55 protein-coding genes (1 of these 55 running past the window's edge) are annotated in these 57671 nt (G+C 34.4%); 34 read left to right on the top strand and 21 right to left on the bottom strand.

Annotated features, from left to right (window positions below):
• Nucleotides 1-472: 472 nt before the first annotated feature.
• From AC061C_RS09540 to AC061C_RS09560, 5 genes are all read left to right on the top strand, one after another.
• Complete coding sequence (locus AC061C_RS09540; protein ID WP_478290987.1) at nt 473-925, top strand: hypothetical protein; 453 nt, start codon at nt 473-475, stop codon at nt 923-925.
• Entirely contained in the window at nt 915-1115 is a 201-nt protein-coding gene (locus AC061C_RS09545; protein ID WP_309755511.1) for a helix-turn-helix transcriptional regulator, read from the top strand. Before AC061C_RS09540 ends, AC061C_RS09545 begins: the two co-directional genes overlap by 11 nt.
• Nucleotides 1116-1242: 127 nt before the next feature.
• The gene (ileS, locus tag AC061C_RS09550) at nt 1243-4662 is read left to right on the top strand and encodes an isoleucine--tRNA ligase (RefSeq protein WP_478290988.1); all 3420 of its coding nucleotides are present in this window, start codon (nt 1243-1245) and stop codon (nt 4660-4662) included.
• Between the two features lie 6 nt (nt 4663-4668).
• A complete protein-coding gene (locus AC061C_RS09555; protein WP_099714108.1) occupies nt 4669-5049 on the top strand; it encodes a TraR/DksA family transcriptional regulator in 381 nt (126 codons plus the stop codon).
• A gap of 113 nt (nt 5050-5162) precedes the next feature.
• A complete protein-coding gene (locus tag AC061C_RS09560) occupies nt 5163-5759 on the top strand; it encodes a lipoprotein signal peptidase (protein ID WP_478290989.1) in 597 nt (198 codons plus the stop codon).
• Between the two features lie 67 nt (nt 5760-5826).
• Here the strand turns inward: AC061C_RS09560 and AC061C_RS09565 are convergent, their stop codons facing one another.
• Nucleotides 5827-6021 (bottom strand): hypothetical protein, encoded by a 195-nt coding sequence (locus tag AC061C_RS09565; protein ID WP_309759869.1) that lies wholly within the window; start codon nt 6019-6021, stop codon nt 5827-5829.
• Between the two features lie 381 nt (nt 6022-6402).
• On the opposite strand from AC061C_RS09565, the gene AC061C_RS09570 reads away from it, so the two are divergent.
• Nucleotides 6403-6903, top strand: coding sequence for a CAP domain-containing protein (locus tag AC061C_RS09570; protein ID WP_478290990.1), 501 nt, complete (start codon nt 6403-6405; stop codon nt 6901-6903).
• Nucleotides 6904-6922: 19 nt separating this feature from the next.
• On the opposite strand, the gene AC061C_RS09575 is transcribed toward AC061C_RS09570, so the two are convergent.
• Together AC061C_RS09575 and AC061C_RS09580 are read right to left on the bottom strand one after the other, a co-directional pair.
• Nucleotides 6923-7489 (bottom strand): 5-formyltetrahydrofolate cyclo-ligase, encoded by a 567-nt coding sequence (locus AC061C_RS09575; protein ID WP_478290991.1) that lies wholly within the window; start codon nt 7487-7489, stop codon nt 6923-6925.
• The gene (locus tag AC061C_RS09580; protein ID WP_417945391.1) at nt 7479-8462 is read right to left on the bottom strand and encodes a succinylglutamate desuccinylase/aspartoacylase family protein; all 984 of its coding nucleotides are present in this window, start codon (nt 8460-8462) and stop codon (nt 7479-7481) included. The genes AC061C_RS09575 and AC061C_RS09580 overlap by 11 nt, the downstream gene beginning before the upstream one ends.
• 126 nt (nt 8463-8588) lie before the next feature.
• On the opposite strand from AC061C_RS09580, the gene uvrC reads away from it, so the two are divergent.
• The 11 genes from uvrC (at nt 8589) to AC061C_RS09635 (ending at nt 25287) form a co-directional block, all read left to right on the top strand.
• A complete protein-coding gene (gene uvrC, locus AC061C_RS09585) occupies nt 8589-10382 on the top strand; it encodes an excinuclease ABC subunit UvrC (RefSeq protein WP_478290992.1) in 1794 nt (597 codons plus the stop codon).
• A 7-nt stretch (nt 10383-10389) separates the two neighbouring features.
• Entirely contained in the window at nt 10390-12762 is a 2373-nt protein-coding gene (locus tag AC061C_RS09590; protein ID WP_478290993.1) for a patatin-like phospholipase family protein, read from the top strand.
• A gap of 188 nt (nt 12763-12950) precedes the next feature.
• Complete coding sequence (locus tag AC061C_RS09595; RefSeq protein ID WP_478290994.1) at nt 12951-14108, top strand: homogentisate 1,2-dioxygenase; 1158 nt, start codon at nt 12951-12953, stop codon at nt 14106-14108.
• A 207-nt stretch (nt 14109-14315) separates the two neighbouring features.
• A complete protein-coding gene (hppD, locus tag AC061C_RS09600; protein WP_417945385.1) occupies nt 14316-15476 on the top strand; it encodes a 4-hydroxyphenylpyruvate dioxygenase in 1161 nt (386 codons plus the stop codon).
• A gap of 292 nt (nt 15477-15768) precedes the next feature.
• Entirely contained in the window at nt 15769-16539 is a 771-nt protein-coding gene (locus tag AC061C_RS09605) for a DUF3108 domain-containing protein (protein ID WP_478290995.1), read from the top strand.
• Complete coding sequence (locus AC061C_RS09610; RefSeq protein WP_478290996.1) at nt 16539-17474, top strand: tryptophan 2,3-dioxygenase family protein; 936 nt, start codon at nt 16539-16541, stop codon at nt 17472-17474. The genes AC061C_RS09605 and AC061C_RS09610 overlap by 1 nt, the downstream gene beginning before the upstream one ends.
• Before the next feature lie 20 nt (nt 17475-17494).
• On the top strand, nt 17495-18715 hold the full coding sequence (locus AC061C_RS09615) for a M23 family metallopeptidase (protein ID WP_478290997.1): 1221 nt from the start codon (nt 17495-17497) through the stop codon (nt 18713-18715).
• Between the two features lie 186 nt (nt 18716-18901).
• Nucleotides 18902-20560, top strand: coding sequence for a glucose-6-phosphate isomerase (pgi, locus tag AC061C_RS09620; protein WP_478290998.1), 1659 nt, complete (start codon nt 18902-18904; stop codon nt 20558-20560).
• 362 nt (nt 20561-20922) lie between these two features.
• Nucleotides 20923-24195 carry a TonB-dependent receptor gene (locus AC061C_RS09625; RefSeq protein WP_478290999.1) on the top strand — a complete coding sequence of 1091 codons (3273 nt, stop codon included), beginning with the start codon at nt 20923-20925 and terminating at the stop codon, nt 24193-24195.
• A 93-nt stretch (nt 24196-24288) separates the two neighbouring features.
• Entirely contained in the window at nt 24289-24723 is a 435-nt protein-coding gene (locus AC061C_RS09630; protein ID WP_417975806.1) for a hypothetical protein, read from the top strand.
• A gap of 81 nt (nt 24724-24804) precedes the next feature.
• Complete coding sequence (locus AC061C_RS09635; protein ID WP_478291000.1) at nt 24805-25287, top strand: septal ring lytic transglycosylase RlpA family protein; 483 nt, start codon at nt 24805-24807, stop codon at nt 25285-25287.
• A 1-nt stretch (nt 25288) separates the two neighbouring features.
• Here the strand turns inward: AC061C_RS09635 and AC061C_RS09640 are convergent, their stop codons facing one another.
• Nucleotides 25289-25756 (bottom strand): CYTH domain-containing protein, encoded by a 468-nt coding sequence (locus tag AC061C_RS09640; RefSeq protein WP_478291001.1) that lies wholly within the window; start codon nt 25754-25756, stop codon nt 25289-25291.
• Between the two features lie 496 nt (nt 25757-26252).
• Between AC061C_RS09640 and dinB the strand changes: the two genes are divergently transcribed.
• Nucleotides 26253-27335, top strand: coding sequence for a DNA polymerase IV (gene dinB, locus AC061C_RS09645; RefSeq protein WP_478291002.1), 1083 nt, complete (start codon nt 26253-26255; stop codon nt 27333-27335).
• A 95-nt stretch (nt 27336-27430) separates the two neighbouring features.
• On the top strand, nt 27431-27946 hold the full coding sequence (locus AC061C_RS09650) for a PAS domain-containing protein (RefSeq protein WP_478291003.1): 516 nt from the start codon (nt 27431-27433) through the stop codon (nt 27944-27946).
• Nucleotides 27947-28004: 58 nt separating this feature from the next.
• On the opposite strand, the gene AC061C_RS09655 is transcribed toward AC061C_RS09650, so the two are convergent.
• The 6 genes from AC061C_RS09655 to AC061C_RS09680 all read right to left on the bottom strand — a co-directional run bounded on the left by AC061C_RS09655 (nt 28005) and on the right by AC061C_RS09680 (nt 33410).
• Entirely contained in the window at nt 28005-28775 is a 771-nt protein-coding gene (locus AC061C_RS09655) for a Bax inhibitor-1/YccA family protein (protein ID WP_478291004.1), read from the bottom strand.
• 175 nt (nt 28776-28950) lie between these two features.
• Complete coding sequence (gene pyk / locus AC061C_RS09660; RefSeq protein ID WP_417945363.1) at nt 28951-30381, bottom strand: pyruvate kinase; 1431 nt, start codon at nt 30379-30381, stop codon at nt 28951-28953.
• Between the two features lie 5 nt (nt 30382-30386).
• Entirely contained in the window at nt 30387-30875 is a 489-nt protein-coding gene (locus AC061C_RS09665; protein WP_478291005.1) for an IPExxxVDY family protein, read from the bottom strand.
• A gap of 114 nt (nt 30876-30989) precedes the next feature.
• The gene (locus tag AC061C_RS09670) at nt 30990-31730 is read right to left on the bottom strand and encodes a ribonuclease III family protein (RefSeq protein ID WP_309759645.1); all 741 of its coding nucleotides are present in this window, start codon (nt 31728-31730) and stop codon (nt 30990-30992) included.
• Nucleotides 31731-31739: 9 nt separating this feature from the next.
• Complete coding sequence (gene fabF / locus AC061C_RS09675) at nt 31740-32993, bottom strand: beta-ketoacyl-ACP synthase II (protein WP_417967485.1); 1254 nt, start codon at nt 32991-32993, stop codon at nt 31740-31742.
• A gap of 180 nt (nt 32994-33173) precedes the next feature.
• Nucleotides 33174-33410 carry an acyl carrier protein gene (locus tag AC061C_RS09680; protein WP_007137004.1) on the bottom strand — a complete coding sequence of 79 codons (237 nt, stop codon included), beginning with the start codon at nt 33408-33410 and terminating at the stop codon, nt 33174-33176.
• Between the two features lie 176 nt (nt 33411-33586).
• Between AC061C_RS09680 and purN the strand changes: the two genes are divergently transcribed.
• The 4 genes from purN (at nt 33587) to AC061C_RS09700 (ending at nt 37685) form a co-directional block, all read left to right on the top strand.
• Nucleotides 33587-34156, top strand: a complete 570-nt coding sequence (gene purN / locus AC061C_RS09685; protein WP_478291006.1) for a phosphoribosylglycinamide formyltransferase — start codon at nt 33587-33589, stop codon at nt 34154-34156.
• Nucleotides 34157-34161: 5 nt separating this feature from the next.
• On the top strand, nt 34162-34641 hold the full coding sequence (gene rnhA, locus AC061C_RS09690; protein ID WP_478291007.1) for a ribonuclease HI: 480 nt from the start codon (nt 34162-34164) through the stop codon (nt 34639-34641).
• 95 nt (nt 34642-34736) lie between these two features.
• Nucleotides 34737-35660 carry a PfkB family carbohydrate kinase gene (locus AC061C_RS09695; protein WP_417975790.1) on the top strand — a complete coding sequence of 308 codons (924 nt, stop codon included), beginning with the start codon at nt 34737-34739 and terminating at the stop codon, nt 35658-35660.
• A gap of 126 nt (nt 35661-35786) precedes the next feature.
• Nucleotides 35787-37685: an amidophosphoribosyltransferase gene (locus AC061C_RS09700; RefSeq protein ID WP_417967479.1), complete on the top strand. Its 1899-nt coding sequence runs from the start codon at nt 35787-35789 to the stop codon at nt 37683-37685.
• A gap of 313 nt (nt 37686-37998) precedes the next feature.
• Here AC061C_RS09700 and AC061C_RS09705 read toward each other — a convergent pair whose 3' ends face one another.
• Entirely contained in the window at nt 37999-38607 is a 609-nt protein-coding gene (locus AC061C_RS09705; protein ID WP_417967478.1) for a superoxide dismutase, read from the bottom strand.
• A 327-nt stretch (nt 38608-38934) separates the two neighbouring features.
• On the bottom strand, nt 38935-39618 hold the full coding sequence (locus tag AC061C_RS09710; RefSeq protein ID WP_478291008.1) for a ComF family protein: 684 nt from the start codon (nt 39616-39618) through the stop codon (nt 38935-38937).
• Nucleotides 39619-39715: 97 nt separating this feature from the next.
• Between AC061C_RS09710 and AC061C_RS09715 the strand changes: the two genes are divergently transcribed.
• Nucleotides 39716-41257 (top strand): glycine--tRNA ligase, encoded by a 1542-nt coding sequence (locus AC061C_RS09715; RefSeq protein WP_417975784.1) that lies wholly within the window; start codon nt 39716-39718, stop codon nt 41255-41257.
• Nucleotides 41258-41324: 67 nt separating this feature from the next.
• On the opposite strand, the gene AC061C_RS09720 is transcribed toward AC061C_RS09715, so the two are convergent.
• Nucleotides 41325-41852, bottom strand: a complete 528-nt coding sequence (locus AC061C_RS09720; protein ID WP_478291009.1) for a DUF3575 domain-containing protein — start codon at nt 41850-41852, stop codon at nt 41325-41327.
• Between the two features lie 445 nt (nt 41853-42297).
• Between AC061C_RS09720 and AC061C_RS09725 the strand changes: the two genes are divergently transcribed.
• The 4 genes from AC061C_RS09725 (at nt 42298) to AC061C_RS09740 (ending at nt 46321) form a co-directional block, all read left to right on the top strand.
• Nucleotides 42298-43110: a LytR/AlgR family response regulator transcription factor gene (locus AC061C_RS09725; protein ID WP_478291010.1), complete on the top strand. Its 813-nt coding sequence runs from the start codon at nt 42298-42300 to the stop codon at nt 43108-43110.
• Nucleotides 43111-43284: 174 nt separating this feature from the next.
• Nucleotides 43285-43476, top strand: coding sequence for a hypothetical protein (locus AC061C_RS09730; protein WP_478291011.1), 192 nt, complete (start codon nt 43285-43287; stop codon nt 43474-43476).
• 147 nt (nt 43477-43623) lie between these two features.
• Nucleotides 43624-45606: an ATP-binding protein gene (locus tag AC061C_RS09735; protein ID WP_478291012.1), complete on the top strand. Its 1983-nt coding sequence runs from the start codon at nt 43624-43626 to the stop codon at nt 45604-45606.
• A 22-nt stretch (nt 45607-45628) separates the two neighbouring features.
• Nucleotides 45629-46321, top strand: coding sequence for a response regulator (locus AC061C_RS09740; RefSeq protein ID WP_478291013.1), 693 nt, complete (start codon nt 45629-45631; stop codon nt 46319-46321).
• A gap of 70 nt (nt 46322-46391) precedes the next feature.
• On the opposite strand, the gene thiL is transcribed toward AC061C_RS09740, so the two are convergent.
• Nucleotides 46392-47438: a thiamine-phosphate kinase gene (gene thiL / locus AC061C_RS09745; RefSeq protein ID WP_417975774.1), complete on the bottom strand. Its 1047-nt coding sequence runs from the start codon at nt 47436-47438 to the stop codon at nt 46392-46394.
• A 149-nt stretch (nt 47439-47587) separates the two neighbouring features.
• On the opposite strand from thiL, the gene AC061C_RS09750 reads away from it, so the two are divergent.
• Nucleotides 47588-48520 (top strand): 1-phosphofructokinase family hexose kinase, encoded by a 933-nt coding sequence (locus AC061C_RS09750; RefSeq protein WP_478291014.1) that lies wholly within the window; start codon nt 47588-47590, stop codon nt 48518-48520.
• Nucleotides 48521-48598: 78 nt separating this feature from the next.
• On the opposite strand, the gene lepA is transcribed toward AC061C_RS09750, so the two are convergent.
• Entirely contained in the window at nt 48599-50395 is a 1797-nt protein-coding gene (gene lepA, locus AC061C_RS09755; protein ID WP_417975769.1) for a translation elongation factor 4, read from the bottom strand.
• A 413-nt stretch (nt 50396-50808) separates the two neighbouring features.
• Here lepA and AC061C_RS09760 point away from each other — a divergent pair, with 413 nt between their 5' ends.
• Entirely contained in the window at nt 50809-51447 is a 639-nt protein-coding gene (locus AC061C_RS09760) for a pyridoxamine 5'-phosphate oxidase family protein (RefSeq protein ID WP_478291015.1), read from the top strand.
• Between the two features lie 17 nt (nt 51448-51464).
• Here the strand turns inward: AC061C_RS09760 and AC061C_RS09765 are convergent, their stop codons facing one another.
• From AC061C_RS09765 to AC061C_RS09775, 3 genes are read right to left on the bottom strand one after another with little or no spacing between them, the layout of a single operon-like run.
• Nucleotides 51465-51824 (bottom strand): hypothetical protein, encoded by a 360-nt coding sequence (locus AC061C_RS09765; RefSeq protein WP_478291016.1) that lies wholly within the window; start codon nt 51822-51824, stop codon nt 51465-51467.
• 3 nt (nt 51825-51827) lie between these two features.
• Nucleotides 51828-52307 (bottom strand): DoxX family protein, encoded by a 480-nt coding sequence (locus AC061C_RS09770; RefSeq protein ID WP_478291017.1) that lies wholly within the window; start codon nt 52305-52307, stop codon nt 51828-51830.
• A gap of 47 nt (nt 52308-52354) precedes the next feature.
• Nucleotides 52355-52711: a putative periplasmic lipoprotein gene (locus AC061C_RS09775; RefSeq protein WP_478291018.1), complete on the bottom strand. Its 357-nt coding sequence runs from the start codon at nt 52709-52711 to the stop codon at nt 52355-52357.
• Nucleotides 52712-53071: 360 nt separating this feature from the next.
• Between AC061C_RS09775 and AC061C_RS09780 the strand changes: the two genes are divergently transcribed.
• The gene (locus AC061C_RS09780) at nt 53072-53245 is read left to right on the top strand and encodes a hypothetical protein (RefSeq protein WP_417948108.1); all 174 of its coding nucleotides are present in this window, start codon (nt 53072-53074) and stop codon (nt 53243-53245) included.
• A 27-nt stretch (nt 53246-53272) separates the two neighbouring features.
• On the opposite strand, the gene AC061C_RS09785 is transcribed toward AC061C_RS09780, so the two are convergent.
• Nucleotides 53273-54475 carry a helix-turn-helix domain-containing protein gene (locus tag AC061C_RS09785; protein WP_478291019.1) on the bottom strand — a complete coding sequence of 401 codons (1203 nt, stop codon included), beginning with the start codon at nt 54473-54475 and terminating at the stop codon, nt 53273-53275.
• A 140-nt stretch (nt 54476-54615) separates the two neighbouring features.
• Between AC061C_RS09785 and dusB the strand changes: the two genes are divergently transcribed.
• The 3 genes from dusB to AC061C_RS09800 all read left to right on the top strand — a co-directional run bounded on the left by dusB (nt 54616) and on the right by AC061C_RS09800 (nt 56208).
• Nucleotides 54616-55611: a tRNA dihydrouridine synthase DusB gene (dusB, locus tag AC061C_RS09790; RefSeq protein ID WP_478291029.1), complete on the top strand. Its 996-nt coding sequence runs from the start codon at nt 54616-54618 to the stop codon at nt 55609-55611.
• A 71-nt stretch (nt 55612-55682) separates the two neighbouring features.
• Complete coding sequence (locus AC061C_RS09795; RefSeq protein WP_478291020.1) at nt 55683-55916, top strand: hypothetical protein; 234 nt, start codon at nt 55683-55685, stop codon at nt 55914-55916.
• The gene (locus AC061C_RS09800) at nt 55906-56208 is read left to right on the top strand and encodes a type II toxin-antitoxin system RelE/ParE family toxin (protein WP_309756006.1); all 303 of its coding nucleotides are present in this window, start codon (nt 55906-55908) and stop codon (nt 56206-56208) included. The genes AC061C_RS09795 and AC061C_RS09800 overlap by 11 nt, the downstream gene beginning before the upstream one ends.
• Before the next feature lie 3 nt (nt 56209-56211).
• Here the strand turns inward: AC061C_RS09800 and AC061C_RS09805 are convergent, their stop codons facing one another.
• Both AC061C_RS09805 and rbfA read right to left on the bottom strand, forming a co-directional pair.
• Nucleotides 56212-57411 carry an ABC transporter permease gene (locus tag AC061C_RS09805; RefSeq protein ID WP_478291021.1) on the bottom strand — a complete coding sequence of 400 codons (1200 nt, stop codon included), beginning with the start codon at nt 57409-57411 and terminating at the stop codon, nt 56212-56214.
• Between the two features lie 3 nt (nt 57412-57414).
• Nucleotides 57415-57671: the 3' portion of a 30S ribosome-binding factor RbfA gene (rbfA, locus tag AC061C_RS09810; RefSeq protein WP_417947056.1), read on the bottom strand. It continues 136 nt past the right edge of the window; only the last 257 of its 393 coding nucleotides appear in the window; its start codon lies beyond the right edge, outside the window; its stop codon occupies nt 57415-57417.

The raw sequence follows: 57671 nt of genomic DNA on the forward strand, positions 1-57671 counted from the left end.
AGGACTTTTTACTATAACTATCCTTAGAATAATTAGCGTTTCAAAAGGGATAAAAAAATACTAAGTAACAGTTTGGATTATTTTGTAGTTTTTTGGTTTTATTTAAAATGGAGTATTATGATTTATCACTTAACGATTTGAATTTAATAAGACATCTACGAAAAAGTCGTGAGACTTTTATTAGATTTACGTATAACAAGAACATATAAGAAAAGGTCGAAGTCGGGAGACTTCGCCGAGCGGGGTAAAACCTGGAACTACTGAGTTATCGTAAAGTTTTAAGAAAGAATATCAAGAGGATGTAGTGTCCTCTTTTTTTATGAATTAATTTTAAGGTTGTTTTTTCTTAAAGATAAACATAACATAAAATTTATTTTTTTATTTCAAAAAGTAAAGTATATTTGTCTTTTAATCTAGTTCGTTGTTCTTTATGGAAAACAAACTGTAACCGATAAACTTTATGGAACCAAAAATGAAACAAGAAGGCGATATCGCAAAAATTGATAAATTCACCAGTTATTTATTGCCTAATAAGTTTAAAATTGTTGGGCTGGTAATTGTTACTCTTTCGATTTTGTCAATTGTTACTTCAAGTAAAAACTATCTATTGGACGATATATATCACGATTTATTCGAGAGAATAGCTTTGTCAGGAATGGTTTTTGGAACACTTATTATTTCGATTTCAAGAGAAAAAATAGAAGATGAGTTAATTGCAAAAATCCGTATGCAATCGTTCCATTATGCTGTTTTGGGAACAGTACTATTTTATTTAGCAATTCCATTTGTGCATTTTACAATTAAAGTACTATTATCTGATATGCCTACAATTGAAGGGAGTAAAGATGTTTCTGTTTTGGGAGTTTTACTTATGATGCAAATTCTAACTTTCAAAAAGTTAAAAAAAGCCTATTATGAAGAATAGACTCAAGGTAGAACGCGCCATTTTGAATGTAACCCAAGAGGAATTAGCTGAAAAAATAGGCGTTTCGAGGCAAACTATCAATTCTATCGAGACCAATCGATTTGTGCCTTCAACCGTTTTAGCCCTAAAATTATCAAAATTGTTTGGCAAACCAGTAAATGATTTTTTTGAATTAGAAGGGGATGAATAAATGTGTTTTGTCTCTTTGACAAAATCCCGATAGATGATTTTGGCTTAAAGCGTAACTTTCGACCTACGACTTTCAACTTTCGACTTTAATTTATTACTTTCGCACTTCGATTAAAGAAAAGGATAAAATGAGCACAAAATTTACTGAATACAAAGGACTTGACTTGCCAACTGTAGCATCAGAAGTACTAGATTTTTGGAAGAAAGAAAATATATTTGAGAGAAGTGTAACCACTCGCGAAGGAAGTACTCCGTTTGTATTTTTTGAAGGGCCACCTTCAGCAAATGGATTACCTGGAATACATCACGTGATGGCGCGTGCCATTAAAGATATTTTTTGTCGATATAAAACGCAAAAAGGGTTCCAAGTTAAGCGTAAAGCGGGCTGGGACACCCACGGTTTACCTGTAGAATTAGGTACCGAAAAGGAATTAGGAATTACAAAAGAAGATATAGGTAAAACGATTACCATCGAAGAATACAACGAAGCGTGTAAAAAAACCGTGATGCGTTATACCGATGTGTGGAATGATTTGACCGAAAAAATGGGCTACTGGGTTGATATGGAAGATCCGTATGTGACCTATAAATCCAAATACATGGAAACCGTTTGGTGGATTTTGAAACAAATCTACAACAAGGATTTGATGTACAAAGGCTACACCATTCAGCCGTATTCTCCAAAAGCAGGAACAGGATTGTCGTCGCATGAAGTAAATCAGCCTGGAAGTTACCGTGATGTTACGGATACAACTGTTGTAGCACAATTTAAAGTTCTTGAAGAAAGCCTGTCAGATTTGCAACGCATTTTTGGAATAGGACATCTTTTTGAAGATACTTTTTTCTTAGCATGGACCACTACACCGTGGACTTTACCAAGTAATACCGCGCTTACCGTAGGTTCGAAAATTGACTATGTTGTAGTAAGTACCTACAATCAATATACTTTTAAACCTGTCAATGTAATTTTAGCAAAAGCATTGGTAAACAAACAATTTGCTGGAAAATATACAGAAGTACAAGAGGAAAGCGAATTGTTGAATTACAAAGAAGACGATAAAAAAATCCCATTCTTTATAACTGCAACTTGCAAAGGCGCCGATTTAGTAAACATCCAGTACGAACAATTAATGCCATTGGTATTGCCGTATCAAAATGCCGAAAATGCTTTTAGAGTAATTTTAGGAGATTTTGTTACTACCGAAGATGGTACTGGAATTGTTCATACTTCGCCAACTTTTGGTGCCGATGATGCGAAAGTAGCCAAAGAAGCTACACCAGAAATCCCGCCGATGTTGGTTCTTGACGAGAATGGAACTCCGGTTCCGTTAGTAGACTTGCAGGGAAAATTTGTTAAAGGACTTGGCGGTCTTTCAGGCAAATACGTTAAAAACGAATATTATAATGAAGGCGAAGCACCAGAGCGTTCTGTAGACGTTGAAATTGCTATTCAGTTAAAAGAAGAAAACAAAGCTTTTAAAGTAGAAAAATATGTGCACAGTTACCCACATTGTTGGAGAACAGACAAGCCAATTTTATACTATCCTTTAGATTCGTGGTTTATAAAAATTTCGGAAGTTAAAGACAGAATGTTCGATTTAAACGAAACCATCAACTGGAAGCCAAAAGCGACTGGTGAAGGACGTTTTGGAAATTGGTTGAAAAATGCCAATGACTGGAATTTATCGCGATCCAGATTCTGGGGAATTCCATTGCCTATCTGGAGAACCGAAGACAACCAAGAAGAAATCTTGATCGGTTCAGTAGAAGAATTATACAGCGAAATTGAAAAATCGATTGCAGCAGGTTTCCAATTAACAAATCCTTTCCAAGGGTTTGAAATAGGGAATATGGCCGAATCCAATTATGATTTAGTTGATTTGCATAAAAATGTTGTTGATGAAATCACCTTGGTTTCTGCCTCTGGCAAACCAATGAAACGTGAAGCTGATTTGATTGATGTTTGGTTTGATTCCGGTTCTATGCCGTATGCACAATGGCATTATCCTTTTGAAAACAAAGATAAAATTGACGAAAACAAAGATTTTCCAGCTGATTTTATTGCGGAAGGTGTCGATCAAACCCGTGGATGGTTTTATACCTTGCACGCTATTGGTACTTTAGTTTTTGACAAAGTAGCCTATAAAAATGTAGTTTCAAACGGACTGGTTTTAGACAAAAACGGACAAAAAATGTCCAAGCGTCTAGGGAATGCCGCAGATCCTTTTGAGACCTTAAAAGAATATGGTCCTGATGCAACGCGCTGGTATATGATATCGAACGCGAATCCTTGGGACAACTTGAAATTTGACTTAGAAGGAATTGCTGAGGTGCGCAGAAAATTCTTTGGAACTTTATACAACACCTATTCGTTCTTTAGTTTGTATGCCAATATTGATGGTTTTAAGTACGAGGAAGGCGAAATTCCAGTAAACGAAAGACCTGAAATAGACCAGTGGATTATCTCAGAGTTGAACACCTTGATTAAAGAGGTAGATGGTTTTTATGCTGATTATGAACCAACGAAAGCAGCTCGTGCAATCTCTGAATTTGTACAGGAAAACTTGAGTAACTGGTACGTTCGTTTGTGTAGAAGACGCTTCTGGAAAGGAGAATATGCGCAGGACAAAATCGCGGCTTACCAAACTTTATATACCTGTTTGTTAACCATAAGTAAACTTGGTGCGCCAATCGCTCCGTTCTTCATGGACAAACTTTACAGAGACTTAACGGTAGCAACACAGACTGAAAAATTTGACAGTGTACATTTGGCGAAGTTTCCAATTTCGGTTGAAAACTATGTTAATAAAATACTAGAGAGCAAAATGCAGAAAGCACAGACCATTTCATCATTGGTTTTATCACTCCGTAAAAAGGAAATGATAAAGGTACGCCAACCGTTGCAAAAGGTAATGATTCCAGTACTTGACGACAATCAGAGGGTGGAAATTGAAGCTATTTCTGACTTGATAAAAGCAGAGGTAAACGTGAAAGAAATCGTACTTTTGGATGATGCTTCAGGTGTTTTAGTGAAACAAATTAAGCCTAATTTTAAGACGCTAGGACCTCGATTTGGAAAAGATATGGGTCTGATTTCTAAGGAAATACAAGGGTTTTCAAAAGAGCAAATCAGTCAGTTAGATAAGGAAGGAAGCTTGAATGTAGTTATTGCTGGAAATAACGTACTTTTAACATTAGAAGATGTAGAAATAACATCACAAGATATTGAGGGATGGTTGGTAGCCAACTCAAACGGAATAACGGTTGCGCTTGATATTACGATTTCATCAGCATTAAAACAAGAGGGAATTGCCAGAGAATTAGTAAATAGAATTCAGAATATCCGTAAAGATTCTGGATTTGAAGTTACTGATAAAATTAAAGTTCAGTTGAAAAGAAATGGAATTTTAGAAGAGGCGATTCTTGTAAACGAAGCGTATATTAAATCAGAAACATTAACCAGTGATTTGGTTTTTGTTGATGCACTAGAAAACGGTACGGAAATTGAATTTGATGAAATAAAAACAATGATTTTAATTTCAAAATAAAAAAAAATGGTAGATGAAGCTACAAAATACTCCGAAGCTGATTTAGCGGAGTTCAAGGAAATAATACTCAATAAAATTCAAAAAGCGCAATTAGATCTAGATTTAATAAAAAGTGCTTATATGAATGACTTAAATAACGGGACAGATGATACTTCCCCAACATTTAAAGCCTTTGAGGAAGGAAGTGAAACCATGTCTAAAGAAGCAAACTCACAACTGGCGATTCGTCAAGAAAAGTTTATTCGTGATTTGAAAAACGCACTTTTCCGTGTAGAAAACAAAACGTATGGCGTTTGTAAAGTTACGGGTAAATTAATAGGGAAAGAAAGATTGAAAATTGTTCCTCATGCAACCATGAGTATCGAAGCAAAGAATTTACAGCGTTAAGACGTTTTAAATCACATACAGGATTCCGAATTCCAATAATTGCTTATTAAATTATTGGGATTTGGAATTTTATTTTTTTATTTACCTATTTTTACGCTTTTAAAATTTACATAATGACATTACGAAAAGCATACCTCCTTATTTTTATCTTACTGCTTGTTGACCAAGTCTCTAAAATTTATATTAAAACTAATTTTATTTTAGGGGAAGAAGTTGAAGTGTTTAATTGGTTCAAAGTCTTGTTCATCGAAAATGAAGGAATGGCTTGGGGAGTTCAAATTCCTGGGACGTACGGTAAATTATTTTTGACTCTTTTTAGAATCGCTGCAGTTGCTGGAATAGGGTATTGGTTGTGGGATTCAGTAAAAAAGAAGAGCTCTGATTATTTAATTGTTGCTATTTCGCTGATTCTTGTAGGTGCTTTTGGGAACATAATTGATTCTGTTTTTTATGGAGTTATCTTTGATGACAGTCAGCAACAATTAGCGACTTTGTTTTCAGATCAGCCTTACGGGACTTGGTTTCACGGAAAAGTAGTTGACATGCTTTATTTTCCTTTTTGGCACGGAACCCTACCAACTTGGTTGCCTATTTGGGGCGGAAAAGAATTTACTTTTTTTAATGCGATTTTTAATGTTGCCGATATGGCAATATCTACAGGAGTAGGAATCTTGATTTTTTTCAACAAAAAAGCATTTCATCAACAATAAATTTAAAGTAATTATCTAATAAAAAAGACCTGTTCAAATCACGAACAGGTCTTTTGCATTTAGAAACTTATTTATTTTGTCCTGGTGCGTATCGTTTAGCGCTTTTCCCACCATATATTTTTTTGGCTTGACCTGGAGGAAGTTTTTTTGCTTTATAGGTAGTTTGTCTAGTTCCAGTGTGAATAGTACAACCTGAAAAAGAAACGGCAAGGAGTAAAACCAAGATGATTACCACTGATTTTGAATTTTTGAATATTTGCATGATTTAGCTAAAATTTATTTGTAAAAATACAGATTTAAAATGAAAGCGGATAAAATTCACATCTAGTTTTAGAAATATGATTTCAACAACACTTTTAAAACACCGGTAATTATATCTTTAAAATTTAAATAAGGAAATTCAAATAGCTTCAAATTCCTTGTATGGTAATTCAAAATGATAGAGACGTTTTTCAAATAGTGAAAGGGGTTCTCAACTGCAATTAAAAGACTAATTTACTACATAAAAAAAATAAAAAAGGTCATTCATCGATTAAATTGGTATTTAAATCGATTTTTTATTATGTTTGCATACTAATTTTGAGGCAGTTAAGTATAAACAGTACAATTGTGTTCCGAATTAAATCAACATAATTAAAGCCTTATGAAATTTAGTTTATTTTATTTATTCCTATTTACTACTGCTATTTCTTTGAACAGTTGCTCTACAGATTCAACAAATTCAACCGATACAGAATTATCTGCTTTACTCGATGAGAACTTCATTTATAATGAAATTGAATTAGAGGAAATGAAATTAATCAATGCACATCGCGTGAGTATTGGTTTGAAAGTTTTGCAAAAAATAAATTATATTTCAAAAAAAGCTGAAGAACACAATTATTATATGATTGCTAATAATGCAATTAGTCATGATGGGTTTGTGGCCAGATCAGAGAGTATTACAAAAGCAGTTGGTGCAAAAAGTGTTAGTGAAAATCTCGCGTATAATTATGCTACTGCTCAGGAAGCCCTTACTGCTTGGTTAAATAGTCCAACTCATAAAGTAACAATTGAAGGGGATTTTACTCATTTTGGAATTGCAGTACGAGAAAACACTACAACAGGAAAAAAATATTACACTAACATTTTTGTAAAAATCTAATACTTTTAAAGTCTTATAATTAGAATTTATAAATTGACTCAGGCGTAACGCAATAATCCAATTGTACGTCGCCTTTAAAAATACCATCAATCAATTCCTCAGGTTCAAAAAAGGATAGGCCAATTTTTACCACATCGGGTTTGCATTGGGATAAAAAAATGTCATAAAAACCTTTGCCATAACCTACACGATGTCCTTTTTTGTCGAAAGCCAAAAGAGGTACAAAAACTACATCAATTTTATGTGAGGGAACTTCAATGCCATCTACAGGTTCGGGAATGTTGTATTCGTTTTTCTTGATTTTAGTATTATCAGTTAATAAAAAATGAGTCATTTTTCGGGTTTCAAAATCGGCCTTTGAAACGATAATTTCTTTGTCTTTTCCGGATAGTAAGTGCAAAATAAATTCGGTATTTACCTCTTTTTGTTCTGTAATAGGCAAGAAAATATGGAAATACGTGTTTTCCCAAATAGGAAGTGTCAGTATTTTATTGGCTACAGCCAAACTCTTTTCCTCAATATCAGTATCAGAAAGTAAGTGCCGCAACCTTTTGTATTCCTGTCGCAATTCAGTTTTATTCTTCATCTTCTCCATTAGTATTAGATAAGTGGTAAATAGCATCTCCTTCGTAAACAATCGGGGAATGGTTCGCGTTGATCACGTAACCGTCATTTGGTGCTTTCACTTTTCGTTCAAATTTTCCGTAAGGATCGGTAATGATTGCTAATACAGTTCCCTTTTTTACAAAAGTACCAATTGTATTATAGTCGTGCAATAATCCTGAACATTTGGCTCTAATCCAGCCCGATTTTTCAATATAAATTGATGGTGAATTTGGTTTAGATATCGTGTGTTTAGGGTCTAACATCTCAAGATGGGCTAGGATTCGTTTAGCACCATTTACGCCTTCATCAGCAACAGCATTATTGATGTCTAATGATTTACCGCCTTCAAAAAGCAGCATTTTCACATTCATACGTTCGCTCGAATTCCTAAAAGAGCCTATGATATTTCTAGAATACAAAGTGAATGGCGCATTAAAAACATCGGCCAAAAGTTTTAACTCTGGATTGCTAGGTGAAATTCGTATTTGTGGTGCATTAAAACGGCTGGCACCGCCGGCATGAAAATCGACTGCGTAATTTACAATGGGCATAATTTCACTTAAAATATGAAAGGCAAATCGGCTTGCCAAAGATCCAGTTTTGCTTCCCGGAAAAACCCGATTCAAGTCCCGACCATCTGGAAATTCTCGAGATTTATTGACAAATCCATATACGTTGATGATAGGGATACAAATAATAGTACCTTTTTTTGGTCGGTTTATTTTCTTGCTGATCAATTGCCGAATAATTTCGACTCCATTAATTTCATCGCCATGAATACCTGCTGAAAAAAGCACCACAGGACCATCAATTTTAGATCGTCTTACAATAACAGGAATGTTCAATTTTGTAGTGGTGTGTAGTCGCGCAATCTCTACATTGATGGTTTTGCTTTCACCTGGAATAATGCTTTCGCCGAAAATTACGATCGGTGTGTTCTTGGTTTTTATCATAGGTTCTTGAAAAGATAAAAATAAGGATAATAAGGTACTAGGAACTAAAATTCTAGAAAAAATTTATCACAAAGAATTCGAGAGTATTGATTTGTATTTCGTGATTTTTGAGATTAACTTTGTTTCATGAATCCAACTGCTTTAGCCCTTCAAATCCAGACCTTGCCAGACAATCCTGGTGTGTACCAATATTACGACAAGGAAGGCAAAATTTTGTATGTAGGAAAGGCTAAGAATTTAAAGAAAAGAGTTTCTTCGTATTTCAATAAAATTCACGATACGGCCAAAACCAATGTATTGGTCAAGAAAATTGTAACCATCAAACACATTGTAGTTCCAACGGAGACTGATGCGCTTTTATTGGAAAACAATTTGATAAAAACAATGCAACCCCGTTATAATGTGTTGCTACGTGACGACAAGAGTTATCCGTGGTTGTGCATCAAGAAAGAACCTTTTCCACGCATATTTGCTACTCGAAGAATGGTCAAAGACGGATCGGAATATTTTGGTCCCTACACTAGTTTTAAGACGGTTTCTACCATATTAGAATTAATAAAAGAATTGTATCCACTACGTACGTGCAACTATGATTTAAGTAAGAGCAATATCGATAGTGGAAAATTTAAGGTGTGTCTCGAATACCATATTGGAAATTGCATGGGGCCTTGTGAAGGACATGAAACCATAGAAAATTACCAAAAGCAAGTCGATGCGATTCGCGAAATTCTGAAAGGAAATTTCAAAGAAAGCATGAAGGATTTTAAGCGTGTCATGACGGATCTGGCACTGAACATGCATTTTGAAGAAGCTCAAAAAATCAAAGAGAAAATTGAAATTTTGGAGAATTACCAGTCCCGTTCTACGATTGTCAACCCGAAAATTACCAATATCGACGTGTTTTCAATCGTATCCGATGAAAGTGCAGCCTATGTCAACTTCTTGCAAATTTCCCACGGTTCCATCATTCGATCCCACACTATGGAAATCAAAAAAAAGCTCGACGAAACCGATGAGGAATTACTAGAACTTGCTATTATTGAGTTGCGCGAACGTTTTCAATTACTGTCCCGTGAGGTAATTGTTCCCTTTCACGTAGACTTGGGCGAAAATATAAAAATTACCGTTCCTCAATTGGGAGATAAAAAGCAAATTCTAGATTTGTCTGTTCGTAACGCTAAGTTTTACCGCATCGAGCAGCTAAAGCAATTGCAAATTGTAGATCCAGATCGCCATACTAAAAGGATTATGGCGCAAATGCAAAAAGACTTGCGTTTGCCCGTAGAGCCTAGGCACATTGAGTGTTTTGACAACTCGAATATTCAGGGGACCAATCCTGTTGCGGCTTGTGTGGTATTTAAGGATGGAAAACCAAGTAAGAAAGACTACCGCCACTTTAATATAAAAACAGTCGAAGGGCCAGATGATTTTGCTTCGATGACCGAAGTAGTTTACAGAAGATACAAAAGGTTGCTGGATGAAAACCAACCCTTGCCCAATCTAATCATCATTGATGGTGGAAAAGGACAATTATCATCGGCGTTAAAAAGTATTGATGAATTGGGATTGCGAGGTAAAATAGCCATTATAGGCATTGCCAAAAGGCTCGAAGAGCTTTTTTATCCCGGAGATTCAATCCCGCTGTATTTAGATAAAAAATCCGAAACTCTTAAAGTTATACAGCAACTGCGAAACGAGGCGCACCGTTTTGGGATCACACATCACCGCGATCAGCGGAGCAAAGCAGCACTTAATTCCTCGATAGAATCGATTCCGGGAATTGGAGAAAAAACCATGCTTACTTTAATTCAGCACTTTAAAAGTGTTAAAAGATTGAAATTAGCAACAGAAAAGGAAATTTCGGACGTTATAGGTAGTTCTAAAGCCAAAAAAATTGTCGAATTTTACAATACAAACTAGTTTTTTTATGCGCCTATTCCAGCTGTCCGTTTCATGCTTTCTGCAAACCCTTTTTTTTTCTATTAAAAAAAAAGGAGCTTCTTGGGTCGCTCTTTTTTTTCAAGAAAAAATAAAGGGTTTGCCATCAAGGCATTTCACTTCCATCTGGGGCATTAGACTATCTTCAAAAGTGCTATTTCCTACTTTTCTGGTTTATCTATTCTCATTTATCTTTCTTACGCAAAACACCTTGGCACAGGAACAAAAAAAGCCCAAAATAGGGTTGGTCTTAAGTGGCGGTGGTGCAAAAGGATTTGCTCATATTGGCGTTTTAAAAGTTTTAGAAGAAGCTGGAGTCCAGATTGATTACATAGGAGGAACCAGTATGGGTGCTGTTGTGGGTGGACTTTACGCATCTGGGTACAACGCCAGTCAAATTGATTCTATTTTTCAAACAACTAATTTTGATGAGTTGCTAAACGATTTTATTCCACGTTCTTCAAAGAATTTTTATGAACGTAGAAATGAGGCGCTGTATGCCCTCGTTTTGCCTTTTAATAAAATGAAAATCGGAATACCAGAAGCCTTATCCAAAGGAATGTATAATTACAATTTGTTAAGTAGAATCACTAGAAATTCAAGACACATAAAGGATTTTAATAAACTTCCAATTCCGTTTTTATGTATCGGAACAAATATAGAAACGGGAGAACAAGTGGTGTTAAATAAAGGAAATTTGGCCCAAGCAATGATTGCAAGTTCCGCATTTCCATCGTTGTTTAGTCCTATAGAAATTGATGGTAAACTGCTGGTAGATGGTGGTGTAATTAACAATTATCCTATTGAGGAGGTTCGAAAATTAGGTGCAGATATCATCATTGGTGTCGATGTACAAGACGGTTTATTGGATAGAAGCCAACTCAAAGATGCTACTAAAATTTTGGTACAAATTAACAATCTCAATTCAATAGAGCGAATGCAGCGCAATATTGTGGATACCGACATTTACATCAAACCAGATATATCGCAGTACGGTGTGATCTCATTTGATAAAGGAAAAGAAATAATAAGAAAAGGCGAAGAAGCTACATTTGCCGTTTATGAGCAATTAAAAAAAATAGTTGACAAGTCTACTCCATACAAAAAACCAAAACTAATATTACAGTCAGACAGTTTGCAGATAAGAGAAATCAATAGTAACGAACTCGACAATTATACAAAAGAGTATGTCATTGGAAAATTAAAATTTAAGCCGGGAACTAAAACCTGTTATGCTGATTTAATTAAAGGCATTAATAACATCAATGCTACTCAAAATTTTAGTTCGATCTCGTATTCATTAGACAAGAATAAGAATGAAGATAATTTAAATTTAACACTTACAGAAAATGCCTCAAAAACGTATCTAAAATTTGGGTTACATTATGATAATTTATTCAAGAGTGCTGTTTTGATTAACCTAACCCACAAGAAAACGTTTTTTAAAAACGACAGAACTTCTCTCGATTTGGTTTTTGGAGACAACATTAGATACAATCTAGATTATTATATTGAGCAGGGTTTTAATTTGAGTTTTGGATTCAAGTCCCAGTTCAATCAATTCAATAGAAATGTAGCCAAAGAAATAAGCAGCCTTGATTTAGGTTCATTAGGTATAAACAGCATCAATGTAGATTTTCAAGATTTAACCAATCAAGCCTATTTTCAATCCTTGTTTGTCAATAAATTTTTAGTAGGTGGAGGAGCTGAATTAAAGTATTTAAAAATTAAATCAGAGACGCTGGCAAATGTAAATCCAACCATCGATAACAGTACGTATTTCAGTCTTTTTGGCTACTTGAAATACGATTCTTTTGACAATATATATTTTCCCAAAAAAGGATGGTATTTTTCTGGAGACGTTCAGTCGTATCTAGTATCTTCTAATTATACAGGAAATTTTCAACCTTTTTCCATAGCCAAAGCAGATGTTGGGGTCGCAGCAACACTTTTTAAAAATGCAACTTTTAAATTCCATACCGATGCAGGTTTTTCATTTGGTAATGAAAGCATTTCATTTTTTAATTTTATTTTAGGGGGTTACGGCTACAATCTCATCAATAATTTTAAATATTTTTATGGCTATGATTATTTAAGTATTGCAGCAAACAGTTATATAAAATCAACTGGAACTATTGATTATGAGTTTTATAAAAAAAACCATGTCAATTTCTCGGCAAATTTTGCAAATGTAGGAAACCGTATTTTTGAAAGTGTTGATTGGATTTCAATCCCTAAATATTCCGGTTATGCTGTAGGATATGGTTTAGAGACAATCATAGGGCCTATAGAAATAAAGTATTCATGGTCCCCAGAAAATGCAAAAGGGTATACCTGGTTTAGTATTGGGTTTTTGTTTTAATTGTAATGTAATTCAATATTAATTCCGATATTTGTTATCATGAAAACAACTTGGAGCGGTTTATTAGGATATCTGCAATTCCTCATAAAGAGGAATCCTGAATAGATCGTATTTTTTTGATTTAATTAAATAAGTTTAGTTCGGTACAACCATAAACTTGTAAACTTTAACTTTAAACAAAAAAAATCATGCCTTTATACCACAAATTAGGGACCTTTCCCCAAAAAAGACATACACAATTCGAAAAACCAAATGGGGGTTTATATTACGAACAGCTCTTTGGCACCGAAGGATTTCACGGGCATTCCTCATTACTCTATCATGTACATAGACCAACACAAGTCAAAGAAATTCTAAAATCATACTCGGTTGAGCCTAAAATTGCTATTGGTAAAAACATCAAATCATTATTGTTAAAAGGATTTGAACTAAAACCTGAAGATGACTTTTTAGACAGCCGCAAACCCATGTTGGTTAATAAAGATTGTACAATAGGATTGGCTGCTCCAAGACAATCATTGCGCAACTATTTCTATAAAAATGCCGATGCCGATGAAATGATTTTCATCCACAAAGGAAAAGGAAAATTACGCACCATGATGGGGAACATTCCTTTTGAGTATGGCGATTACTTGATAATTCCTCGCGGAATGATTTACCAAATTGATTTTGATACCGAAGAAAACCGACTTTTCTACGTCGAATCTTTTGCTCCTTTTTATACCCCAAAAAGATATAAAAACGAATCAGGACAACATTTAGAGCATTCGCCATTTTGCGAGCGTGATTTTATTTTGCCTAGCGAGTTAGAAACACATGATGAAAAAGGTGATTTCCTGATTAAAATAAAAAAAGAAGGAATGATACATGAAGTGGTTTATGCCACACATCCCTTTGACGTAGTAGGTTGGGACGGGTACAATTTCCCATACGGCTTTAGCATTCACAATTTTGAGCCTATTACAGGTCGTGTGCATCAGCCACCACCGGTACATCAAACCTTCGAAACAGCCACTTTCGTAGTGTGTTCGTTTTGTCCAAGACTGTATGATTACCACCCAAAATCTATTCCAGCACCTTACAATCATAGCAATATTGATAGTGATGAGGTTTTGTATTATGTCGATGGCGATTTTATGTCTCGCAACAATATCGAGCAAGGTCACATTACATTGCATCCCAAAGGCATTCCTCACGGACCTGCACCAGGAGCCATGGAACGCAGTATAGGTCATACGGAAACTCACGAACTAGCGGTAATGGTAGATACATTTCGTCCTTTGATGGTGACCGAAGAGGCGATGGGATTAGATGACGGCCAGTACTATAAATCTTGGGTAGAGTAATAAGGAGCTATTTCCTGCTGTACGCTTTATCTTTTTCTGGTCTCGTTAAAAAAAAACGAGACCAGAAAAAGGATGTCGCTTCCATCAGGGCTAGGGCTTTAGAATAAATAACAACTTTTTTTTAAATTAATAAATCCGTGTACATCTGTTTTATCTGCGTCATCCGCGTTCCAAAACGAGAAGTGCCGAATCAAAAAATAAATCACAATGAGCAAAGAAGTAAAATCAGTAGAATACGGACTAGAAAAAATATTTGAAGGCGCACAAGATTTTCTTCCTTTACTAGGGACCGATTATGTAGAATTCTACGTAGGAAACGCAAAACAATCCGCACATTATTATAAAACTGCTTTCGGGTATCAGTCTTTGGCGTATGCCGGATTAGAAACCGGAGTAAGAGATAGAACATCGTATGTCTTGAAACAAGACAAAATCCGTATTGTACTTACGACGCCATTAACGCAAGATTCGCCTATTCACGACCATTTGAGAAAACATGGCGATGGTGTAAAAGTAGCAGCGCTATGGGTAGAAGATGCAACAAGTGCGTACGAAGAAACGATGAAACGTGGTGCCCGTTCTTTTATGGAGCCTACGGTGGAGAAAGATGAATTTGGAGAAGTAGTACGTTCCGGAATTTATACCTACGGAGAAACAGTGCATATTTTTGTGGAACGCAAAAATTATACAGGCGTTTTCCTACCTGGCTACAAGGAATGGAAATCCGATTACAATCCGGAACCAACTGGATTAAAGTATATCGATCACATGGTAGGAAATGTGGGTTGGAACGAAATGAATACTTGGGTTAAGTTTTATGAAGAAGTAATGGGATTTGTAAATTTCCTTTCTTTTGATGACAAACAAATCAATACGGAATATTCAGCATTGATGAGTAAAGTAATGTCAAACGGAAACGGTAGAATTAAATTCCCAATCAACGAACCTGCCGAAGGAAAGAAAAAATCACAAATTGAGGAATACCTAGATTTTTATGGCGGACCTGGAATTCAGCATATCGCTATTGCAACAGATGATATTATTAAAACAGTAAGTCAATTGAAAGCAAGAGGAATCGAATTTTTATCTGCTCCGCCACATACGTATTATGAAGCTATACCGGAGCGTCTTGGTGCGCATATGGGAATGATGAAAGAAGATATTAACGAAATTGAAAAACTAGCCATCATGGTCGATGCTGATGAGGACGGGTATTTATTGCAAATATTTACCAAGCCAGTACAAGATAGGCCAACCTTGTTTTTTGAAATTATTCAAAGAATGGGTGCCAAAGGGTTTGGTGCAGGAAACTTTAAAGCTCTTTTTGAGTCAATTGAGAGAGAACAGCAATTGCGAGGAACGTTATAAAAAAGCATTATTTTTACATATTGTGAAAAAATAACCAATAAGCAACCTATTTCTTGGTAAATGTTGTGTTAAACTTTGTTTTTCGCTAAAATAACTGAATTTGTTAGCTACCTTTGCACTCGCAAAAAGGGAAGGGGTGGTTTCCTTCCTGATTTCATATAAATTTCATAGTTTATAGTTTTTTGGTTAGTTAATAGCATAAAAACTCAGTCATTACTTGACTGAGTTTTTTTGTTTTAATATATTTGGAATAAAATTTGCTTATACAATCAATAAATTGACAAAAATAATAATGAAAAAACTGATTTTATTTTTTGTATTGATACTAACAGCAAGTTTTGATACTCCCCAAGAAGATGCTTACGCTGCTGGCGAATGGTTTAAGTTTAGAATTCATTATGGAATTGTAAACGCCGGTTATGCCACTTTAGAAGTAAAAGATGCTACACTCAATAACAAAAAAACTTTTCACGTAGTAGGGAAAGGCTATACCACAGGAATGTCTCGATTTTTTTTTAAAGTCGACGATTTGTATGAAAGCTACATTGATAAGGATACCAGAAATCCGTATCAGTTTGTTCGAAAAATCAATGAAGGCGGTTATACCAAAAACCAAGAAGGATTTTTTAATCAGGCTGCAAACAAAGTCCTTGTTAAGGATTATAAGAATAAAAATGAAAAAACACTTTTTGTTCCAAAAAACACGCAAGACATTTTATCTACTTTCTATTATTTAAGAAATTATCCTGGAATTGACAAACTAAAAGTAGGTGAGTCAGTTGCAATCGATATGTTTTTTGATGATGAAACAACAAAATTTAAACTCAAATTTATGGGTCGTGAAACCATTACTACTAAATTTGGTAACGTGTCCACTATGGTTTTTAGACCTTTAGTTCAATCTGGACGGGTGTTTAAAGAACAAGAGAGTTTAACGGTTTGGATTTCTGATGACGATAATAAATTGCCCATTAGGATAAAAGCCAGCCTTGCAGTAGGATCCATAAAAGCAGATATAGAAGCCTATAGAGGATTGAAAAATCCTTTTAAAACAAACAAATAATGAACGACAATGCTACTTCGGAGGCGATTTTAAAAGAAATTGAAACTAAATACCAGGCAATTAATCAAAAAACAGAAACGCAGCTGGAAGGGTTATTATGGTCAAAACCAATTACCTATTGGGATTACATTCAAACCGATGCTTTACTGAATTTGCAAATACAAAGATCCACTCTTCCCGATGAGATGGTTTTTATTATGTATCACCAAGTCAATGAATTAATTTTTAAAATGATACTTTGGGAAATGCGCCAAATTTCCTATTGTGAAAATATTCAAACTGATTTTTTTACAGAAAGATTAATGCGAATCAGTCGCTATTTTGATATGCTAACCACTTCTTTTAGCATCATGGGTGACGGAATGGAAGTAGACCAGTATATGAAATTTAGAAATACGCTTACTCCTGCAAGTGGTTTTCAAAGTGCGCAGTACCGTTTAATAGAATTTTCATCTACAGACCTAATAAATCTTATCGATCACCGTTATAGAGATTCCATAGATAGGAACACACCGTATGAATTTGCACTAGAGCATTTGTATTGGCAAGCAGCCGGAAAAGAATATTCTACGGGTAAAAAATCGTTTCTTTTGGAAGAGTTTGAAAGAAAATACAAGGCGCTATTTCTAAATCATATGGAGGAATACAACACCATAAATATTTGGCAAAAATTCAAACAACTTCCAGATATAGATCAAAAAAATCCTGAACTAATAAATGCCATGCGCCATTATGATCACACGGTAAATATAACTTGGGTAATGCAACATTTGAATACTGCAAAAAAATATATTGAACAAAGCGGTAAAGGGGATGGAGAAGCAACTGGTGGAAGTGACTGGAAAAAATACATGCATCCAAAATATCAGAGAAGAATTTTTTTTCCTGAATTGTGGAGTAGCCATGAATTAAAAAACTGGGGAATAGAAATGTAGGTTGAATTAAAACAAACGATTTGAAACAAATATTCATAGTTATAATTATACTTTTTTCTTTGGTTTCATGTAAAAAGACGGAAGAAATAACAGCAGAAAAAGTAGTCAAACGTGCTCCTAAAAAAAGTGAATTTGGTTTTGTTTATTCTGATTTTAATGTGGTTCATGATACCGTAGAAAAAGGAGATACCTTTGGAACTTTATTGGAGGAACAAAACATTGGAAATCGACAAGTATATGATATTATTGCAAAAGTAAAAGATAGTTTTGATGTGAGAACCATCAGAATTAAAAAGCCTTTTACGATGCTTCGATCCAAAAACAAGAAGAATGATTTACAGGTTTTTATCTACCAACCGGATAATTTGAGCTATTATGTGGTTGATTTTAGAGATACGGCTGTAACTGTTTATAAAAAAATAAAACCAATCACCATAAAACGTCGATCCATTGGCGGAGTTCTCAAGGAATCATTATCTGAAACTTTAGGGAATGCTAGAATTGAAGGTGCTCTAGCCAGTAAAATAACAAAAATCTATGCCTATTCTATTGATTTTATGAAGCTCAAAAAAGGGGATCGTTTTGCGCTAATTTTTACGGAGCGATTCATCAATGATACCGTGTATGATGGCGTAGAGGAACTAGAAGCTTCTTTTTTTGAATACAAAGGAAAAATTATTTATGCTTTTCCTTTTGTTCAAAATGCCACATCAGGTAAAGTAGATTATTATGACGAGCAAGGCAAAACACTTAAAAATTTCTTCCTGAAGTCACCTATAAAATTCAGTAGAATTTCTTCTCGGTTTTCAACGAGTAGATTTCATCCGGTACAGCACCGCTGGAAAGCGCACAAGGGAACGGATTATGCGGCACCTCGAGGCACTCCCATAACCGCTACGGCAGGTGGAGTTGTAGAGCAAAGCGGTTTTACAGCCGGAAACGGAAATTTTGTAAAAGTAAAACACAACGGAACTTTTTCGACACAATACCTCCACATGTCTAAAATAATAGTGAGACGCGGACAACGTGTCAGTCAAGGACAAGTTATTGGTTTAGTAGGAAGTACTGGTCTTGCCACGGGTCCTCATGTGTGCTATCGCTTTTGGAAAAATGGTGTTCAAGTGGATGCCTTGCGATTAAAATTACCTACTGGAGAACCTATGACAGGAAGCAATAAAAGTCGTTTTATGAATAAAATCTCTCCACTGAAATTCGAATTGGACAGTATTGCAAATCTATAACCGTATTCATAACGATCGAGTAAGAACTTATTTTTGGTAAACTCGTAGCCATTTGATCTCAGCGGTAAAAGAATAATATCTGATGTTTTTCTGTGTAAATTGTGATATTAATGAAAACGCATTTAGCATTAAAACTAATTTCAGTATTTTTGCCGAATTCAAATAATATTACAAACTACCTATTAAATGGCTTTACATACAATAAATCCAACAACAACTAGTGCTTGGAAGAAACTGGAATTGCATTACCACGAAATGCAAAATGCATCTATGCAAGAAATGTTTCTGTTGGATGCAAACAGAACAGATAAATTTAATTTAAAATGGAATAATTTTTTACTGGATTATTCAAAAAACATAATCAATCAAGAAACGATTCAGCTATTGTTGGCATTGGCTGATGAAGTAGGACTCAAAAGTGCTATTGCTGATTATTTTGATGGAGCAATCATTAATCAAACCGAAAACAGAGCCGTGCTTCATACTGCATTGCGTGCAAAGGAATCCCAAACAATAAAAGTGGATGGAGTTAATGTAGTGCCAGAAGTTTATGAGGTAAAAAATAAAATAAAGGCTTTTACACATGAAGTTATTTCGGGTTCAAGAACCGGTTTTACTGGGAAGCGTTTTACAGATGTTGTCAATATAGGAATTGGAGGGTCAGATTTAGGGCCTGCAATGGCGGTTGAAGCGTTACAATTTTATAAAAATAATCTCAATATTCATTTCGTTTCTAATGTGGATGGTGACCATGTAAATGAAATTATAAAAAAACTAAATCCAGAAACAACGCTTTTTGTAATTGTCTCCAAGACTTTTACAACGCAAGAAACATTAGCCAATTCTGAAACTATCAGGAAATGGTTTTTATCTCAGGAATTTGGCACTAGCCAAGCGGATGTAGCGAAACATTTTGTTGCAGTTTCCACAAATATTGAAAAGGTAACCAAGTTTGGAATCAATCCAGACAATGTTTTCCCGATGTGGGACTGGGTTGGCGGACGTTTTTCTTTATGGAGTGCGGTCGGATTAACAATTAGTCTAGCTGTTGGTTATGATAATTTTGAGGAATTGCTAGAAGGAGCAAATGAAATGGATACGCATTTTAAAACGGCTGATTTCGATAAAAATATGCCAGTTATATTGGCATTATTGAGTGTTTGGTACAATAATTTCTTTGGTGCCGAAAGTGAAGCCTTAATTCCGTACACGCAGTATTTGCAGAAATTAGCGCCGTATTTACAACAGGGAACCATGGAGAGCAATGGCAAAAGTATAGGTCGCGATGGGAAACCAGTACAGTACCAAACAGGAAGTATTATTTGGGGCGAGCCAGGAACGAATGCGCAACACGCCTTTTTTCAGTTGATTCATCAAGGTACAAAATTAATTCCCGCTGATTTTATAGGTTTTGTAAATCCTTTGTACGGAGACACAGATCATCATGATAAATTAATGTCTAACTTTTTTGCTCAAACGGAGGCATTGCTGCATGGCAAATCTGCTGCTGTGGTTCAAGCTGAATTTCAAAAGCAAGGAATCTCACAGGAGGAAGCGAAGTTTCTTCTGCCGTTTAAAGTTTTTGCGGGTAACAAACCGACGAATACCATCCTCATCGATACATTAGCACCAAAAACGATAGGCTCCTTGATTGCAGCGTATGAACATAAAATTTTTGTGCAAGGAATTATCTGGAATATCTTTAGCTTTGATCAGTGGGGAGTTGAACTTGGAAAGCAGCTTGCAAACTCTATTTTGGAGGAAATTAATACAAATACAATTCAAAACCATGATAGCTCTACTTCTTTCTTATTGAATCATTTTTTGAAGAATAAAAAGAGCTAAAAAATCGTTTTTTTTATAAAATAACGCTTGATTTTTAGTTTCATGACGTTTTTTTAATTTACAGCGGTTCTTCTAGAAACCTGATTTTACTTAAATCAGGTTTTTTTATGTCTAAGGGGCTCTAATGTAGTAGTTTTAAAAAAAACCATCATTATTTTTTAATAGATATAATTCAGTAATAAATGATAATAATGCATCGAAAATAAATTTTGATTGATGTAATCTCATCTTTTTTTTTAAAAAAACTCTTAAATCATTTTTAGTCAATTTTAGATAAATAAAAAAAGTCGATTCTTAACGTTGCGTTAACTTATTCAAACAAAAATGTTATATTTTTGCCAAATATTAATAAACAAAACAATATGAAAAAATTATTAAAGTTGTTATTTGTGCTGGCGGTTTTATTTTTCGCCAACCCTACCATTTATGCACAGGGTAACACTAATTCTTCTATTAGTGGTAATGTGTATGATAAAGAAATGTTAACCTTACCTGGTGCGTCAATTCTTGCAGTACACACTCCATCCGGTACTCGTTATACGGCTTCTACTGATTACACAGGTAATTTTAGTATTTCGAATATGAGAGTTGGTGGGCCATACAAGGTTACTATAACATTTGTTGGTTTCTCTGATTTTGTTAATCCTGACGTGTATTTGCAATTAGGAGAAAACAAAACGTTTAAAGTTGTTTTATCTGAAGAGTCCAATCAATTACAAGAAGTTGTAGTTAAAGCTTCAAAAAACAACACTTTCAATTCGCAAAGAACTGGGGCGCAAACAACAATCAACTCAGATCAAATTAAAGCGTTGCCATCATTATCAAGAAATATCGCTGATTTTGCAAGACTAACACCTCAAGCTCAATTGAGAGGAGATGATGTCTTGTCTATTGGAGGTCAAAATAATAGATTCAATGCAATTTATATTGATGGAGCTGTTAGTAATGACGTTTTTGGTTTAGCTGCTAATGGTACTAATGGAGGTCAAACTGGAGTAAGTCCAATATCTGTAGATGCTATCGAGCAATTTCAAGTGAGTGTTGCGCCATATGATGTTAAATTATCTGGTTTTGCTGGTGGTGCCATTAGTGCTATTACACGTTCAGGAACAAACAATTTTGAAGGATCTGCTTATTTCTTTAATCGTGATGAGTCTATTGCTGGAAAAACACCTCCTTCATTAGCAGGTGTCAATGGAAGAAAAAAACTAGCTGACTTTACTGCTCAAACTTACGGTGTTCGTGCCGGTGGTGCACTTATTACGGATAAATTATTTTATTTCATTAACTACGAAAGACAAGATAACGAAACGCCACAGCCGTTTGATGTGTCTACATATTTAGGGCCATCTGGAAGTAGAATAGGGGAGTTAAGAACCAAGCTAGCTACTTATGGATATGATGCAGGTGTTTTTGACAATAACGTTCGTACGTTAGTAAGCGATAAATTAATTGCTAAATTAGACTGGAATATTAATGATAATCATAAACTATCATTGAAGCATAGTTATGTTACTGCTGACGAATTTTCGCCAGGTCGTTCAACGGCAAATGCCATCAACTTTGTTAATGGAAGCCAAACGTTTAAATCTGTAACTAATTCAACAGCTTTAGAGTTAAACTCAAGATTTGGTAATAAATTTTCAAATAACTTAGTAGTTGCTTTCACTAGCGTTGATGATGACAGAAATGCTGCTGGAAATCCTTTTCCTACAGTAAGAATTAATGACGGTAGTACTAGGAATAACATTAATTTTGGTGCAGAGGGATTTTCTACAGCAAATTTATTAGAGCAACGTGTCTTAACTATTACTGATAATTTTGAGATTAATGTTGGTAAAAATAAGATTACCATTGGAACTCATAATGAATTTGCACAGTCTAAAAATGTATTTTTCGGAAATAACTTTGGTTCTTACACATTTCGTAGTCTTGATGACTTCTTGCTAGACAGAAAACCAATTACGTTTGCAATGAACTATTCATTAATTGGCGGAGAGGGTGATGGATCTCTTGGAGCAGCTGAATTTGGGACTAAACAATTTGGTTTTTATGTCCAAAATGAAATGAGAGTAACTGATAACTTCAAGTTCTCATATGGTGTAAGAGTTGATGTTCCAGTTTGGGAAGATGGTCTAACAAATACAGATTTTAATACAAGAACTATTCCTTTATTAGGAGCTGCAGGAAAAAATTTGCAAGGCGCAACTGTAGGTTCTTCTATAAGAACTACTCCTCATTTTGCACCACGTGTAGGTTTTAATTACGATGTAAATGGTAAAAAATCTACTCAAATTAGAGGTGGTTTAGGTGTCTTTACTTCAAGATTACCTTTAGTTTGGCCAGGTGGTACTTACAATAATAATGGAGTATCTCAGGGAGCTATTTTTATAAATGCTTCGTCATCAGGAGTAATTCCTGCAACGATGCCGTCTTTTAATCCAAATCCAAGTGTGGCTGCTCAATTTACTGGATTACCAAATACTCCTCAATTTCCAAGACCAGGTTCAGGCCGTGTAGGTGGAGATATCAACTTATTTTCAAAAGATTTTAAGTTACCACAAGTATTCAAAGCTAGTTTCGGTGTTGACCAAAAATTACCTTTAGGTTTTGTTTTAAGTTCTGAAATTACTTATAATGATAACATCAGCGCAGTTACTTATGAAAATTTAAATATTAGGGCTGCTTCAAGTAATTTAACAGGAGCAGACACAAGACCTCGCTATAACGGTAGGAATAATCGCGTAGATGGAACTTACGAGGGAATTTATTTAGGTTCTAATACAAGTGAAGGTAAAGCGTATAACGTAGCTTTTACATTGGCTAAGAACTTTAGGTCTGATTTTATTGATGCTAATATTTCTGGAACTTATTCTTATGGTAAATCTACTGTTTTGCTAGATGCTACTTCATCTCAAAACAGTTCACAATGGAGAAATACAGAGACAGTCAACGGTGCTAATAGTTTAGAACTATCTAGATCTGATTTTGATCCAGGAAGAAGAATTGTATCTAATGGTAACGCAACTTTCAAATGGAATAAATTCACTAAAACTAGAATTGGTTTCTTCTATGAAGGTGCTCAAGGGACTCCTATTAGTTATGTATATGCTGACAGAGGTAACTTATTACAGGATACATTTTCTAGCTCAGCTTTAATATATATTCCAAAACAACAATCTGAGGTTGTTTTAGTATCAACTACTAACAATACTTTGACTCCACAACAACAATGGGAAGCTTTAAGCGCATTTATTGAAGGGAACGAGTACTTGAGAGGTAGAAAAGGTGGTTATGCAGAACGTAATGGTGACCGTCTAAAAACCAGCCATGTAGTAGATTTGAAATTTGCACAAGAATTTACAATCAACGTTGGTAAAAAGAAACATACTTTAGAATTCACGGCTGATGTTTTTAACTTCACCAATCTTTTAAATAAAAATTGGGGTAAAAGATATTTTACAGGTTTTGACCAAGTACAGTTGTTAACTCAAGAAGGTTTCTTGCCAGGAACTAGCACTCCTACTTTTAGCTACAACCCAGTTGTAGGTAACACTATCAACCAAGCTGATGATGTAGGTTTAAACTCATCAAGATGGCAAATGCAAACTGGTGTTCGTTATACATTCAACTAGTTTAGTTTAAAAATAGATAACCCTCATTTCAATTAAAATGAGGGTTTTTTTATGTCTTTTTTTCTTATATTTGTTTAAACAAAAACAACATTTATGTATAATTTTATTCAAAAATTCCATTCTGGATGGGCTTATCTAGCTCTTTTAATATTGGTTATTGCAGTGGTAAATTCTTTAATTGGGATGTCTTCAAAAAAAGAGTTCACACTAAAAGATAGAAAAATCGCCTTGTTTGCTTTAATAGCGATTCACATTCAGTTTTTAGTGGGTATCATTTTATATTTTGTTTCTCCAAATGGATTACAAATGATAAAAGCAGTTGGTATGGGAGGCCTTACAACAGAAAGTAGATTATTAGCATTGGAGCATCCGTTAATCAATATTATTGCTATTACATTAATTACGATAGGTTGGTCCAAGCATAAAAAACTTTTGACAAGTGAATCAAAATTTAAAACTTTCTCTATTTTTTATGGTTTGGGATTAGTTCTGATTTTAAGTAGGATTCCTTGGAAAATTTGGTTGTAAAATCGAATCAAAGCTCTAGAAATAGAGCTTTTTTTATCAGGGTATGGTTTTTGTAAAATAGGCTTAACAAATACATTAAATATGAAAAAAGCAATAACGTTATTTTTTTTACTGGCCAGTATTGCCTTTGTCAGTAGTCAAAGCACAAACTTAGAAAAACAAAAAGCAGTTACTCAAAAAGATACACTCAAGAAAAATAAAGCAACAATTGAACTTGAGGAAAGTAAAACAGATTCTTTGCTTGCGTCATTAGGTAAATTTAAAATCTATAAAAAAGAAGCTCATGCCTCCTATTATGCCGATAAATTTAATGGAAGACGCACTACAAGCGGAAGAAAATTTGACAACAACAAATATACCGCAGCCCATAAAAAACTTCCTTTTGGAACTAAAGTAAAAGTGACTAATGAAAAAAATGGCAAGTCTGTGATTGTAGAAATTACCGATAGAGGTCCATTTGTTAAATCTAGAGAAATCGACCTTTCTAAAAGGGCTTTTATGGACATTACTTCCAACAGAAATAGTGGCGGAATGAAAGTAACAATATCAGTATTAAATAATTAGATTACCAATTTTTGTAAGGATGCTTACTCAAATAAGCGTTGTAATAGCGGTTAAGATGGGTTACTTCTTCACCCAGCCAAAAAGGTCTTTCAAAAGTTTCCGTTTCAGAACTAAGTTCAATTTCTGCGACAATCAATCCTTCATTTTCACCATAAAACTCATCGACCTCATAAATATGAGAGCCGCATTTGATTTCAAAACGAGTTTTGTCAATAGCACCTTTTTCGCATAACAATAATAATTCCTTTGCTTCGGATAAAGGAATTTCTTTTTCCCATTCAAATCGAGACATACCCAAATCATTTGAAATCCCTTTTATGGTCAAATATCCTTTTTCGCCTTTTATTCGTACTCGAACCGTGCGTTCCGCGACTGAACTTAAATAGCCTTGTGCAATTCGATTTTTAGCAAAAGCTGCTGCCTTAAACGAATCGTCTTTAACCAAAAATTTTCGTTCTATTTCAATCATGTTTGTTTTGTTTGATTATTTAAAGCTTTTCCAGCTATTCGTTTCAATTTCTCAATCATAAAACTTTTTTTCTTTTTTAAAAAAGGAGCTTCTTGGGGCGCTCTTTTCTAAAAAAAAATAGTTTTTTTCAATCGAAGATTTCACTGCTATCTGGGCTAAAACACTTTTCGATTTTAAACATCAAATGTAGGGATTAATTATAGTTACTTCATTTATGCCTTTTTTATTTTAATAAATTCTTTGAACTGTAGCGATAGTAATGATTAACTTTATAGAGTTTTTTATCTCTTGGTAATAATGTAAATTGTGCTAAAAGCAGTTTAAAAGTTGGATTTATTATTATGTAGTTTAGTAGCAATGTTTAAATATTATAATTGTTAGAAATTGTTCAATGGTGTACATTGTCATTCTTAGCAATGAAATAAAACGGAATTACAGATTTCTATACACTTTAAGAAAGAGTAAAATTGTAACATTCGATTAGTTAAAAATTGTAATGCAAGAAGCAAGCCCTAATAGAAAAATCATACACGTTGACATGGATGCCTTTTATGCATCGGTAGAGCAAATGGACAATCCGTTATTGCGTGGTAAACCAATTGCGGTTGGGGGTTCTGAAAACCGAGGTGTAGTTGCTGCCGCAAGTTATGAAGCAAGGAAATTTGGAGTTCGAAGTGCAATTAGTGGTGTTATGGCCAAAAAAAATTGTCCAGAACTCATCTTTGTACGCCCTCGTTTTGATCGGTACAAAGAAATTTCTAGTAAGATTCAAAAGATTTTTTATGAATACACAGATTTAGTAGAGCCCTTATCACTTGATGAAGCGTATCTGGATGTAACGCATAACAAAAAAGGCAATCTTAGCGCAACGTTATTAGCACAAGAAATAAGACAACGAATTTTTGACGAGGTGGGTTTAACGGCTTCTGCAGGCATATCGGTTAATAAGTTTGTTGCTAAAATAGCTAGTGATTTTAACAAACCAAATGGGCAAAAAACCGTACGTCCAGATGAAGTGCTATCATTCTTAGAGGAATTACCTATTCGAAAATTTTATGGCGTTGGAAAAGTGACAACAGAAAAAATGTACCAACTCGGTATTTTTACTGGTGTAGAGCTGAAAAGTAAATCTTTAGAATTTTTAGAGAAACATTTTGGGAAATCAGGGACTTTTTATTACAATGTTGTAAGAGGAATTCACAACAGCTTGGTAAAATCAAACCGAATTACCAAATCAGTAGCCGCTGAACATACTTTTGATGTCAACCTCTCCTCTGAAGTTTTCATGATGGAGCAATTGGAAATCATTGCAATCGCCTTAGAAAAAAGATTAAAAAAACACAATGTAGCGGGAAAAACAATTACTTTAAAAATAAAATACAGTGATTTCACACAACAAACACGCAGTAAAACGTTGCCTTATTTTATTGCGGATAAAACACTTATTGTAGAGGTTGTTAAAGAGTTGTTGTACCAAGAACGAATGAAAGATTCCGTGCGGTTGTTGGGAATTTCTTTAAATAATTTAAACACTGAACAAAAAAAATATGTTGTAGTGCAGCTCAAATTTGATTTTTAAAAGACTATGTACACGTTCAACAAGGGTTAAAGTTTACTAATTACTATCTTTTCGTTGTAATTAATTTTAAATTTGGTTTTTTAAATCAATTTATCATGAATGATTTTAGACAATATGAAGAAGCTATTGCTTTGTATCACAATAAATTAAGTATAAATACTGCTCCAGTTTACTCTTGGGATTTCCATAATGATTTCCTGTGTTCTATCAAGAACTTTTTTTTAGATTTAAACAAACTGAATGGAATTGCTACTAAGAATAAATGGGTTCAGAGTGATTGGGATTTAAACAATAGCCCACAAGACGAAGTGATCATTGTGACGGATGTAAAGTTAAGAATTGTTTTTGCATCACATAACATTGTAAATATGAACGGTTATCGCGAAGAAGAAGTTCTGGGGAAAAGCCCAAAAATGTTTCAAGGTGCGGCTACAAATGGTACTACCTCTAGTGAAATTCGTACAGCTATTTTAGAACAAAAACCATTCGAAAAAACAGTTATGAATTATAAAAAAAATGGGGATGTTTATGCCTGTGTAATTAAAGGATATCCTGTATTTAACAACAAAGGGGAATTAATACATTATATAGCCTTTGAAAAAGCTGCTTAAAACAGAAAACCTTTCCAATTGGAAAGGTTTTCTGTTTTTATGACAACCGCGGTTGTTATTAATTTTTACTGTTCAGTTTTGAGAGTAATCTTAAAAATTCGATGTAGAGCCAAACTAGCGTAATCATTAATCCCATGGCGCCATACCATTCCATATATTTAGGCATTTTTTGTTCAGCGCCTTTTTCGATACGGTCAAAATCCAAAAACAGATTTAAAGCAGCAATTACTATTACAAAAATGCTTATTCCAATACTCATCATAGAGTTACCATAATGTACAGGGACAAAACTTGTAAACATCGAAAATAACCAAGAAATAATGTAGTAGGTAGCAATAGCTAGTGTAGCTGCCACAACAACTGATTTGAATTGTTCGGTTACTTTTACTACTTTATACTTGTATAATCCTAAGCAAACCATAAAAGTGACAAAAGTTGCTCCTACGGCTTGAATTACAATTCCAGGATACATGGCTTCAAAAATTGCCGAAATACCACCTATAAATAAACCTTCAAATAAAGCGTAACCCGGCGCCAAATACGGAGAGTATTGTGGTTTGAAAGCTGAAATTAGCACTAAAACTAATCCAACAATTGCGCCTCCAATTGCGGGAACCAAAGGATTCATGCCATTAAAAGTCAACCACCAGATCACAGTTGCAGATGCGCACAAAAGCAAAAATAAAATTAAACTTTTATTTATAGTTCCTGATAACGTCATTTCGTCGTTATAATCAATAACGGTAGCCTGATGTACTTCCTCTTTTTTAGAAACGGCAGTAGAAAAAGTCTTATTGTTTAAAAATGGATTTTTAGAATTCAAATTCATAATAGATTCAGTTAAGTGTTCATCAAATATAATTTTTATTTTTGAAAGGATTTCCTAAATAGTCTTAAATTTTAAAGGGTATAAATTCTATTTCTTTGGAGTGTAAACAAAAAAAATCCGTCCTATTTCGTTTACAAACGAGATAAAACGGATTTGATATTTAAAGAGCGTAAGGTTATTCTATTTCGGATACTCTCAAGGTGTTTACCATTCCTTTATCTTTAATTGGCATTGCTGCTAAGTTGATAAGAAAATCACCTTTTTGTACAAAACCTTTGTGTTTCACGATTTCATTGATATCTGTTACCGTATCATCTGTGCTCACATCTTTGGTATACATGAATGATTTTACTCCCCAAAGCAAGTTAAGTTGTGTCAATATTCTTTTATTGGAGGTAAAAACTAGAATATGTGCATTGGGTCTCCAAGCCGAAATTTGGAAAGCAGTATACCCACTATTCGTCAAGGTACAAATTGCTTTAGCTTTGATGACATTTGCCATAGTTGCAGCGTGGTGGCAAATTGTTTTGGTGATAAAACGTTTTGTTTTGATTTGTGGTGTGTTTTGTGGCACTTGAATTAGTGGAGAATCTTCAACTGCCTCAATAATTTGAGTCATTTTTTGGATTACCTGAATCGGATAGTTGCCTGTAGCTGTCTCACCAGATAGCATTACAGCATCTGCTCCATCCATAACAGAGTTGGCTACATCATTTACTTCTGCACGAGTTGGTGTTAGGGAAGTGATCATTGTTTCCATCATTTGTGTAGCAACAATAACTGGAATACGAGCTGTTTTTGCTCTGCGGATCAATTCTTTTTGAACTAATGGTACTTCATGAGCAGGAAGTTCTACTCCTAAGTCGCCTCGGGCTACCATCAAGGCATCGCAATAGGCAACAATTTTATCAATATTTTCTAATGCTTCCGGCATTTCGATTTTGGCTATAATTGGAATTTTATAGTCAGAGTGTTCAGCAATTAATTCTTGTAAGTCTTGTAAATCTCTTGGCGTTTTTACAAAAGATAATGCAATCCAATCTACGTTTTGTCCAATTGCAAAAATTGCGTCAGCTATATCTTTTTCGGTCATAGCTGGAAGAGAAATTTTAGTATTAGGTAGATTAACCCCTTTTTTTGATTTCAATTCACCACCTTGAATGACTCTTGCAATAACCTCTGATTTTTTATCAGTTTCAACAATTTCAAAAATAAGTTTTCCGTCATCAAGCAAAATACGCTCTCCAGGATTTACATCATTTGGAAAGTTTTGGTACTTCATAAATACTTTCTGAGCTGTTCCTAGAATGTCTTCGGCAGTAGTAAATGTAATTAAATCACCGTCATGCACCACTACGCCTTCTTCCATCACTCCAACCCGTAACTTAGGACCTTGTAAATCACCAAGGATAGCTGTAGTATAGCCAAATTCTTCATTTAGACCTCGTATGATATTAATTTTTTCTTTTACATCATTGTAATCTGCATGCGAAAAATTTACTCTAAAGACATTTACACCGGCATCAATCATGTCTTTTATTATTTCTCTTGTACTACATGCAGGCCCAAGGGTAGCTACAATTTTTGTTTTTTTGTTTGTAAGCATTTGTATTAAAAAATTAAATTGTTTTTTGATTTTATTTGATTTATATCCACACTGTATACGGTCGATACATTATCAATGGTATTTAATAGGATTTGTATATTCGACACACTCACAGCATCGTCATTATTTTCTATTTTTAGAAAATAGTCTACTTTTTTAAATTCGGGAAGTAAATACACTTTTGTTGCCACTTCCATAGTTAGATTTGAAAATAAATTTGGAGTAACCCCTTTTTTGTATTGAATTACTTCGTTTTTATTTTGAATCAAATCCCAAGAAATTTCTTTATCGGAATTTGAATAACAAAATCTCGAAAAATTTGTTTCTCCTTCTTTGATATTAATTTGAATTTCATTCTTGCTTTTACTCAAATTTATAGATAGCTTTTGATTTATAAAATAAGCTAACCTATAATTTTCAAGTGAAGTATGAATTGCAATTAGATGGTAATCTATTGCATCAAATTCGCCAAGATTTAGTCTATGAATTGTCATTTCGAGAAAAAATAAGATGTAAATATAGTATTTCTAATGAAGTGTAGACCTCTCAAAATAAGATGTTTTCGTTATTTTATGAACGAAAACGTTATAGTTTTGTGGAAATTGATATTATTTCCTGTCCATTTTTTCTTGAAATGCAAAATAAGCACGTTGGGATGCTTTTTCTTCTGCTTTCTTTTTTGAAGTTGCTCTGGCTTTTGCAATCACTTTCTCGTCAATACTCAGTTTGACACCAAAAAGTCGTTGTCCGTCAATTGCATTGTCTTCAAATATATCGTAATGAAATATTTTCTTTTCTTTTTGGCACCATTCGATGACCAAACTTTTATAGCTAATTACTTTTCCTTCCAATCTAGCGATATCTACATAAGGAGCTACCACTCTTTTTTGAATAAATTTTTCACAATATACATAACCACGATCCAGATAAATGGCTCCCACGAGCGATTCAAATATATTGCCGTGTATGTTTTCTCCAAAATGGTTTAAGGGTACTTTGCTTTCTATGTATTGAACTAAATTTAAGTCTTTTCCTAATTCGTTTAAATGTTCTCTACTTACAATCTTTGAACGCATTTTGGTAAGGTATCCTTCATCGCCAGCGGGTGCTTTGCTAAATAAATGTGCTGCTATAACGGAACTTAACATGGCATCACCTAGAAACTCTAATCGTTCATAATTAATTGGATTCCCTAAAACATCCAACCGGTTAGAAGAGCGGTGTGTGAATGCTTTCTGGTAATACTCTAAATTTAAAGGAGCAAAACCTAAGATTTTCTGAATAGAATCAAAAAAAATCCCGTCTTCAAGAGAACGGGATTTTGAAAATATTTTTCTAATTATACGCATATATAATTATTAGATTTCTAATTTTTTTACTAAAACACAGGCATTATGGCCCCCAAAACCAAACGTATTACTCATAACAACATTCATCTCTCTTTTTTGAGCTTTGTTGAACGTAAAATTCAATTTAGAATCAATGTTTTCATCATTTGTTACATGATTGATGGTTGGGGGAACAATTCCGTATTTCATCGAAAGAATGGAAGAAATAGTTTCTACAGCTCCTGCAGCACCAAGTAAGTGACCAGTCATCGATTTTGTTGAATTGAGATTCATGGTATACGCATGTTCACCAAAAACATGAAGAATCGCTTTTGACTCTGCCATATCACCTAGTGGTGTTGATGTTCCGTGCATGTTCAATCCGTCAACGTCAGTTGGTTGTAAACCAGCGTCTCTTAGGCAATTTAGCATTACATTTTTAGCACCCAATCCTTCAGGATGTGGAGCGGTTATGTGGTGTGCATCTGCTGACATTCCGCCACCTCCAATTTCACAGTATATTTTAGCACCACGTGCAATAGCATGCTCATATTCCTCTAGAATCAAAGCTCCCGCTCCTTCTCCTAAAACAAAACCATCACGGTCTTTGTCCATGGGTCTAGAAGCTGTCTTTGGATCATCATTTCTTGTTGATAGCGCATGCATTGCATTAAATCCTCCCATACCTGCAATAGTTACTGCTGCTTCAGATCCACCAGTGACCATAACATCAGCGTGACCTAATCTAATGTAATTAAAAGCGTCGATAATAGCGTTTGTAGAGGATGCACAAGCAGAAACTGTTGCGAAATTTGGGCCTCTAAATCCATATTTTATAGAAATATGTCCACAAGCAATATCAGATATCATTTTTGGAATAAAGAAAGGATTAAATTTTGGAGTTCCATCGCCTGCTGAAAAATTCAACATTTCGATTTGAAAAGTTTCTAAACCGCCTATTCCTGAACCCCAAATAACTCCTGCTCGGTCTTTATCTAAAGTATCTAGATTAAATCCAGCATCATTTACTGCCTCTTCAGACGATACCATGGCATACTGTGCATAGCGATCCATTTTTCTAGCTTCTTTTCGATCTAAAAAATCCTCAGCATTAAAGTTTTTAAGTTCGCATGCAAATTGAGTTTTAAATTTTGAAGCATCAAAATAAGTGATTGGTGCTGCACCACTCACGCCGTTAATAAGGGAGTTCCAATATTCTTCAATGTTATTTCCAATGGGTGTAAGAGCGCCTAAACCTGTTACAACAACTCGTCTTAATACCATAAATTCTTTATTTTTGTTATCTTAAAACAAATAAAACCCATGCTTTCTTTACTGTATTGCTATTACAAAAGAGCCATGGGTATTACAATAAATATAGTTTTGATTGAAAATCAATCTCGAATTTAATTTTAAAAAAAATAATAACACCCGTATACAAGATTGCAAACGGGTGTGTCTTTATTATTTTTTAGCTTCCTCTATGTAAGAGATTGCTTGACCTACAGTAGCGATGTTTTCTGCTTGATCGTCTGGAATTTGAATGTCAAATTCTTTTTCGAATTCCATAATAAGCTCAACAGTGTCTAATGAGTCAGCTCCTAAATCATTAGTGAAGCTTGCTTCTGTTACAACTTCGTTTTCGTCAACACCTAATTTGTCTACGATAATCGCTTTTACTCTTGATGCAATGTCTGACATAATCTTTAATTTTAGAATTTAATTTGTTGGCAAAAATAAAAAACTTTATTTTAAAACAACGATTTAGTTGATAAATGTGACATCTAATTTATGAAATATATTTTGACAAAGGTGTCTCAATGCTATTTATTTTAAATTATTATGCTTTTTTTTGTGGCTTCAAATTGAATGTAGTTATGAAAAAAATCGTGATTTTTGCCTCCGGATCGGGTACTAATGCTGAAAATATTATCCAATATTTTAAAAAAACGAATACAGCACGTGTTATTGCAGTTTTTACAAACAACCCTAATGCGGGAGTCATTAATAGAGTTCAAAAATACGATGTGCCTATTGAAATTTTCACCAAAACACAATTATTTGAAACCGAAATACTACAAAAAATTAAAGTATTGAATCCGGATTTAATTGTTTTAGCCGGTTTTTTACTCCAATTCCCTTCTAGTATTATAAAAGCTTTCCCAGATAAAATCATAAATATACATCCCGCTTTACTGCCTAAATACGGTGGAAAAGGGATGTATGGAATGTATGTACATCAAGCAGTTGTTGAAAATAAGGAAGTAGAAACGGGAATTACGGTACACTATGTGAATGAAAATTACGATGAAGGCGCAATTATCGCTCAACAACGTGTTGCATTAACAGCAGTAGATACGTTTGCAACAGTTGCAGAAAGAATTCATGAACTAGAGCAAGCGTTTTTCCCACTTATTATAGAGCGCATTTTAAATCAAAGTATATAATAGTAATGGAACACGACGTACATATATATACAGATGGTGCCGCAAAAGGAAATCCTGGAAATGGCGGTTACGGAGTTGTGATGGAGTGGGTAGGAAAGCCGTATAAAAAAGAGTTTTACGAGGGTTTTAGGCGAACTACGAATAATAGAATGGAATTATTGGCTGTAATAGTGGGTCTTGAAAAATTAAAAAACTTCAATACTAAAGTATTAGTCGTTTCGGATTCAAAATATGTGGTTGATTCAGTAGAAAAAAAATGGGTTTTAGGCTGGGAAAAAAAAGGATTTGCTGACAGGAAAAATTCCGATTTGTGGAAACGTTTCCTGGTTGTTTACAGAAAGCATAAAGTCGATTTTAAATGGATTAAAGGGCATAACAATCATGTTCAAAACGAAAGGTGTGATGAATTAGCCGTGATGGCTTCGACGCAAAAGCAACTTTCTGTCGATGCTTTTTATGAAAAAGAAGAAGCTAAATTGTTGTAAATATGTTATATAAATTGGCAAAACTTTACATGTCTTGCACTTTGCAACTTTACAACTTATAAACTATCTTTGCCCCTTAATTTGAAACGTATATAATGAATAAATTATTGATTGTTGGAACAGTAGCTTTCGACGCAATTGAAACTCCATTTGGTAAAACTGATAAAATTTTAGGTGGAGCAGGAACGTACATTGGTTTATCTGCCTCTTTTTTTAATGTGCAATCAGCTATTGTTTCTGTAGTTGGAGATGATTTTCCTCAAGAATATTTAGATTTATTAACTTCAAGAAATATTGATATCTCTGGACTAGAAGTAGTACAAGGTGGTAAAACTTTCTTTTGGAGCGGTCGTTACCACAATGACTTAAACTCAAGAGATACACTAGATACACAATTAAATGTTTTGGCTGATTTTCAACCAAAAGTACCACAAGACTACAAAAATGCTGAAATTGTAATGCTAGGAAACTTACATCCATTGGTACAAAGCAGTGTTTTAGATCAAATGGAAACACAACCCAAATTAGTAGTGCTTGACACAATGAATTTTTGGATGGATTGTGCTTTGCCAGAATTGATGGATGTGATAAAACGCGTTGATGTAATCACTATCAATGATGAGGAGGCCAGACAACTTTCTGGAGAATATTCTCTTGTTAAGGCTGCTGCCAAAATTCAAACTATGGGTCCTAAGTATGTAGTGATAAAAAAAGGGGAGCATGGAGCTCTTATTTTCCATAATAAGGATGTTTTCTTTGCGCCAGCATTGCCACTAGAAGAAGTATTTGACCCAACAGGAGCTGGAGATACATTTGCAGGAGGATTTGCGGGGTACTTAACACAAAGCGAAAACATCTCTTTTGAGAATATGAAAAACGCAATTATTCAAGGTTCTAACTTAGCTTCCTTTTGCGTAGAGAAATTTGGAACAGAACGAATGCTTACTTTAGAGAAAACCGAAGTAGTGTCTCGATTAAAACAATTCAAATCGCTAACACAATTTGACATAGAATTATAATAGTATAAAACCTCGGAAACGGGGTTTTTTTGTTTACAAAAATTAGCAGGGAATTTCAACTGATTTATTATTAATTCTTCAGTTCACATTATTTTAGAATAACACAACAACACAAACAACATTACAATGAGCGATGCTTTAAAACACGAGTGTGGTATAGCCTTAATTAGATTACTTAAACCGCTTGAATTCTACAAAGAAAAATACGGTACTGCTTTTTACGGAATACAAAAAATGTATCTTCTCATGGAAAAGCAGCACAACCGCGGGCAAGATGGTGCAGGTTTTGCAAGTATAAAACTAGATGTCGAGGCGGGGGAACGTTACATTAGTCGTGTACGTTCAAATCATGCACAACCTATTCAAGATGTTTTTGCTCAAATAAACGACAGAATAAATGAAGAAATGGCTGCTCATCCAGAATATGCGGATGATGTGGCTTTGCAAAAACAAAAAATCCCTTATTTAGGAGAATTGTTTTTAGGCCATGTTCGTTATGGGACATTTGGTAAAAACAGTATCGAAAGCGTACATCCTTTTTTAAGACAAAATAACTGGATGCACCGAAACTTGATTTTGGCTGGAAATTTTAACATGACAAATGTTAAGGAGCTTTTTCAAAGTTTGATTGAACTTGGGCAGCACCCAAAAGAAATGGCCGATACCGTTACTGTGATGGAAAAAATAGGTCACTTTCTTGATGATGCCGTAACCGATTTGTACCAAGAATGTAAAAATGAAGGATTGACTAAGAGAGAAGCTTCACCGGTTATTGCAGAGCGATTGGATGTAGCTAAAATTTTGACCCGAGCTTCAAAAAATTTAGACGGTGGTTATGCCATGGCAGGACTTTTAGGTCACGGGGATTCTTTTGTATTTAGAGATCCAGCAGGAATACGTCCCGCTTATTTTTATCAAGATGATGAAATAGTGGTAGTAGCTTCGGAGCGACCAGTGATACAAACCGTGTTCAATGTTCCTTTCGAAAAAGTACAAGAGATCGAGCCTGGAAATGCTTTGATTATTAAAAAGAATGGAACGATTTCTATGAAGGAAATTTTGCCTCCCACAGTTAAAAAAGCATGTTCTTTCGAACGCATATATTTCTCTAGAGGAAGCGATGCCGAGATATACCAAGAAAGAAAAACGCTAGGAAAACTTATTTTGCCTGCCGTTTTAAAATCAATAGATGAAGACACAGACAATACTGTTTTCTCCTATATTCCTAATACTGCGGAGACTTCATTTTACGGATTAGTAGAAGCAGCGCAGGATTTCTTGAATCAAAGAAAGAACAATTTCATTTTGCAAAATAGAAATTCCTTGACTAAAGAATCGTTGCAAGAGTTACTTTCGGTGAAAATACGTACCGAAAAAGTAGCCATCAAAGACGCTAAGCTGAGAACTTTTATTACCGAAGATAGTAGTAGGGATGATTTAGTTGCGCACGTTTATGATGTTACGTATGGTGTGATAAAACCAACAGACAATTTGGTAATTATAGATGATAGTATCGTTCGAGGGACAACCTTAAAAATGAGTATTATCAAAATGATGGATCGTTTGAATCCAAAAAGAATTGTTGTGGTTTCATCGGCACCGCAAATTCGATATCCAGATTGTTACGGAATTGACATGGCTAAGCTAGAGGGATTAGTAGCTTTCAGAGCCGCTTTAGAATTATTAAAGGAACGCAATTTATACCATATTGTTGATGAGGTGTATGCTAAATGTAAATCACAAGAAAACTTTAAGGACAGTGAAGTAGTGAATTACGTAACCGCCATTTACGAACCTTTTGAACCACAAGAAGTTTCAGATAAAATTGCTGAAATGTTGAGCTCTCCAGAGATAAAAGCTGAGGTGAAAATTATTTTTCAAACTGTAGAAGATTTGCATATTGCTTGTCCTAAACACTTGGGGGATTGGTACTTCACCGGAGATTATCCTACACCAGGAGGAAATAGAGTCGTTAACAGAGCTTTCATGAATTTTTACGAGGGCAAAGATGCTAGAGCATACTAGTAAGTTTCCGTATTTAGTTTTTAATCGGTTTTCTAAGTTGTTTGTCTAATTTTTTTGGTGACAATAAAGAACTACTATACTTTTAGCAAACCATAATATTAGTAGGTTAAGTTTATGGTAGATTTGGGGCAAAAAGGGTGGAAGAAATTCCACCTTTTTTATTGGAATAAAGTCAAAGCCTCCTGTGCCAAAAGAAGAACAAAAATGTAACACATGGTACATTTTATTATGCAATAAAAAACAGGCTATAAAAAGATGAATAAATCTTTTTATAGCCTGTTTTGCTTATTCCCCTGCGGAGGGTTAGGATCTCTTATTTTTCTAAAGCGAATCTTCTAGCCACTTCTGTCCAGTTAATAACACTGAAAAAAGCTTCGATGTAATCTGGTCTTCTGTTTTGATAATTTAAATAGTACGCGTGTTCCCAAACGTCCATTGCTAAAATAGGTGTTCCGCCACAACCTACGCCAGGCATCAAAGGATTGTCTTGGTTTGGAGTACCACAAACTTCAACTTTTCCGCCTTTTTGTACACAAAGCCAAGCCCATCCCGAACCAAACTGAGTCGCACCAGCTTTACTGAAACTTGCTTTAAATTCTTCAAAAGTTCCAAAAGTAGCCTCAATTGCAGCCAATAAATCTCCAGTTGGTAGTCCGCCACCGTCTGGAGTCATAACTGTCCAGAATAAGTTGTGATTGTAAAAACCACCGCCATTGTTACGAACAGGCATGTTTTTCATATCAAGGTTAATCAAGATATTTTCAATAGTTTTACCCTCCATATCTGTTCCTGCTATAGCAGCATTCAAATTTGTCGTATACGCATTGTGATGTTTTGAATGATGGATTTCCATTGTACGAGCATCAATATGAGGTTCTAATGCGTCATACGCATAAGGTAATTGTGGTAATTCAAAAGCCATAATATGATTGTTTAGTGATTTATAAATATTTATTCAAATTTAAACATTAAACTCCGAAATGGAAATTCTATTTCGTTATAATTTCATTAAATAAATCAACAGGATTTTACTTTTGATTGCACTTCATTTGTTTTCAGGGGCTATTTACTTCGTCAGTTCAGTGCGCTCTATCCTGCTTTAGGCTATTTTTTTACCCAGCCAAAAAGCTTTTAAAAAGGAATTTCTCCCGAAGTATCGAGAGTATTGGGCTCAAACCGGGTGGAATTTTAAGATCATAAATTGTTTTTAGTATAAATTACTCTTTGTTTGAAATTGAAAAACAGCATTTTACGAATGCGCCATCGCCATACAAACAACACTAATTTTTGCACCTGGGATTTGTAGTAAAGCACGCGAACACGCCTCCAGTGTTGCACCGGTTGTAATAACATCATCTATTAAAAGGAAATGTTTGTTGTGGTCTTTCTCAGTAAAAGTAACATTAAAAATAGTTTCGATTCCCTCTGTTCGTCCCAATAGGTTTTTTTTGGATTGCGTTTTTGAGTAGACGTTTCGTTTTAATAACAAGTCGTTGTAGTCAATTTTTAAACTTTCAGAAAGCGATTTGCCAAAAGTAGTTACTTGGTTGTATCCTCTTTCTTTTAATTTTCTAGGATGTAACGGTACAGGAATAATTTCGTCTGCAGTATGCAATAAGGCAATCGTTTTTAAATCTTCGGCATACCATTCGCCAAGAATAGCTCCAATTTCTTCGTGACCTTTGTATTTTAAATTATGAATGAGTTCCTGAACAATTCCCTTTTTATGGAAATAAAATAATGCCGAAGCATGAACTATAGGGATACGACCATAAAACTTTTTGTACGCTTCGTTTTCAGAATTTAAATGGTGATTCGTCAATGGAATATCATGTCTGCAAACGGTACAAATCACGGTTTCATTGGTCAATAAAAAAGAGTTGCATCCAGAACATACTTTTGGAAAAAATAAATTGATGAGGCTTTCAAACATATAATCAAGGATTTATTTATAAAAATAAGCAAATCAGTGGTTCAATCTTGAACAATTTCCTTTTTTTTAAGTTCACTTTTTATATTTTTGCATTACTATGGCAAAACAAGAAGATTTATTTAAGAATGTAGTTTCGCACGCAAAAGAGTATGGATTTATTTTTCCGTCAAGCGAAATATACGATGGTTTAAGTGCAGTCTATGATTATGCACAAAATGGAGTAGAGTTAAAAAAGAACATACGCGAATATTGGTGGAAAGCGATGGTTCAAATGAACGATAATATTGTAGGCCTTGACGCTGCGATATTAATGCACCCAACAACTTGGAAAGCTTCAGGACACGTTGATGCCTTCAACGATCCATTGATAGACAACAAAGATTCAAAAAGAAGATATAGAGCCGATGTTTTGATTGAAGACTATGCTGAAAAGCTCAATCAAAAAGCCATCAAAGAGATCGAAAAAGCACGTGCTCGTTTTGGTGATGCTTTCAACGAACAGGAATTTGTTACAACAAATGCGCGTGTAATGGAATACAAAGCTAAGGAGCGAGAAATTCTGGAAAGAATGGCGCGTTCTTTAGGCAACGAAGATTTAGAAGATGTGAAAGCATTAATCGAAGAATTAGAAATTGCTTGTCCAGAATCTGGTTCTAGAAATTGGACCGAAGTGCGTCAATTTAACTTGATGTTTGGAACAAAATTGGGCGCTTCTGCTGATTCAGCAATGGATTTATATTTGCGTCCAGAAACGGCTCAAGGTATTTTTGTTAATTTCTTGAATGTGCAAAAATCAGGACGAATGAAAGTTCCTTTTGGGATAGCACAAACCGGAAAAGCGTTTAGAAATGAAATTGTGGCGAGACAATTTATTTTCCGTATGCGGGAGTTTGAACAAATGGAAATGCAATTTTTTGTGCGTCCAGGCGAAGAAATGAAACACTACGAATTTTGGAAAGAAGCTCGTTTGAAATGGCATTTATCACTTGGTTTAGGAAGAGAAAATTATCGTTTTCACGATCATGAAAAACTAGCGCATTATGCCAATGCAGCTGCTGATATTGAGTTTAATTTCCCTTTTGGATTCAAAGAGCTAGAAGGTATTCACTCTAGAACTGATTTTGATTTAAAAGCACACGAACAATTTTCGGGTAGAAAATTGCAGTATTTTGATGCTGAATTGAACCAGAATTATGTTCCTTATGTAGTGGAAACTTCAGTAGGATTAGACCGAATGTTCTTGGCTGTTTTTGCTACTTCCTTAAAAGAAGAAACATTAGAAGATGGTTCTACAAGAACAGTGCTGAAATTACCTTCAGTTCTGGCTCCAACTAAAGCAGCTATTTTACCATTAGTTAAAAAAGACGGATTGCCAGAAATTGCACATAAAATCATTGATGATTTGCGTTGGGATTTCAATGTGTCTTATGATGAAAAGGATGCCGTAGGAAGACGTTATAGAAGACAAGACGCTTTGGGAACTCCATTTTGCATTACTGTAGATCATCAAACTATTGAAGATCAAACAGTAACCATACGTCATAGAGATACTATGAAACAAGATCGTGTAGCTATTGCAGATTTAAAAGCGATCATTGAAAATGAAGTTTCGATGAAAAACTGGTTGATGAAAATGTAACTGATTTTATATTGTATAAAAAAAAGCTTCTCCGTCGAGAAGCTTTTTTTATAGTTTGTATAATTGTTTAAAATCGGTACCCTAATGTTATGCCACCTCGTCCTACTATTTCTGGACTATTATCACTAAATAAATTACGACCTATTCCAGCATTGATTTCAAAGACAAATCCTCTTCTATGAATCCACTTTGAACCTAAGCCAAAACCCAGCGCAAAATCAGTAAAACGCTCTTTATCTGTATTTGTCACATTGCCATTATTGTCATAATAATACATTGTATTTAATACTCCAGAGTTGACCATACTAAATCCTTCTACAAAGAATCCAGCTGCTGGTTTTTTTCCAAAATAAGCGCGATAATAGGGAGTCAAGCTAAAGTTAGTATCTGCTTCATCTTCGCTTATATAGAAAACAGAAACTCCAAGTCCGCTATCCTGAGTTAACAAGCGCTCATACGTAAATTCTACAGCGCCTAGGACTAAAAATAAAGCATTCCCTTTTAATTCATTTCTTTTAAAATCGATTGTTTCTTTTTCTTGGCTAAAACCAAATAAAAAAGAAGAAAAGCACAAAACAATAAATAGTTTTTTCATAATTTTTTTTGCTTAAAAGTAAGGTAATTTTGTAAAAAAATAAATTTTTTATCTGCTAATTATTTCTTTCAAATACAGTTTCGTTTCGTATTATAAATCTTTTTGTTAGGATTGATTGGAATAATACACTTTTACTATTGAAAGTTTTTTTGATCTAAAAGACATGAGACTGAAAATTTTAGCATCATTCCTGCGGAGTATTTTTTTTAAAGCTTAAGTTTGCGCTCTTTAACGGATTTATATGTACTTCATCTAAACATGTCAACATTTGTAAAAAACATATTAACAACACAAATAATAAAAACATTTAATGCTTATTTTTAGGAAGTTAAGCAATTTTTATTTAGCAAGTTTCCCATAAACTACCATTATTACTTTATTATTTAAAGTTTTTTTTCGCTTTAAACGAACCATGTAATGCCCAACAACTCCAGGAAAAACATTGATGAATTATTCGTACATTATTATTGACGACAATCAAGAAAATGTTTTGAAAACTAAAGCTATAACTGCTGGTTTCTCAGAGCTTCAATTTGTAGACTCTGCTACTAATTATCATGACGGTTTACATCTCATATTAGAACACCTTCCACAACTAGTTTTTCTAGAAATTGAACCAACAAATCTAGACAGTAAATTGTCGCTAGCTTTAATTAATGAGTTGTACCGCTATTTGAAAATAATTCCTAAAATTATTGTTACCACGGCAAAAAAAGATTTGGCTTTTGAGGCAATTAAATATGAGGTTTTTGATTACTTGCTAAAACCGTTGACTCGGATCGATGTAATTCAGTTGGTATTGAAACTGAATAAATCGATAGTTTCACAAGAAATAATAGCAAAAAAATCCTTGTCTTCATACAACGAGCCGATAGTTGTTGTCCAGCCACAAGTACCAAATCAAGATCAATCTCTTATTTTGTGCATCAAGTCGTATGGCGATTACAGGTATATTGCCGCAAAAGATATTTGTTATTTACATGCCGACAATAATTCTACTGACATTCACCTTAATACCGGTGAAATGATAACGGCTTTCAAAACATTGAAGCATTTTGAAGGAGTGTTATCCGTTCCATTTATAAGAATCCACAACAGTTACATTGTAAATAAGGATTATATCTCAAGGATTCATAGCGGGAATTCACTGTGTTATATAAAAAATAGTGCTGTAAAAATACCTTTTTCTAAAACTTATAAATTCAATATTGAGTTGATTATCTCTAATTTTTCCAAAGGGAATTACCTTGAAATTTAAAAAACAATCATTCACTCTAATTTGATACTCATTCACACTCAAACAACTACACTCTACCATAAACCCTCTTTTTTGTAAGAATTCACGAAGCTTTCTATGTAAATTTATTTCAGAATCTGTTTTTAAAACGGTTCTAAAACCAAACAAATAAATAACAACATAAAAGTTTAAATTATGAAAAAAGCAATCGTAACAATCGGATTATTCTCATTTGCATTGGTGTTAACTTCTTTTACTTCAAACGGACAAATCACTACTATACAAAAAAAAGACAGCAAAACTGAGATTTTCAAAATCGAAAATGTGAAATTAGATGTGACCGGAGAAGGGGGTGTTCCTCAAGCTAACAGTAAGAAAAATGATTAAATAAACAGAAAATTAAATTAATTAAAAGCTATCAAATTATTCGGATAGCTTTTTTTATTTTTTATAGTTTTATTTCCTACTTTTGATTGAATAACACTATATCTATTGAGACATCTTTTTTATTTAATTCTTTTATTTGTTTTTTTGATGTACAGCTGTACTGAGAAAAAAACAGTAACTAAAACTATTTCAAGGTCTCAAGATAGTTTAGAGGCTTATTTTACTTCCGCCAATAATTTTGATTTGTCTTCTCGTGAGCGAGAAAAATACATAGAAAAAGCATTTGAAATTATTATTACGCAAGAAAACGATTCGATATATCGTGTAAATCTTTTCAAAATTGCTAATCGTTATTATAATTTAGAAAACTGGCAGAAATATAAAAAAACCGTACGATTGGTTCTTGAAAAAGCTGAAATAAAACAAGATGTTTTCAGTATGGCCAAAGGGAATTCCTATTTAGGTGATTACTACGATTCTCAAGCGATACCCGATAGTTCTTTTTTGTATTATAACAAAGCACAAAAAATATATCTTGCGTTAAATGATCCTTATAATTTAGCGCAAACGATTTTAAGGAAAGCCATTTTAAAGTTCAAGCAAAATGATTTGTACGGTTCTGAAAAAGAGGTTTCTAAAGTTTTAAAAATTATAAAAAATACTGATTATAACGATTTACTATATGATGCTTACAATCTTCTAGGATTAATCTACAGTGATTTAGAAGATTATAATAATGCGATGGTATACCACAATAAGGCCTTAACAAGCATTGATGATAAACTAACGGCTTCTTTTTCGCAACCAAAAGCAACATCTTATAACAATATTGGGCTTGTATTTAAAAGTAAGAAAAACTTCAAAGAAGCAATCACGTATTTTGAAAAAGGATTAACAGAGAAAAGCGTACTTAAAAATAATCCCAACCTATATGCGACGCTGATAAATAATCTAGCCTATTCTAAATTTAAACTCAATGAAAAAGAAGGAACGCAAGATTTGTATTTTAGAGCACTACGAATTAGGGATAGTTTGCAATTCACCTCAGGTATTATAGAAAGTAAAATAAACATATCAGAATATTTTATGTTTGAGAAGGATACTGTAAAAGCTATGTTGTTTGCTGGACAAGCTTTTGAGTTATCGAAAAAATCTAAGAACTATAGTGCTGTTCTAAATTCATTAAAGCAACTATCTCTTGTACAACCACAAAACGCTGCTGCTTATTCCAAGGAATACATTCAAATCAATGATAGCTTGCAAAAAGCGGAGCGAAAAATAGGTGAGAAATTCACCCGTATTGAGTATGAAACAGATGAAATAAAAAGCGAAAACAAGGACTTAGTTGTTCAGAACCGGAATATAGTGTATGCTTTTAGTGCTTTTGGGCTTTTGGGCTTTCTTTCTTTTATTATTCTAACTCAAAAAGCAAAAAATAGAGAGCTCATTTTTAAACAGCAACAGCAATATGCCAATGAAGAAATTTATAATTTAATGCTAGCGCAACAAAATACTATCGAAACGGGCAGAATTGAAGAAAAGAAAAGAGTAGCTCGAGAATTGCATGATGGCATTTTAGGGAGAATGTTTGGAGTAAGGATGAATCTGGACGGATTAAACAAATTTCCAGATGAAAATGCGGTTCATCAGCGAACAAACTACTTATCAGAATTGAAAAACATTGAGCAAGATATTCGTGAAATTTCCCATGATCTAAATAGAGAGAAATCAGAATTAATTAATAACTTCGTGGCAATAGTGGATCAGTTATTCGAAGAGCAGAAAAAGACCTATACAGCAAAATTTATTTCAAACATTGATTCGAATATAAAATGGGAACTAGTATCGAACGCTGTAAAAATAAACGTATTCCGAATGCTACAAGAATCACTCCAAAACACCAACAAATATGCAAGTGCTACTACTGTTAATGTTGATTTGAATCAGTTAGATAATCATCTTATCTTGAAAATAAGTGACGATGGAGTTGGATTTAATGTGAAAAACACCAAAAAAGGAATTGGACTACAAAACATTCTCTACAGAACAAATGAGTGCAGTGGAGTAGTTACAATAGAATCAATAAAAGACGAAGGAACAATCATAACTATTACACTACCGATAGTCTAAAACAAATAATTTAAAAGGGAATATGATTGATTCAGTTGACAATGAGAAAATAAAGAAAAATATATTAATCGTTGATGATCATCCTTTTATTATAGAAGGATATAAAAACGCGATCACGAGATACCTCCCTGACCAATTTGAGTTTTTTATAATTCAAGCAAAAGACTGTGAATCAGGGTATAACAGTATTACAAACTCAGAAATTGCTCATTTTGATATTGCTTTTCTAGATATTAGTATGCCAGCTTATGAAGAAAAAAACATGTATTCTGGGGAAGATTTAGCTAAATTGATATTAGAATTTATGCCTAATTGCAAAATTATTTTGCTAACCATGTTTACCGAATTTTTAAAGATAAAAACCATTATCAGTACTATAAATCCAAGTGGATTGGTTATCAAGAACGACTTAACCTTTGATGAGCTAATTTATGCTTTTAATAAAATTATAAACAATGAACAGTATTACAGCGATTCGGTTTTAAAAATGCTTGCGCAATCTGAAGAAGGAAGTATAGAAGTTGATGTATTTGACAAACAAATTTTGTTTCATTTGTCTAAAGGAACGAAGCCACGGGATTTCCCGCAATATATCCCAATTTCTTTAGGAGCAATCGATAACAGAAAATCAAATTTAAAACGATTATTAAAGGTAGAATCGGGTAGCGACAGCGACTTAGTTCTAGCTGCCAAAAGCAAAGGATTACTTTTTTAATATTTTCAAGCTCAACCAAAAACAAAAACGACACTACAAGAGTGTCGTTTTTGTTTACTTTCAATACGTTTTATTGCGTCAATGCATCCCACCCACGCGCTTTTAAAGCAATTTTTGTATTCGCACGAGTCACTAAATGAATCCCTTCGCTTTCTTGTGTCATGTGACCAATAATCGTAAAATTAGGATTGCCTTTTATCTTTTCAAAATCTTCCATGGCAATGGTAAAAAGCAATTCATAATCTTCTCCACCGTTTATGGCTACTGTAGTACTGTCAATATTAAATTCTTCGCACACATTTATAAACTGAGGATCTATTGGTAATTTGTCTTCATATAAATTACAACCCACTTTAGATTGCTTGCACAAATGCATAATTTCTGATGATAATCCGTCTGAAATATCAATCATTGCAGTTGGTTTTATTTCTAAAGCATGCAACAAAGTGCGTACATCTTTTCTAGCTTCGGGCTTTAATTGACGTTCTATAAGATACGTATAAGCATCTAAATCAGGTTGTGAATTGGGATTTACCTGAAAAACTTGTTTTTCTCTTTCTAAAACTTGTAGTCCCATGTATGCAGCGCCTATATCTCCTGTAACTACTAATAAATCAGTTTGCTTGGCACCGTTTCTATAAACGATTTCATCTTCATTCGCTTCACCAATAGCAGTTATACTTATAATTAATCCTTTTTGAGATGAGGTCGTGTCACCACCAATAACATCTACATTATATTCTAGTGCGGCATGCGTTATTCCAGCGAATAATTCATCTAATGCTTCTAGTGGAAAGCGATTAGAAACTGCAATAGAAACTGTGATTTGTGTTGGTTTTGCATTCATCGCACAAATATCGGAGATATTAACTACGACTGCTTTATAACCCAAATGTTTTAAAGGCATGTACGCCAAATCAAAATGAACCCCTTCGATAAGTAAATCAGTAGAAACAACCACTTTTTTATCTTTAAAATCTAAAACAGCTGCATCATCTCCAATTCCTTTCAAAGTGGAAGGTTGGTTGATTTTGAAGTTTTTGGTTAAATGGTCTATCAATCCAAATTCGCCTAGTTGTGCTATGCTGGTGCGTTGTGGGTTTTTATCTTCTATCATGGTAGCTGAGGGGAATAAAGAATTTACTTTATTCGTTACGATTAATTTACAAAGTTTTGAGCGTGCAAATATACAAAGAAATATTTGCCCAGATTTGAACCCTTTTTTTGGATTTTTGTTCGATCTTTAGACACAATAAAGTACACAATATGAAAGCATTTGATATCGTTACACTGACAGTAAATCCTGCTCTTGATAAAAGCACCCATTTTAAAGGTCTTGTTGCTGAGCAAAAAATAAGATGTGAAGAACCGCGTTTTGATGCTGGAGGCGGCGGAATCAATGTCTCCAAAGCGATTTCCCGTTTAGGAGGAACTTCGCAAGCAATATTCACATCTGGCGGACCAATAGGTGCGATGCTCGAACAATTAATACATAAAGAAGCGATCGCATATACAGCTATACAAGTTCAAACATGGACTAGAGAAAGTTTTGTGGCCGTGGATGACAATACCAATTCTCAATACCGTTTTGGTTTTGCGGGTGGTGTAATCTCGGAGCAAGAGGAAAGCAACATACTTGAAACGATCGCAAAGCTGACTCCCAAGTTTTTAGTAGCCAGCGGAAGTTTAAATGAAGGTTTGCCAACTGATTTTTATAAAAAAATAGCTGAAATCGCTAAAAAGTCTAATTCTAAACTCATCGTTGATACTTCTGGTGAAGCATTAAAAAAAGTATTAGAAGTGGGTGTTTACATGATTAAACCGAATGTTGGAGAACTAGCAAAACTAACTGGAGTGGAGCGATTGGAACTGGAAGAAGTAAACGAAGCCGCAAAACAAATCATCGCTAAAGGCGGTGCCGAAATTGTAGTCGTTTCCCTCGGACCGCAAGGTGCTGTTCTGGTAACCAAAGATTCGTATGAGTTTGTTCCAGCTCCCAATGTTGCTAAAAAAAGTACTGTTGGTGCTGGCGATAGTATGGTGGGCGGCATGGTTTGGGCTTTATCTCAAAACAAAAGTCTGAAAGAAGTTATCCGTTGGGGAGTTGCTTGTGGATCAGCAGCTACGATGAATGAAGGAACACAATTGTTTAAACTCGAAGATGCTAAGCGATTGTTTGAATGGTTGAAGAATAAATAAAACAAAAAAACCTGACAATTTTTACATCGTCAGGTTTTCTCTATGTTTTTTAATTCCCCCTTAGGAGGTTAGGGGGATTTAATCGTTCAATTTCAATACCGCCATAAAAGCTTCTTGCGGAATCTCAACATTTCCTACTAAACGCATTCTCTTTTTACCTTTTTTCTGTTTTTCTAAAAGTTTACGTTTACGAGAAATATCACCACCATAACACTTAGCAGTAACATCTTTACGAAGCGCTTTTATCGTTTCACGAGAAATTACTTTTACACCAATTGCAGCTTGAACCGGAATATCAAATTGCTGTCTCGGAATCAATTCCCTCAATTTCTCACACATTTTTTTACCTATGGAATAGGCGTTATCAGTATGCATCAAGGACGACAAAGCATCCACAATAGTAGCATTCAATAAAATGTCTACTTTCACTAAAGAGGAAGTTCGCATTCCTATTGGCGTATAATCAAACGATGCATAACCTTTAGAAACCGTTTTCAAACGATCGTAAAAATCAAATACAATCTCTGCTAGTGGCATGTCAAAAGTCAATTCCACACGCTCAGTAGTTAAATACGTCTGGTTCGTAATCAGTCCGCGTTTTTCAATACACAAACTCATTACATTCCCTACGTAATCAGATTTGGTGATGATTGTTGCCTTGATAAAAGGTTCTTCTACGTGGTCCAAACGAGACGGTTCTGGCAAGTCTGATGGATTATTTACAATCAATATTGTAGTTGGGTCTTTCTTGGTAAAAGCGTGGTACGAAACGTTAGGAACAGTTGTAATAACGGTCATATTAAATTCACGCTCTAAACGCTCTTGGATAATTTCCATGTGTAACATTCCTAAAAATCCACAACGGAAACCAAATCCTAATGCCGCCGAACTTTCCGGTAAAAACACCAACGAAGCATCGTTCAACTGTAGTTTCTCCATCGAGTTTCTCAACTCTTCGTAATCTTCAGTGTCTACTGGATAGATTCCAGCAAAAACCATTGGTTTTACATCTTCAAAACCAGTAATAATATTAGTAGTAGGATGTTTTGCATCCGTCAATGTATCTCCTACTTTTACTTCTTTGGCTTCTTTAATTCCGGATATCAAATAACCAACATCTCCTGCAGAAATTACTTGTTTCGGAACTTGATTCAATTTCAAAGTACCTATTTCATCGGCAAAATATTCATTTCCAGTGGCCATGAATTTAATTTTTTGCCCTTTTTTTATCTGTCCGTTTTTAACTCGGAAAATAACTTCGATTCCACGAAACGGATTGTAGTGCGAGTCAAAAATCAAAGCTTGTAAAGGTTCATCAATATTTCCTTTCGGAGGCGGAATTCTTTCAATAATCGCAGCTAGAATATTTTCGACACCAAAACCTGTTTTACCTGATGCGTGAATAATTTCGTCTAATTTACATCCCAGTAAATCTACAATATCATCACTCACTTCCTCAGGATTGGCACTTGGCAAATCTACTTTGTTCAAAACCGGAATAATTTCCAAGTCGTTTTCTAGCGCCAGATACAAATTCGAAATTGTTTGTGCCTGTATACTTTGCGCAGCATCCACAATCAAAAGTGCCCCTTCGCAAGCCGCAATAGATCGAGAAACTTCGTACGAAAAATCGACGTGACCTGGAGTATCAATCAAGTTCAAGATGTATTCTTGTCCTTTATAAGTATATTCCATCTGGATCGCGTGACTCTTAATCGTAATACCGCGTTCACGTTCTAAGTCCATATTATCCAGCAATTGCGCCTTTTCTTCACGAGCCGTAACCGTTTGAGTCGCCCCAAGTAAGCGGTCGGCAAGCGTACTTTTCCCGTGATCAATATGTGCAATAATGCAAAAATTCCGTATGTGTTTCATTCTATCTAAATATCAATTTCAATTATGTCTTATCAAGCGCAATCGTTCTTTGGGCGTGCCGGCAAAAAAAGCCGTCGGGCTATACGCTCTATCTTTTGTTTCGTTACCACTTCACAAAAGGATGCCGCTGCTATCCCTCACGCAAATCCCCAAAAAACAGTTGATTAATTTGCAAATATAAGGTAAAAGTTTTGATTGGGGATTGAACAAAAGCTAATGTTAAGGATCAGCAATTTATTTTTTGTAAAGGATTCAGTAGTAGTTTGTAGTATTTCATAACAAGTTGATAGAAGTTCTGTTTCTGTGTGATAGAACGTGTGCAAATTGCACTAATTTTTGAATTATTTCTGATCCTATTTTGTTATTTTTGAGTCCATCAATAGTCCACTCCCAAATCGAAAAAATTGATTTCCATGAACCAACTAAATGAAGATTACATCACCATAAACGACACCAATTATAATTTGCAAGGCATTGAATCCTTGGCCTGGAAAAAGTTAGTTAACGGATCCGTCAAGAAAAAAAATGGTTTTAGAACCATGTGTGTGGGAACCATCGACGAAAAAAACACTGCCGCACTACGAATTGTAGTAAACAGAAAAGTAGATGAGAGTAACAAAACGATTTATTTTCACACGGACAATCGTTCTAGAAAATTCTCTGATTTAGAACAAGACAATCGCATCTCGCTGTTGTTTTATGATGCGCGGCAAAAAGTGCAAATTGTAGTAAAAGCATTTGCTACACTTCATACCAACAACGCTGTCGCAAATGATCGTTGGAAGGCAACCAGTGCGCAAGCCCGATTAGGTTATATGACACTGGAACCGCCAAATACAAAATCAGACCAACCAACATTGGGTCATGAAGAGCGCTTCGCAAGCATAAAACCCTTGGACGAAGAAAGCAATCCTTTTGAGAAGAACTTTTCAGTTGTAGCTTGCACGGTTTATGAACTAGAATTTTTGTATCTCGACTTTTACGGCAACCGAAAGGCTAATTTTTATTATGAAAACGGAGTTTTAGAAAATAGTTTTTGGACTGTTCCTTAAAAGAAAACGACTAAAAGTTATTTTTTATTGAATGTCGCGTTGTAAAAAGTGGTATCTCCCTGAGAGAAATCAACCCTGCGATTTTTTTGATTTTCAAATTCTAGGCTGTCATTCACCATAAATTTAATCTCGGTAAAGGTGTAGCCAGTTTCAAAGTTTGTTGTTAGCTCATACAAGCTATCCTTTTTTATAGTTTTCATTTCAGTAGGATAATCCCAAGAAAAAGGTTTGTCTTTCCCTTTTATTCCTACTTTTTTAATTACGCTGATATTGCTTGTATTCAGTCTAATAACAACTGTTCTTTTATAGGTTTTTTGAACACAGCTCGTTAGTGTAATAAAAAGTAATAAGGTCAAGAAGACGGTTGCAGTTTTCATAATTTAATTTTTTCGAGTGAGTAAATAATCAATTCCAAAACGTCCTGAACCTAAGATGAGAAAGAACATCGCAACCCATAAAAATCCCATGGCTGCGAGACAATTCCATAATCCGTTTTGTATTTGTTGCATAAAGATGGCCACTAGCATGGTACAAATTACTAAGAAAGAGGCAATTCGTGTTTGAAATCCACACACTAAAAGCAATCCGCCTATAGCTTCTGCAAAAGCACCCATCCAAGCAAAAAAAGCTGGAGCAATGGCAAAAATTCCACCATAATTTGCCACATCACCGGGAAACCAAAAAGCGACTTCAAACAATCCTAAATTAGCATCAACCGGTGACCAAGGCATTCCAAATTTATCGGCTCCAAAGTTAAAAGCCAGCAAGTACCCACAAACAATTCTAGGTATGGTAAGGAATAAATCTTGTGACCAATGAGGCAACAAAATAGGTTTGGTGAATTTGGTGAGTAGTTTCATAATGTTATATTTTTTTGAAATTGAAATTGCTATTGCCATTTACAGGGTTAATTTTTATATCCCATTGATAAGCCAGTATCCCCAGTTACATACAGATCGACTGATGCACTTTCACTGGATTTGTTCTCAATTCGTAATGCGGTATTTTTTTCTGCTTTTACGATTACAGTTTCATTTGGTCTAACGATAATCGGCGAATGTGTTCCTCCAGCAAGAGGAGCCATAATAATATTTAAATCGTGATTTGAAACGTTTTTAAGTTTTACTCTGAAGCTTCCGTGTTCATTATTTCCTAATACAAAACTTTCGTTTGGTTTAATAGTTGTATTTGAAGTAAGCGAATCAAAAACACTACAAGAAGTAACAAATAAAACAGTTGCGAATAATACGAGGATTGTTTTCATAATTAGTTTTTTAGTGATTAATAACAGCGCAAATTTGCGCTATAAATCAGCACCAATCGCTTCAAATTATGATTTGAGACTAGTTTTGGTCTGCTGTAAAGTGCTGTAAACGTTGATATTGTTGTTTTTAACGATTCTTTTTCAAAAAAAATTTTGTAGTTATTCCTGATTTTTAATGTCAGTTAATAGTTCACAATTACAGTCTATCTGTCGAAAGTTCTTTTGGTAGTTTGTTTAAATTTAACGCTTGTTGTAGGGAATCATTTTTATAGAGTTCGTAGTTTTATATTCAGGAGTAAATGCAGTTTTGGAAAACAAAACCAAGTAATAAACTCTTGAAATTTTTAACGCTATTGAATTATGAAACGGAATTCCCCAAAAGACATCAGTCACCTTGATGATTTAAACCGATTGAATGAAATAGTTTCTGATAAGCGCCTTGCAAAAAGAGCAACAGAAAAAAAGAATAGACGCAACCGCCACTACGAAAAACAGTTTATAAAAAACACCATAGAGCGGTTTGATGCTGAATAATTAGTTGCTTTTTTATTGGCGGAAACCTTATTCATTGGTGTATTCTTTCGGAGTTTTGCCAGTGTTTTTCTTAAAAGCTCTGTTAAAAGTAGCTTTCGAATTAAAGCCGCAATCATAAGCAATTCCTAATAAGGTAGATTTCTTGTGTTCGCCATTTGATAAACTGATTTTAACCGCCTCAATTCTGAAGTTATTGATGTAATCATTAAAATTCATTTGAAACCCTTGGTTGATTGTTTTAGAAATAACGGAGACGTTGGTTTCTAATTTTTTCGCCAAATCTGTAAGCGTTAATTCGGGATTTTGATAGAGTTTTTCTTCTTGAATTAAGGTTTCTATTTTAGATTTCCAAAGTTCCGTTTCGGGTGAAACAGCTTTTTCTAAAGTCTCATATTGAATGTCAATACTGGTCTCCAGATCATTTGTACTGTTATGGTCTAATAAAAGAATGGGACTTTTGTCAAAAAAAGACATCTTAAACGGTATCGTAGCATTTGTAGGATTAGAATATCCAGTAATGGCAATATAATACATCACTATCGAAAAGAAAAGATAAAACCACCAACTGCCTTGATAGGATTTTATTTCGGGAAAAAAGTATCCTATGCCATCAAAAACTAGTGGTAAAAGTAACATCACTAAAAAAGCAATCAAATACGTTTGGATCCATTTAAACAAAACAGAATCGGCATAACTCACTACTTGAAACATGAGTTTTTTGTATACATTGTAATATCGGATACTTAAAATAAAATACACAATCATGGAGAGTAGACCTAGTTTTTGATACCATTGCTCAAAGTCTTTGTCCATTCCATTTTTATAGAAATAGTAATCACCAAAAATGAATTGGTCATAAATCCAAATAGCAATAATGTATAGTAGATATAGCAATCCCGGCGTTAAATGAAGTGCTTCTTTTTTCGAAAATTTGAAAGAGGGATTCAGTAAACTTTGGGTATAAAAAAAGATGATAGGACCTATCCATAAAAGGTGCTGAAAAGGAGTGTAAAATAAAATATCTCGATAGGGTTGATTGTCATACCAACCCGCAAAACCAAGCATCCAAGGTGCACAATACAGGCTACAAAGAAAAATGAAAAAACTCAACCAATAATTAGATTTATTGTCAGTTTTAATAGCTTTTGCAAGTAATAAAGCGCTGTAAACAATTCCTTGCGTAAACGAAATAAGTAAAACGGAACTGTAAAAGCCAAATTGATAAAGCATTGCGAAGTTTTTATAAAAATAATTATTTTTTGTAAACCAATGTCAAAATTTTGAAATTAGTACTTCTTGTGTCTTAATCTCTTGATAGTTCCAAGATTATCGATCTAATTTTTTTATCTTTGCAAAAAAATAAAAACACCTTGATTAAAATAGGCGACCATATTGTTTTACCGGATTTTCCCTTACTTCTTGCTCCAATGGAAGATGTGAGCGATCCGCCGTTTCGTAGATTGTGCAAAATGCATGGTGCTGATATGATGTATTCAGAGTTTATCTCTTCAGAAGGATTAATTCGTGACGCAATCAAGAGCCGAATGAAATTAGATATTTTCGATTACGAACGACCTGTTGGAATTCAAATTTTCGGCGGTGACGAAGAGGCAATGGCTTTGTCTTCTAAAATTGTTTCTACCGTAAATCCAGATATTATTGATATCAATTTTGGATGCCCTGTCAAAAAAGTAGTTTGCAAAGGAGCCGGTGCTGGTGTTTTAAAGGATGTTGACTTAATGATTCGGTTAACGAAAGCCGTTATTGCTGGTACCCATTTACCAGTAACCGTGAAAACGCGTTTGGGTTGGGACGACAATTCTATAAATATTGATGAGGTAGCAGAGCGTTTGCAAGACATTGGTGTGGCCGCTTTGAGCATTCACGCTAGAACGCGTGCCCAAATGTACAAAGGCCACTCAGATTGGTCCCACATTGCCCGCGTGAAAAACAATCCTAGAATTACGATGCCAATTTTTGGTAACGGAGATATCGATTCTCCGGAGAAAGCATTACAATATAAAAATGAATACGGCATTGACGGAATTATGATTGGTCGTGCTGCCATTGGTTATCCTTGGATTTTTGACGAAATCAAGCATTACTTCAAAACAGGAGAACACTTAGCAAAACCTACCGTTATTGATAGAGTAGAAGCTGTACGCAATCACCTCACTTGGGCAATGGACTGGAAAGGCGAACGTTTGGGAATTGTAGAAACGCGTCCGCATTACACTAATTATTTCAAAGGAATTCATTCGTTTAAAACCCACAAGCAAAAATTAGTAACACTAGATCGTCCCGAAGAGTTGTTCGCCGCTTTGAATGAAATCGAAGAATCTTACGCAGGATACGAGGTGGTTTAGATTTTTACTTAAAATGTAAAGTCAATTAATTTCGCTAAGTTTTATTATATTTGTTAGAAATAATTTTGATTATGAGTGTTCAAACCGAAAAATCTTTTTTAATTGATTTACTTCAAAATATCAATGACGCTTCTATCATTCAGAAAGTGAAGAATTTTGTATTGCACGAAATCGAACCCGTTTCTTTGTCAGAAAATCAAAAAAAAGAATTAGACAAAAGAGTATTGGAACATCATGAGAATCCTATATCTGGAGTAGTTGCACTTGAATTTTTAGATTCTTTGAAATCTAAATATGAGTTATAACAAACTCATTTTAAAGACTATTGCTGCTATCGAAATTGAAAATACAATTGCGTATTATGCTTTAATAAATAAAGTTTTAGCTAAAAAAATCGAAAAAGAAATACGATTTGGCTTTAATGCAATTGCTAAAAATCCTGAAAGTTACCAGTGCCGTTATTTTGAAGTCAGAATATTTTGGTTGGATAAATTTCCGTACGGCTTGTATTATATCTGGGAAAATAGCGAAGTGTTTATTCTGGCTTTTTGGCATACTAAAGAAAATATTCCAAACAAGTTGTCTAAAATAATATAACTACTATTCCAACAACTTCTTGCTCACGCGACTACTTGCAATTAAGGAAGCAATAAAGCCAAGAGTGACAATCGTTCCCATAACAATCAGTACATTTTCGAGAGAGAAAATCACGGGATAAGCCAGTGAAGGAGTAATCATAACCAACTGAAAATACTCTTGCAGCAACACGATTATGATTCCTAAAACTAAGCCAATAATTCCGCCAAAAACACTCAATAAAGTACCTTGAAGCAAGAATATTTTTCGTAAATCCTTGATTTCAGTTCCCAAGTTAAAAAGGGTTTTTAGGTTTCCCTTTTTGTCTAAAATCATCATGATCAGTGCTCCAATCAAATTGAAAAGTGCCACAATAATGACCAGTGTAAATATTAAGTACACCGCAATATTCTCTGTGTTCAACATTTTATAGAGCGATTCATTGAGTTGTGTCCTGTTTTTTACCGTAATTTTATTGTTGAAAATTGTTTGGAGTTGCCCTGTAATTACACTTTCATCTGCACCAGGCTTTACTTTGATTTCAATTCCAGAAACTTGATTGGTTTTGTATTCTAACAATTCCTGCGCTAAACCTAAATCAGCAAAAACATATTTAGAATCTAAGTCTTCACTAATAGCATAAATACCCACCGGAATAAGATCGGTTTTATTAAACGCTTCTTCTGGATTTTCAATTGCCCCTTTTCCCGGTTTTGGCGCCAGAACTTCCAATTGCCTGTTAAAATCAAGCAATCCCAAGGAGAATTTTTGAGCAATGCCATAACCTACAACTACTTGATAGGTATTGGGTTGCAGCCACTGTCCGTTATAAAGTTTTGATTCAATAGCATTGACTTTGCTATAATTTGCATCTACGCCTTTCAAGTACGTAACTTCTTGTTTGTCATCAAAAGTGAATAAAACACGCTCTTCAATAATTTTGGTATAGGAGGCAATGCCTGCAATGTCCTTTATTTCGATTTCTTGTTTTGGCGAAATCAAAAAAGATTTCCCTAAGGTGCTACTGATTTTGAGATCAGGATCTATCTCATTGGTAAAGGAAAGGCTAAAAACTTTCAGACCACTAAACACAGATAATACCACAAACAAAGCCATAGCACCTACAATAATTCCCATACTGGCAATACGATTGATGATATTGATTGCGTTGTTTTTACTGTTGCTCCGAATATAGCGTTTGGCTATGTATAAAGGGAAATTCAAATTTTATTGAAATCTGCGTTTGTCTAGAAGGTCTCTGTTGTCAATAGGATTATCTCTATTGGCTAGTGCATTGTCAATCTTTTCGATGTAGTCTAGCGAGTCGTCAATAAAGAAAACTAAATTAGGAACTTTACGCAATTGCAAGCGCACGCGTTGCGATAAATCGTGTTTTATATTTTTAGAATTCGATTTCACCGCCTCTAAAATTTCTTTGGCTTTGTCTTGAGGAAAAACACTTAAATGAACCGTAGCCACAGATA

It is taken from the genome of Flavobacterium sp. GNP010, assembly GCF_056428945.1.

Coding starts and splice junctions, on each gene's coding strand:
- rnhA (WP_478291007.1), top strand. CDS start 34,162: ATGGAACACGACGTACATATATATACAGATGGTGCCGCAAAAGGAAAT.
- AC061C_RS09590 (WP_478290993.1), top strand. CDS start 10,390: ATGCGCCTATTCCAGCTGTCCGTTTCATGCTTTCTGCAAACCCTTTTT.
- AC061C_RS09680 (WP_007137004.1), bottom strand. CDS start 33,410: ATGTCAGACATTGCATCAAGAGTAAAAGCGATTATCGTAGACAAATTA.
- AC061C_RS09570 (WP_478290990.1), top strand. CDS start 6,403: ATGAAATTTAGTTTATTTTATTTATTCCTATTTACTACTGCTATTTCT.
- AC061C_RS09775 (WP_478291018.1), bottom strand. CDS start 52,711: ATGAAAACAATCCTCGTATTATTCGCAACTGTTTTATTTGTTACTTCT.
- AC061C_RS09720 (WP_478291009.1), bottom strand. CDS start 41,852: ATGAAAAAACTATTTATTGTTTTGTGCTTTTCTTCTTTTTTATTTGGT.
- AC061C_RS09655 (WP_478291004.1), bottom strand. CDS start 28,775: ATGAATTTGAATTCTAAAAATCCATTTTTAAACAATAAGACTTTTTCT.
- AC061C_RS09575 (WP_478290991.1), bottom strand. CDS start 7,489: ATGAAGAATAAAACTGAATTGCGACAGGAATACAAAAGGTTGCGGCAC.
- fabF (WP_417967485.1), bottom strand. CDS start 32,993: ATGGTATTAAGACGAGTTGTTGTAACAGGTTTAGGCGCTCTTACACCC.
- dinB (WP_478291002.1), top strand. CDS start 26,253: ATGCAAGAAGCAAGCCCTAATAGAAAAATCATACACGTTGACATGGAT.
- AC061C_RS09725 (WP_478291010.1), top strand. CDS start 42,298: ATGAATTATTCGTACATTATTATTGACGACAATCAAGAAAATGTTTTG.
- AC061C_RS09640 (WP_478291001.1), bottom strand. CDS start 25,756: ATGATTGAAATAGAACGAAAATTTTTGGTTAAAGACGATTCGTTTAAG.
- AC061C_RS09560 (WP_478290989.1), top strand. CDS start 5,163: ATGACATTACGAAAAGCATACCTCCTTATTTTTATCTTACTGCTTGTT.
- AC061C_RS09670 (WP_309759645.1), bottom strand. CDS start 31,730: ATGCGTATAATTAGAAAAATATTTTCAAAATCCCGTTCTCTTGAAGAC.
- AC061C_RS09545 (WP_309755511.1), top strand. CDS start 915: ATGAAGAATAGACTCAAGGTAGAACGCGCCATTTTGAATGTAACCCAA.
- AC061C_RS09710 (WP_478291008.1), bottom strand. CDS start 39,618: ATGTTTGAAAGCCTCATCAATTTATTTTTTCCAAAAGTATGTTCTGGA.
- hppD (WP_417945385.1), top strand. CDS start 14,316: ATGAGCAAAGAAGTAAAATCAGTAGAATACGGACTAGAAAAAATATTT.
- AC061C_RS09700 (WP_417967479.1), top strand. CDS start 35,787: ATGAGCGATGCTTTAAAACACGAGTGTGGTATAGCCTTAATTAGATTA.
- AC061C_RS09735 (WP_478291012.1), top strand. CDS start 43,624: ATGTACAGCTGTACTGAGAAAAAAACAGTAACTAAAACTATTTCAAGG.
- AC061C_RS09705 (WP_417967478.1), bottom strand. CDS start 38,607: ATGGCTTTTGAATTACCACAATTACCTTATGCGTATGACGCATTAGAA.
- AC061C_RS09750 (WP_478291014.1), top strand. CDS start 47,588: ATGAAAGCATTTGATATCGTTACACTGACAGTAAATCCTGCTCTTGAT.
- AC061C_RS09580 (WP_417945391.1), bottom strand. CDS start 8,462: ATGATAAAAACCAAGAACACACCGATCGTAATTTTCGGCGAAAGCATT.
- pgi (WP_478290998.1), top strand. CDS start 18,902: ATGGCTTTACATACAATAAATCCAACAACAACTAGTGCTTGGAAGAAA.
- AC061C_RS09795 (WP_478291020.1), top strand. CDS start 55,683: ATGAGTGTTCAAACCGAAAAATCTTTTTTAATTGATTTACTTCAAAAT.
- AC061C_RS09555 (WP_099714108.1), top strand. CDS start 4,669: ATGGTAGATGAAGCTACAAAATACTCCGAAGCTGATTTAGCGGAGTTC.
- purN (WP_478291006.1), top strand. CDS start 33,587: ATGAAAAAAATCGTGATTTTTGCCTCCGGATCGGGTACTAATGCTGAA.
- AC061C_RS09540 (WP_478290987.1), top strand. CDS start 473: ATGAAACAAGAAGGCGATATCGCAAAAATTGATAAATTCACCAGTTAT.
- AC061C_RS09765 (WP_478291016.1), bottom strand. CDS start 51,824: ATGAAAACTGCAACCGTCTTCTTGACCTTATTACTTTTTATTACACTA.
- AC061C_RS09635 (WP_478291000.1), top strand. CDS start 24,805: ATGAAAAAAGCAATAACGTTATTTTTTTTACTGGCCAGTATTGCCTTT.
- AC061C_RS09665 (WP_478291005.1), bottom strand. CDS start 30,875: ATGACAATTCATAGACTAAATCTTGGCGAATTTGATGCAATAGATTAC.
- AC061C_RS09800 (WP_309756006.1), top strand. CDS start 55,906: ATGAGTTATAACAAACTCATTTTAAAGACTATTGCTGCTATCGAAATT.
- uvrC (WP_478290992.1), top strand. CDS start 8,589: ATGAATCCAACTGCTTTAGCCCTTCAAATCCAGACCTTGCCAGACAAT.
- AC061C_RS09605 (WP_478290995.1), top strand. CDS start 15,769: ATGAAAAAACTGATTTTATTTTTTGTATTGATACTAACAGCAAGTTTT.
- ileS (WP_478290988.1), top strand. CDS start 1,243: ATGAGCACAAAATTTACTGAATACAAAGGACTTGACTTGCCAACTGTA.
- AC061C_RS09650 (WP_478291003.1), top strand. CDS start 27,431: ATGAATGATTTTAGACAATATGAAGAAGCTATTGCTTTGTATCACAAT.
- AC061C_RS09780 (WP_417948108.1), top strand. CDS start 53,072: ATGAAACGGAATTCCCCAAAAGACATCAGTCACCTTGATGATTTAAAC.
- AC061C_RS09760 (WP_478291015.1), top strand. CDS start 50,809: ATGAACCAACTAAATGAAGATTACATCACCATAAACGACACCAATTAT.
- AC061C_RS09610 (WP_478290996.1), top strand. CDS start 16,539: ATGAACGACAATGCTACTTCGGAGGCGATTTTAAAAGAAATTGAAACT.
- AC061C_RS09785 (WP_478291019.1), bottom strand. CDS start 54,475: ATGCTTTATCAATTTGGCTTTTACAGTTCCGTTTTACTTATTTCGTTT.
- AC061C_RS09595 (WP_478290994.1), top strand. CDS start 12,951: ATGCCTTTATACCACAAATTAGGGACCTTTCCCCAAAAAAGACATACA.
- AC061C_RS09695 (WP_417975790.1), top strand. CDS start 34,737: ATGAATAAATTATTGATTGTTGGAACAGTAGCTTTCGACGCAATTGAA.
- AC061C_RS09565 (WP_309759869.1), bottom strand. CDS start 6,021: ATGCAAATATTCAAAAATTCAAAATCAGTGGTAATCATCTTGGTTTTA.
- thiL (WP_417975774.1), bottom strand. CDS start 47,438: ATGATAGAAGATAAAAACCCACAACGCACCAGCATAGCACAACTAGGC.
- AC061C_RS09770 (WP_478291017.1), bottom strand. CDS start 52,307: ATGAAACTACTCACCAAATTCACCAAACCTATTTTGTTGCCTCATTGG.
- lepA (WP_417975769.1), bottom strand. CDS start 50,395: ATGAAACACATACGGAATTTTTGCATTATTGCACATATTGATCACGGG.
- AC061C_RS09630 (WP_417975806.1), top strand. CDS start 24,289: ATGTATAATTTTATTCAAAAATTCCATTCTGGATGGGCTTATCTAGCT.
- AC061C_RS09730 (WP_478291011.1), top strand. CDS start 43,285: ATGAAAAAAGCAATCGTAACAATCGGATTATTCTCATTTGCATTGGTG.
- AC061C_RS09740 (WP_478291013.1), top strand. CDS start 45,629: ATGATTGATTCAGTTGACAATGAGAAAATAAAGAAAAATATATTAATC.
- pyk (WP_417945363.1), bottom strand. CDS start 30,381: ATGCTTACAAACAAAAAAACAAAAATTGTAGCTACCCTTGGGCCTGCA.
- AC061C_RS09625 (WP_478290999.1), top strand. CDS start 20,923: ATGAAAAAATTATTAAAGTTGTTATTTGTGCTGGCGGTTTTATTTTTC.
- AC061C_RS09715 (WP_417975784.1), top strand. CDS start 39,716: ATGGCAAAACAAGAAGATTTATTTAAGAATGTAGTTTCGCACGCAAAA.